Raw genomic sequence first — 57,671 nt, 5'->3', positions numbered from 1 at the left:
GCACTGCATTGGCCTTATCGAGCGGAGTGCGTCGCACGCTATCTGATGCGGAAATCCTTGTGCAGGAGGCTCCAGTGGTGAATTAGCTTTTGCTTATGTTGGTCATTCATGGGCAGATCTTTTATGGATTTTGGCCACATGTTGCGAGCTTTTTCTATAACCTCATCCAAATGGGGCTTAATGGCCCGCCAGGGAATTTCAGCACGATCAGCCCATGACTTAAAGTGCTCCATTGACACGTTATACCATTCTTTGGACTTTCCTAGGTTGAGCGCAAGGTTGCGCTCCCCCTTTATGTATACGCTCGTGGTGACGATATCGTAGGCTGGCGACAGCCGTGGCGTTATTTTATCGGGGTATATTAGACTCCAGTTTTTTAGATGGGCGTCGCCATTGGCGAGAAGAATATTAACCAGCAACCGCCGGGCAAATTGCTGCGCATCGGCCAAACCATCACCTGAATAACCATAAATAATACGGCCAATTTGTTCATAGTTCGCCGAGTTGTATTTTTCATGGGGATATTTAACCAACACCTGGGCAAAGTCTTCCATGTGGATACGCGTATTGGCATCGCGATCAAAGCGCTTAATGGCGAAGGCTAGGTTTTCATCGGGCAGGTTTATCTGGGGGAGACTCTCGAGGTTATTTAGTTCAACCAATTTTATCTCTGGAATCTCGACGCCCACTAACTGCGCAAGTGTCATTGCGGTAAATTCATTCACCGGCACATCTTTGTGTTTGGTGGATGGGGTTTTTACAATCCAATCACCCAGAACATTGCCTTTGGAAAGATTGTAGCGCCCATCTTTTTCCTCCATGGAGAACTTCATCTGAACGCCAGCCAAAGAGAACTGGTTTTCAGGTGAGAGCTTTTCAAACTTTACGGCTTTCACCTGACCGTGAGCCGCCAGAACGCTAGCGGGAACATCCTCGGGCTCCATTGGTTCTGCCACCAGGGCGCCCGGAAGGTCAGCGCCTAAGTACGACAGAAGATGAAACTCGCTGTCGACATGAACTTTAAGCCCCTGCGCCATCAATTCACGTAAGGCTCCCTCAGGCAGCAAATTGGACAGCGTTGGAGGCAATTTTTGGTTTCTGGCCCAGGGTTCTGAAATGATTTTTTCAGAATGGGGAAATGCGGGGTGGGTAATCAAACTGAAGGTAGGCCGGCCCTCGTCATTCTTAAATGCCTCGGCAAAGCTCAGTATATTTTGGCCGCTTTGCAAACCCACCAAATAACCTACCAGCCTTTCGTGCAGAGTTAGCTTGAGCACGTTGATTTGATCGACTCGGCTGTCGCTCACGATTCATCTCCCAGCAAACCTTGCCAGGGGTCATCTGAAACGGGCTTCTGTGTCTCTTCCTGTGATGGTTTTCTCGCGTGAAAGTCTGTCCCATCCTGCGCAAGCAGCGCCTCAACAGCGTTTAGCTTTTCTTTGGGTATCAACATCAGCTCACTGTTCAAGCCCTGTGAAATGAGCGCCAATGTATCCAGTCTGGGATTTCCCTTGGATTCCAGGCGCTGGTATTGCTGCCGAGACACGCCGGCTCGCAGCATCATATCGCTCTGCTTAAGGCCTAGTGCTAATCGTCGCTGTTTTATCTGCTCAAGTATTGAATTCATTCCTGTAAACACATAAGTTGCTCTTGATCATTAAGCAACATACTAGTTGCCTAAAAACTTAAAAGCAACTTATAAGATTCTTTTATGGCGAAAATAACACCAAAAGCAACAAGTACGTTGCTTTTGGTGTGAGGCATTGCCAACAACAGGCTTTGTCCTGCACCCGATCTATACGAATCAACACGAATCAATTAATGAGCCGATTAAGGCAAATATTCGGCTCAAGAACAATAATCGACCCGCGAGTCATTATGCGTCGTTGGCCGCTGCGTCCGTTTTTTGGGTCAGGCCATCCAGTAAGGTCAGCATTTCTCGATTGGGACGAATATAGGGCTGCCCCTTGATAGACCTCCACATGCTAGCAAGCCAGGCGCCGAGGGCGTATCCGGTCATTTCGGCGATGTTGCCGCCGTTATCAAGGTAAGCCTCTACCTCGCCTTTAAGTTGGTTTAGGGTGCCCTGCTCTGAACGATTACAGACTGTATCCACTTGCAATGGCCGCAAGTAGCGCTGAGCGGCGTTCATTTGTGTTTCGCTCGCGTCACACTTAAGCAAAGTGTTCATAAACGCATCCACAAAGTGATCGTTAAGCGCGGCAAAGTCGGGTTTAGTCAGGGCCGGTAGAAGCAACGGAATTCGGGTGGCATCGTGCACTAGCAATACACTGTTGCGCCGCTGAAACATTACAAGGTTGCCGTGCCAACCGCTAAGGGGGTTTTCGGCAAGGGGTGGTTGATCATAAAGTGATTGGCTGCGCGCGGTGACGGCAAACTGGCCGCTGCTGCCGAGCGGTAAGCACGCCATTAGTTTTTTCGTGGCATGGAGTTGAATCAAGGCTTTACCTTACGCTTGGGGGCATGTGTGCGTTTAATCATACCCCCTAAGCCACCTACATCAACCTACGCCATGCTTTGATTGTACTGCTCAATCAGCTCGTCCATGACGGGTTTGTCATAGTCGATAATACCGGAGACAAGCATAATTTTTTCACCTTTTCCGACAAGCTCATCGCCGTCTTTCCAGTTAAAGGGCAAGGTGAGGCTGCCGCGCTTGCCATCGCAGGTGAAGATGGCGGGCAGAGGTTCCAGCAAAGGATTTTGAATATCAGTACGGTCGAATTGAACCGACATGCTCTGGTACATCACCATGGGGCGCTTGGGGTTAATCATCACCTTTTGGGCCGACATGGCTGGCACTACTATATGCGGGAAGGCTTCGCCCGAAAAAGCCACATATTGCTTGATGATACTTTCTACACAGGTGGGCTCGGTATTGTTATCGCCAGAGCGACTCACAGTAACGTAGGATTTTTTGTCATCCGAAAATACCAGGGTGTCAGACGGTTCCGGCAAAGTAATGACCGACTTCTCTGTGATCATCGCGTCGAATGAAAACTGCATATTCTGCGATATACCGTACTTTAACAGCACAACGGCAAACAACAGGTCGCCCGGCACACAAAACCGCTTTGCATCAATGTTGTGTAGAGGGTTGTAATCCCCGGCCACTTCTTTTGCAAACTGGCTCGCTTGCTCGCGGGTAAAAGACAGGGTGTTATCGTTCTGTTGAAAAAAGTGATTGAGCATGTTCGAGGGGTCTGGCAGGCCGTAAAAGGCCGAGAATATTACGCTTTTGAAGGTGATTTTACAAACCCACCTTTAAAAGCCCAACGCGGGCAACGGGAGCGCACTAGCAGTGCGTGATGTCCCCCATCGATATCCATCCATCGGCGCAGATTCACAACGCTATTTCGCTTGTAAAACGCTTCACTCCGCCGGCTTTATCAAACCCAACTTTTCCATATGCTCGGCGTAACCGGTCACCTTAGCGCTGTGAACCACGGGTACACCTCTGGCCTTTAAGTCGCTGCAAATAGCCGCCACGGCCTCTCTTCGCGATTTTCGCTCCAGGTCGTGCAGGTACACCGCTTTAATGCGGCCGGGGTTTTCCATGGCAATTTGCCAGAAGGTTTCGGGGTCGTGCTGGCCACTGTCGCCGATAAGCACAAAGGGCAAGTGCGGGTAGGTATTCATTAAAGCGCGAATGTAATCAATTTTGTGGTTATTGCTACCGAGCGCTATAGATTTAGCCTCGCGCCAAGCCAGGTCGCGCAAAAACATCGGCCCTTGCGGCAGTTCGTTAAGGTCTAAAAATTCTTCAAGCAAATTGTTTAGATTCCAGCCGCTGCGCGACAGGTAAAACATAGGGTTTTTCGCGTTGCCACTGGAACCCTTGACCAACCGCTGGTAAAGCGGCACCACCTCATCCACGGCGGTGCGACTGGCGGCATCTTTAAATAGGGTTAGCTTCACCTGTTGTATTTTATTAAAGGCGCTGCTGTTCAGTACCGTGTCATCAATATCGCTGATGACGGCAAATTCCGAATCCGCTGGTGGCACATACGAACGTGCCACCGCCATCGCACTGTTGCCACCGATGGAATCATTTAGCTGCAGGGTCACTTGGTGCCAACCCGGCTCCAACGGCTGGTCATGACACCATAAGTTCAGCAAAAAGAAACCTTCGTTATCGGTGTAGAACCGATAGGTGCTACCACGAAATCGCGCTTCTAACTCCGCACCCGGAATCTCATTAGAACGAAGGCTGCGGACCATGGTGAAAAAGTTGTAAAGCTTTTTATTGCACTTAAACAGCGCTGTTTTCTTGCCTGCCGTCTCGATCACCCGACCTTTAATTTGCAGGCTTTTGGCTGTGCCATGCCCACGGTAGGTGAGAATTTCGGCATCCCGCAGCAGTCCGGCGCGCTTTTTAAGCCTTAGTTTTTTACCGGGACGCGACACGGTCGGTAAGGTGCCGTTTTCTGTGGTGTCGGATTGCGGATTACGATAGTCCATCTAAGCCTCGGGACTGATTCGCGTATCCGAACGCAAAACGTTTTCGGGCGCAGTTACCAGCGCTTTTTTTGGCTTTGGTGTTGTTGGTTTACTGGCTGCGCGTACGCTTATACGACCGCGCCACGAGCGCGCTTCGCTGGCTGTATTTATTGCAATAGCCTTGACCCAGCTACCCTGAGCCGTTTTGGTGTATGACTTTTCAACCACCGACCAGGCCACCTTATGAGCCACCGTTTCCCGATCGTCGTTGCCGATGCGCTTCTCCGGATCTGCAAAGGTTTCCCAAGCACTGTTGTAGGCCTGCAGGTATAGGTTTAACCCGTCCTGAGGCAGCGAGTTTTTTACCGAGTCAGGTAGCTCGGCGGTGTTTTGGTAATACATCGTTTCCCCTTAACAAAAGGCGGCTTGCGCCGTGTCGAGCAAAATGGCGTTTAAGCGCCTTAAAGAAAACCTCGTTATAGCAAACTGCGTTCCAGCGGGATTACCGCTTAAATTCGTGTGTTAGGGGGAAATTGGACACTGAGCGAGGGGATTTATGGGTAAGAACTGCAACAGCCGTGTAGAGTTTGCTTTTTGCGGCACAAAGTCCTACTCGTGGCGTTAATCAATGTCATGTTAGGGCAGCCCGACTGGGCCACCCAAAAGCACGGGCAAAGACGGCTCGCAGAAACAGCTTAAACGCTTCAGCCCACTACCCTTTTATTAAGAATTCCTCCGCACTTAAGCAATCGGCGTAAGCAAACGCCAAAGCCGCCATAGACGATGCATGTACTTGGGCAGCCGGAACAGTTACGCCACCAAATTCTACATCCATGGTGGCGCAGGCATCGTGCACTACCGTCACTTGATAGCCCAGATCGGACGCGGCGCGGGTGGTGGCCTGGATGCACATGTGACTCATGGAGCCGACAATTACCACGCGCTCTACCCCCTGGGCCTGCAGGAACTCGTGCAGGTCGGTTTTAAGAAACGAGTTAGGGTAATTTTTCAGAATCACCTTTTCGCCTTCGGCTGGCGCAACTTTGGGGTGAAACTCGATGCCGTCGCTGCCTTGGGTGAAAAAAGGCGACTGGGGGTCTGGCTCTTGATGGTGAATATTAACCACCACATCGCCGTTGGCGCGCGCTTTGGCCATAACTTGGGCCGCATTATCGGCAGCGGCCTCAACACCCTCCAACAGCATTTTACCGCCGGGGAAATATTCGTTTTGGATGTCTACAACGATTAAGGCTTGATTGCTCATAAGTTTCTCCTGTCAGTTGGTTTTGCTGAATCGTTGTGGACAGTGTGTTCTCAAATCGCCATACTGCGAAGTGGCATATTTGACAATCTTAAAGGCAATAGTGACAAATGACTGATAAGGCCATCGAAATCGCGTTAGTGTTGTACCCCGGTGTGCAGCAAGCCGCTGTATTGGGGATCACCGATCTGCTGGCAACGGCAAACCGTATGGCTGCACTCGGCAATACCGGACTTTCATTTACGGTCAGTCAATGGCAACTCGATAAAAATTCTCCCCCCAAAAAGGTGGCTACCGCCTCGCCAGACAAAACCCAAGCACTGGCGGCCGTTATTCTTCCCCCAACCCTCGAAGACCCAGCGCAAGTGTCTGTGCCCCAGCCGTTTATTGACTGGCTGAATGACAACCACAGCCAAGGCTCGGTAATTTGTTCGATTTGCGGCGGCGCGTTTTTACTGGCGCAAAGTGGCATGCTGCAAGGCCGCACCGCCACCACCCATTGGATGTTTAGCGATCAAGTTGCATCACGCTACCCAGAGGTGCGATGGGACACCGAGCGTTTGATAGTGGACGACGGCGATATTATTACCGCCGGGGGCGCTATGTCATGGACGGATTTAGGATTGCGGTTGGTAGCGAAGTTTTTAGGCCCACGTGTCATGTTAGAAACGGCGCGAACTTTACTCATTGACCCGCCTGGGCGGGAGCAACGTTACTATCGCACCTTTTCCCCCAAACTAAACCACGGCGATAAGGCCATACTCAAAGTGCAGCACTGGCTGCAAAGTACCGATGCCAAAGAAGGTTCGGTGCCAATGATGGCCGAGAAAGCCGGGCTAGAGCAGCGCACCTTTTTGCGGCGCTTTCAAAAGGCCACCGGTTTAACCAGCACCGACTACTGTCAGCATGTTCGGGTGAGTAAAGCGCAAAATGAACTACAGCTAAGCCGCACACCGATAGAAACCATTGCCTGGCAGGTAGGCTATAAAGATCCCGCCTCATTTCGCAAAGTTTTTACACGTATCGTAGGATTAGGGCCCGGTGAATATCGCAAACGATTTGGGGTGCAGAATAGCTGATTAAGCCATACAGACTCGGTTTCGCCCTTGTTTTTTAGCGCTGTAAAGTGCTTGATCCGCGCGGCGCAACAGCTCATCTATGGTTTCGTTTGACTGGCAGTGGTGGGCACCAATACTCACCGTAATTCTGGTGCCGGTGCGTGCACTTTCTTCTTCAGCGGTGACGCGAATACGCTCGGCCAAGCCATGCAGTGCCTCTTGATCACAAGGGGCCATTACCACCACGAACTCATCACCGCCCCAGCGACCCACCTGGTCATAAGGACGCACCGCTGCGCGTAACCAAAGCGCAAGCCGACGCAAAATATCATCGCCAAACTGGTGGCCAAATTCATCGTTAATACTTTTAAAGTAATCGATATCCAACCATAGCAAACCGAAGCTCTGTTGTTCGCGTTGGGCAAGGGCAATCATATCCTGCAGCGCCTCATCCAAACCACGACGATTTTTTAAGTCGGTGAGTGGATCAATTCGAGATTGGCGATGCAACTGCTCTGTGCGATGGGCAACCCGTCCTTCGAGCTCCTGGGTGCTATGCCGAACCCGGCTAGTCATTTTTTCGAAATGATCCACCAGCTGCCCAATTTCATTATCAGGCTTTGGCAAGTAAGGTAAATCATAGTGGCCATCTCGCACCTGTTTTACGGCTTTCTCCAAATGCGCCATGGGCCTTAATACTCGTGATTGAATAGCCCACTGAAACACACTGAGCGACACCAACAGTGCCACCACAAAAACAAGGCCTAAAGGCCAAAAGTCACGTTTGGGGAGTAATACGGTTAAATCCAGCAGGGTAATTTCAAACCAACCAATAGTGGGCAGATAAGCAACACCGGCCAAATGTTTTCGCCCATTCACTTCGACGAAACCACTTTGTACTATACCTTGAGTTGGGCCCTGCTGTTTTAGCATGGCCAACATGCCGAGCATTTGTTGTTTATCCCGCGGTTTTTCAAACAGTAAATCGACCGTTTTCTTTTGCCCTACAGGTTTTATGATGCTGGCAAAATCGATGTAATTACGGTCGCGGTATAACTGAATTGCACCGCTGTAATCCGCAAATAAGGTTGTTACGCCCTCCTGGCCAATATCGACAATATCGGCTAAAAAATCATCCAGATTTAAGCCTGTGCCCACCATAGCAACGATGTCGTCGTTGTCGTTCCGTACCAGAACATCAATCCACAGCTTGGTAACACCTAAATTCGTATCGGGATTGACATTTAAATGAAAGTCTCGATTTTCATTTATCAATTGGAAAAACCAGGCATCGTCGCTTTTGTCTGGATCGAGAATATAGCGAAACTGATCGCCGGCGAATTCGTTAGCGGCATTATTGAAGTAGTAGTGCAGGTTTTTTGTTAAGGCAACAAAATAGCTTTTATCACCAAAGCCGCCGCGGAAATTTTCAAGCTCACGCAGGGCACGTTGCTGCAAGCTTTTATCGTCTGGTTGCGTGGCCCAGGCAATCAGACTTGGCGATCGAGCCAGCTGTTTAGCCAAGCCTATTTCACGCTCCAGTGAACTCAGTAAGCGAGCACTATCGTATCGCACTTGAATTTCGGTAACTTGCTGGCCCCAGCGCTCGATGATTGAGCCAATCAGTGTTTGATACGCCACCCATGATCCAGCTGCCGCCGCCAAAATCAATGCGGTGGTTAACATTAAAAAGCGGAATTTTAGGCTCACAGTGACGCTACTCGTAGGATTATTTCAGCGCCATTACAGCAGAAATTACGCCAATTATCCACGCATTGGTCACTTTACAACCACAAAATACAATCGCTTGGTCCAACCAGCCAATACCGCTACTATAACCACTCCAACCTACACCCTCAGAAGAAGAGTGATCATGACTGATTTTCGCACCGTTAAATCCTCACAAAACATTCTCAAAGAATTAATGATTCCTTCATACGCCAATTTTGGTGGTAAGGTGCACGGCGGCGTAATTCTGTCATTGATGGATAAGATTGCCTATACCACTGCGGCTAGCCACTCGCGAAGTTACTGCGTCACCGCCTCGGTGGACTCGGTAAACTTTGTCAATGCAGTTGAAGTGGGCGAACTTGTCACTTTAATGGCTTCGGTGAACTATGTGGGTCGCTCATCAATGGAAGTGGGTATTAAAGTATTTTCCGAAGATTTTAAAAACGGCATAACCAAACACACCAATACGTCCTATTTCACAATGGTGGCCATCGATGAAGAGACTCGCAAACCTATTCAGGTGCCGGGGCTAATTTTGCAGGATAAGATTGAGGTTCGCCGGTTTATTTGGGGGAAAATCCGTAAACGCTTGAAAGCAGAATATCGAGAAGCGTTTCAGTCCTTACCCAGTGAAACGGATATTGAGCGCGAGCTTAACCAGCTTGCTGATGACAACTGCCAACTCGCGCTCGACACCACGACCGCTTAATGGGTGGGGGGAAGGCGGTCTTTCAGTGATTCAGAAAAAGCACGCGATAAAGCCGCTGTAGACAACCCCACCATTAACACGCCGTTTAACGCTTCAAGCGGGCCCAGTAATTCATGCTTGGGGGACATTACAATATCGCCATACCCTAGCGTGGCAAAGTTAACCGCTGAGTGATATACGGCAACGGCAAACTCATCAAATTCGCCCAAGCCATAAAATAAAGTCCCCCATGCGATGACCTGAGCAATATTACCCGCAATGAGTATTGCCATCATACCTGCGGTAAGGCGCATAGATGCAGCGAAGGATACACCCACCATGTGTTCATGACGGGTAAAAAAGCGTAGCGCCACCAGTACCAATATGCCCTGCAAAAATAAACAGAACACCATCATGGAAATACCGAGCACAAAATTCATTAACATGGGCTACCTTTTATTCGTCACCTGACTTGAGTTGGCGGCGAGTGCGCCAATAATTTAATGCTGCCATCGCAGCCGCAGCGTAAACCGCAACCAACAAAAACAGACTAATACGCACGAGAAAAGCCTGATAAACATCTTTACCGTTAGCGCTGTCCTGCACTGCAGCGCCGAGCAAAATAATCATGGTTGTCATGGTCCCCATCCAAAAAGAGGGTTTAAACCCTGTGCGAATCACGCCATACATACCACTTGCAAGCAGCAAGCACACCAGTAACATCCAGGCAGCGTAAAACCATAAAGAAACCGCAAGGCTTAATAAGCCCCAGATAACAATGGCACAAGCGCCTCCCAGCAAAGTTGAGCCAATCATCTCGACATTCGCTTCACGCAGTTTTAACTGCGATGCTTCACGCCCAAGCAAAATACTTTTTACTGTTAGGGGAAGGTAGGACGCCGGGTTTGTCAGCGTGAGCAAAAACGCAGGAATAACAATGGCCGTAGCTCGCCAGCATAGCCAGTTAGAATCCGAAGAGTTGGCCGGTGGCGGGGGGGCTTTTGCAGCAACCACATCTTCGGGAAAAAAAGGGTACACCAACCATTGCCCCACCACCGCTAAAGCAATACTTGCCACCAACGCTGAAATCAGGGTTGATGCGAGGGTTGGGCTGATGCTGCTGGCCGCGGCAATCACCGTCACCCCCAGCGCCAGAAGCGTTCCGACGGCGGCTTTGCCCGGCTGTAATGCCAAGCGATTACTGATATACAGGCCCAACACAATAAGAACCAACGCTGGCAAAGGCGCACCTTGCAGTAGAGGACCAAGTATGACCCCTACCCCAAGGCTGACCATTACCGCCAGCAACAGAATAAACAGTTGTTTTGGCCCCGGCGGAGGTGAGGGTTTGGCCGACAAAATCACCACAAATAAAGGTGCAAGCAGTGGAATGCCTAAACCAAAGCCATAAGCCATCGCCAGTACTAGACTTGTGCTGAAGGCAAGCCTATACGCACGCCTTGCTGCCAACGGCAGTCGTGTTGACTTAATACACTTGGCAGCCCTTACGAACATCATTAATACGCGTAAGTAAGAATACTTTGCAAACGAATATAGAGTTTACCCAGTAACCCTAATAATCCGTGTCCCTCGGTATACGCGATAACCGAAGCCTGACCACCAATACGGATCTGCTGGATTGCCTCATTGGATAATGACTCGGCAAACTCCACCTGTACCGGAAAACGCTGAGCTTGTCGCAACCAGTCGCGGTCGTTTTGCACTTTGGGTAAAGCGCCCGCATGAGCCGGTTGACCTGCGCTAACACCCACGCCAATACTCCGAATACGACCTTGAAGTATTTTTCCCGGCAGGGAGTCCAACACGATTTCAACCTCGGTACCCGGTGTTAAATGGCCAAGATTATTTTCGGTAAAATCCGCACTGATCCACACATCGTCAATAGATACCAGTGTTAATACCGGATTACCGGTGCCGGCAAACTGCCCTACATCAGCTCGCAAATCTGTCACTACGCCCGCAGCCTGGGCCACCACCGTCGTGTTATTTAAATCCAGCGTAGCTTTATCAACCGCCGCCTGAGCCGTTTGCAGCAGTGTATTGCTGTCGGCAGAGTCGCCACCTTTTTGCTCAATTGCGCGCTGAATGTCTGCTTCAGCCGCCACCACCTGAGCACGTGCCTGCTCTAGGCTTGCCTCGGACATTTCTAAGCGCCTTGCAGAAATAGTGCCCGGATCATTTTCACGTAAACGTTTTAAACGTTTGTAATCTTGCTCCGCTTTTAATTGTCCGGCCTTAGCAGCACGCAATCCCGCCCGCGCTTTTTCCACCCCCGCATCACCCGCCTGCACTTGGGTTTGGGTATTGTTTAAATTCGACTGCGCCTGCTGCAATGCAATTTTGTACTGAGACTGATCAATGGCAAAGAGTTTTTGACCCGCTTCAACACGCTCGTTGTTCTTTACCCATACATCCGTTAACACACCGGCCACTTTCGGAGCCACACCCACCACATAACCTTGAACCCGGGCCTGCGAGGTGTATGGCGTGAAGCGATCAGCCAGCAAATGCCACAACAATGTCAACAACACAACCGACAGCACAACAACAGCACCTCGAGATACGGCTTTTGTCGCATTCGAGGAGTCGGGAGCAGTGTTTTTTTGATCGTTAGTATCCTGTTCGGCGGTCTCGCTCATGGAGTGTTTCCTGTCTCTGGCGGGTAATCTAATGGAGCCTCTAGCAAATCACCCCAATCTGTGCGATTTTTCAGGGTGGCGCGGGTTTGCTCTCCAACAATGGTTTCAATATCTGCTTTTTGCCAGCCGCCACCTAAGGCTTGGTACAAACCTATTACCGCGGCGATATGATCTCCACGGTTGGTAACGGCACGATCCGATTGACGGAAAGTGGTTGCCTGAGCATCAAGGACACGCTGAAAATCTGAATACCCTTCTTTGTAGCGACGGGTAGCTATGGCTAAAGAGCGCTCGGCGGCGATTAGCGCATCGTCCAAGATTTTCTGGCTGGCTTGTGTTTGCGCCACACGGTTGGCGGCATCATCAATTTCCCGAGCAGCGTTCAGCACACTGGCTTGATATGCCTCCAAAGCCTGCTGTAAACGGGCATCCTGTACGCGAACGTTATTTTTAATTCGGCCATAATTGAATATGTTCCAGGTTAACGATGGCCCCGCCGCAAAACTCAATACATCATCCACAATGTCTATGTCATTGCCCGACCACCCTACCGTGCCAAACAGCGACAAAGACGGGTACAGATCGGCTTCGGCCAACCCCACCTGCGCCGATTGTGCTGCAGCCTGCCAGGCCGCGGTTCGTACATCCGGACGCCGTAACATCAATTCAGCCGGAATGCCCGCCACTGTATTTGAATCAAGCTGCGGCAAGGTACTGTCTATAGAATCCAGCTCAGGTAGGTTATTCGGCGCGCGGTTAAGTAATACACTTAACGCATTGCGCTGCTGCTGAAGCGCCAGACGCAGGCCTGGAATCGTCGCCTTAGTGGATAAATACTGGGACTTAGCCTGCTGCAAATCCAGCTCGGAGTCTTGGCCTTGTTTAAAAAGCTGCTCCGTAATATCGTAGCTTCGCTGTTGCAGTTTCAGATTATTTTGCGCAATTTCAATACGCTGCATCGTGGTTTTAATGCCGTAATATAAACTGGCAACCTGCGAAGCCAATATGACTTGCACATCACGATAGTTACTGAGAGAGGCGAAATAAGCCGCATCGGCGGACTCGACACCGCGACGAAAGCGCCCCCAAAAATCCATCTCCCAACCGATATTAAATGCTGCCTGGCTGGTAGTGAAATCTCGGTAGGCACCACCGCCGCGCTTTTTACCCACGTACGCCCCCTGAGCGGTAATTTGCTGCACTTGGGGGTACTGAGCTCCTGTCGCTACGCCGTGTAACGCGCGACTTTCAAGAATTCTCAAACCGGCAATTTTTAAACTGGGGCTCTGCTGGCGGGCCTCATCCATTAACTGATTCAGCACCGGGTCATTAAAACGGTGCCACCACTGACTGAGTGCCTCAACACTCTGGGACTGACTATTACCGTATAAATCTGACTGCCAGCTGGCCAGCCAATCCACGGCTGGCTCTTGAAAGTCTGGCCCGAGAGGGGCGCACCCTACAGCAACGATACATACCGACAGTGCTGCACTTAATGTCCACTTTTTTGCCCCCTTGCTCGCCGAGGTTTTGCTATTCACTGGCCGCTGATTCCTTTTTCACCCTGGCAACATTATCCTCCAGGTGTTGCCCTTCATTCACCCAGGCCATAAATAACTGATAGCTCACAGCCAAGACTACGGCCCCAATAAATAAACCAATCAAACCGCTGACGAACATACCACCCAGGGCCCCAAGAAGTACCACGGGCATAGGCACGGCCAGCCCCCGGCCTAACAACATAGGCTTGAGGACGTTATCGGCAAGACCGGCAACAATCAAATAAACCGTAAGAATGATATTGCTCAGCGTAGAACCATCACCCCCCGCCCAGAGCCAAATCACCACCGGAATAACGAAGATGGCGGCAGGCAACTGCACAATTCCACACACCAACACTGCCAAGGCCAATAAGCCAGCCGCGGGAATACCCGCGATTAAAAAGCCGACCCCTAATAACAGCGCCTGTATAAAAGCGACACCAATAACCCCGACAGCTACGGAGCGAACAGTCGCTACACTCAGAATATGCAGCTCATCACCAATATCGGAACCACACACACGATTAAAAATTCGGCCAGTGGTTTTTGCACCCGGCTTGGCGTAGGCCATAAAAATGCCCGCAATAATAAAGGCCGCCAGGAAAGCTAACGAAGTGGTGATTACCCCTCCCATAATCGACAGCGCTTTGCGAGCATAATCGCGCACTTGATGTTCGTGCTCGACTAGAAAGCCGCGCATATTCTCAGACGCCGCGCGCCAGGTTGACTCTACTTTCTCACCAACAATTGGCCAGGAAGCGACTTTTTGCGAAGGCTCGGGCACCTGCAAAGTTCCAGAAATTGCCTGGTTATATAGCGTAAGCATGTGATCCATAAAAGAAACGCTTAACAACACCGTCGGCGCGCCAATCAGCAATACGATGCCCCCAACCAGGATAGTGGCAGCGCGCCCTTCCCGGCCCCCGACTTTGGGGACAATTTTGGCGTGTACTGGATACAGAGCGATCGCTAAAATCATCGCCCAGAGCATCAAACCTAAAAAAGGACGCAGGTAGTTAAATGACAAGAACACCAACAAGGCGATCAGGCCAAGGCGAATGACTACATCAATAATGGGGGAGGAGGAAGGTTTCATTTTAGGTGATTCATCCCTATCAAGAATTTTGTCTATACCGCCGAGACCCTGGGCGATCCGTTGCGTCATTATAGCGACGTTTTATGGCGTTAAAGCTTACGTCAAATCGCTCAGCCGTTTCCAGCGTTAACGGCTCTGAAAGCTGAAATTAGCGCTTTTTTTATTAACACGTCTAATAAAATTGATGCAGTTTTAGAGTTCTAACGCTCAACTTACAGAGGCGCAATGGGCAGTGGAACATAAAAAAGCCGCCCTGCAGGCGGCTTTTGGCACGATAGCGGTTTTTATTACTCGGTATGAGTTACTTCTACCGCTACCATTGTTGTCATGGTAGCCACCAGCGCGTCACCAACATCGGCCAGCTTTAAGTTTTCTGGATTACGAGCGGTAAACTGACGTACCTCACCATCGACATTGCGCAACTTAAAGGTGTTTTCTTCCAAGTCAATTGCTTCAACCATAAACACGCGAACTTCAGTCGCACCAGCCAGCATGCCCGGCAGCTGCCCTTGCTCGGCACGCTCTGCAATTTCCACCAACCCTTCACCTGCCTCCAGGCCTTTACCATCCATCACCTCAAGGGTTAACTGCTTCATATACTCAGCGACAATTTCATCGCCTGCTTGCACCTGATCTAAATTCTGTACTTCCTCGCTGGCCACAAAGGTAATTTCACCATTCTCACCCACCAAAGTCACTTCGCGGGTATCATGATTAATAGCAGTAACAACCGCTGTCACCATGTCAGTTTCGGTCAATGCAATAAATGGTTTATCGCTCGCGTCAGTATCCTCAGCCATCAGCTCTTGAGCCGATTCTGCCACATCGTCAACTGCCGCAGCAGCTGGTTCGACGGCATTCTCTTCAACTACGGCCACAGCGGAATCAACCTTTGCGGCGGCGTCCTCTTGATTCTTTTCGCTGCAAGCGGTTAGCACGCCCAAAGCAATAAGTGTGGCCAAACTGGTTAAGGTGGAAACCTTTTTCATACAATCCTCTCCAATGGATACAACTGACAGCGCCCTAACAACGGACTTAAATGAAGGGTGAGTATAGAACCAAAAAAATGTTAAGAAAAGATAACTATCCCGACGATTTAAACTTAATCAGCCGTAGAAAGCTCTTTAACCGGCTCTAATCGCGCTACGACGACTCTATTTTTACCTGCCTTTTTAGCGCGATAAAGGGCATCATCGGCCTGTTTGAAAAACTGATCTAAATTATCACTCACCAAACTTGCCACCCCAAAACTCGCTGACATTGATGGTAAATCGGCATGTTCTTCCGTTTGAATTTTAACTCTCAGGTTTTCAGCCACCACTCGTGCACGACCTAAATCGGTATTAGGGCAAAGAATCATGAACTCCTCTCCTCCCCATCGAGCCACGATATCAGAGCTTCTTACACTGCTCATCATTAACTTGGCCAAGTGCACTAAAGCGGCATCCCCGGCATCGTGTCCATAGGTATCATTCAACTTTTTAAAGTCATCAAGATCCACCAATATCATGGATAAGGGTGTGGCCTGACTCCGCCAGGCCTCAACGCCATCGTATAAAGCCTCTCGAATACCTAATCGGTTGGCAGCACCTGTAAGCACATCCGTTTTGGCTAAATCTTCAATATGTTTATTCTCTAAATCCAGCATACGGTTGATTTTCATCAGCTTACGTTGATAAATCCCATGACGTTTCAGCTCAAGCTTCAGATAAATCACTCGCCCAAGCAAACACAAAAAGACCACTGCCACCCAGACGATGACGAGCCCCCTGTACATTTGCGCTTTTGATATTATTGGCCCTGAAAATTCCAGACCAGACAGACTGAAATTGTGTTGCCCGCCGAAAAGGTCAGCCCCCGTTTGAATTTCAATAAATAACACTTCATTAAAGTCAGGGTGTGCCAGAGAAGGGGGGATAGAATGCTCCGTCACCCACCAATCGGCTACGGAAAAGTCACTCAAATTAACCGTGTAGGGTTCGCCATTGAGATCACTGGCGCTGAGTTCAATGCCATTGTATTTGGTGGTGCCGGCGTTGCCGATGACATAATACTCAGGCTTACGGCTGCGCAAATAGATTCGGACGCTTTTGCCGTCACCGGAATAGCCTAAGGATAATTGAAGCGTCTTGAAACGCGACAAATCCATGCCATTGCCATCGGGGCCAACCAGATTGATTTGATAACTGCAAAAAGGATGGGCAAAACCAGGCTGCAGCTGACAGCGCCAGTGCGATGGTTGATCGGATACGAGCGCCGCTTCGCTATTGCCTCCAATATCACGATCAGAATACAGCCCGGCTGAATGTGCATTCAGATCTATATTGATTTTCCGTACTAACCAATCCTCGGGCAAAAATAATAGACCGATCGATATCACCGCCAGAAAGCCCAGTAACCACTCCGTTGCTGCTACGCGTTGTCTATCCTGCTTTCTCATAAGAGTAAGATACACCTACCACAAAGGTATCAAAGCAGTAATTCTACCAATCGTTGAACAATGTGCCACCACCTATTGCTTATACTCACCTCTCAAATTGAACGATTTGTACATAAGAGGCTTCTTTAGCGGGACAAGGATTGAAAAATGCCAACCTCGTTTTCTGCCCCCAGAATTACCGGTACTCGCTGATGCAACTGATCGGGAAGGATATCAAGAATATTCTCAGCCCCCGCCACGGCTTTACCACCTGCTTTTTCCACCAGCAAGGCCATAGGGTTAGCTTCATACAGCAGTCGCAATTTACCCTTGTGTACTTTACTTTGCGTATTCGCGGGATATAAAAAGATACCACCGCGCATTAACACTCGGTGAACGTCTCCCACCATGGCTCCATTCCACCGCATATTAAAGTCTTTACCGCGATGCCCCGCACTACCTTCCTGCAAGCCTGATATATACGCCTGTGTAGCGGGTGCCCAATGGCGCTGGTTAGCCATATTAATGGCAAATTCCTGACAATCTGCCGGGATGCGAAGTTCTGTTTCGGTCAACTGATATACGCCTTTATCGGGCACCAAGGTGTAAAGACGAGTTGCTCCGCCCGTGGTAAGAGCCATCTGAGTAGAGGGGCCATACAACATATACCCAGCACACACCTGACTGCGCCCCGGTTGCGCGAACTGATCGGAACTGTCACAGGCCACCTCATCGCGCGCCGGATACACGGTGAAGATAGTACCAATTTGCCCATTGATATCGATGTTGGAAGAGCCATCTAACGGATCAAAGGCAACGATGTAAGCACCACCATGATTGGCAGCCACAACATTGTCTTCTTCCTCCGACGCGATAGCCCTCACTTGCGGTAACGACAGCAGAGCCTCTTTGAGCATATCGTTGGCGATAACGTCTAATTTTTTTTGGGTTTCACCCTGAACGTTTTGTTCGCCCGCACTGCCCAGCACACCAGACAAAGCGCCCAAGCGCACCTTGGCAGCGATTTCGCCACTGACATCGGCCAGTTTCATAATCAATTCGGCAAGCGTATTAGGCGTCTCATCAACGCTGAGTTGGCGGGCTAAATCTATCACGGCTACTTCCTTTTCTCGGTACTTTTTGACCGGTTTATATAAGTTGAGGCTGGGCTGTACTAAGGGGCAACATCATTAGCGATGGAGCATATTTGGGTAAAGTGCTCGGGGTCTAAGCTGGCACCACCGACCAATAATCCATCCACATTGGGCATAGCCAAAAGCTCGGCCGCGTTATCTTTTTTCACACTGCCACCGTAGAGAATTTGCACTTGGCCGGCGGCTTCAGCACCCAGAATTTCAACCAACTCCTGATGTATGTATTCGTGTACTTGTTGAACCTGCTCAGCGGTGGCCGCCTTGCCTGTACCGATAGCCCACACGGGCTCATAGGCTATGCAAAGACGCTTGCCCTGCAATTCCAGACCGGGCAAAGCCTGATGCAACTGACGGTATAAAATATCCTGAGTTAAGCCTAACTCGTGCTGCTGGTTATTCTCACCCACACACAATATGGGCATTAATTCAGCGGTAAGCGCGCGTTCAATTTTGGTGTGACAGGAAGCGTCATTTTCAAGGAACACCTGACGCCGTTCAGAATGACCGATTAAACAAAAACCACATCCTACCTCTTTGAGCATTTGCGCTGATGTTTCCCCAGTAAAAGCGCCTGAGGCAAATTTACTCACATTCTGACTACCGACCATAATGGCGGAGTTGCGCAAAAAGCTCACCATGTCACTGATGTACACATAGGGTGGCGCGATACCAATTTCAGCCTTAAAGCTTTTGGTCAGAAAAGAAGCCACCGAGGTACAGATAAGATCCGTACCACCATTCAGTTTCCAATTTGCTACCACAAGCGGCGCGCGTTTTTTCATCTACCAGAATCCTCAGATCGAGATTTTGCCAAACCAAAATAAATAACTGGGCTTACCAATTTAATTCTATCTGAATCTATTGGCCTATCCAAACCCAAATTTTATTTGCGCCATATATTAGGGGAAAATTGGTTAACAATCAGCGCCGAATAAGCGGAAAAGACTCTAGTTACAGATGTTTTGCAAAAAAAGCAGCAGCAAGTGCACGAGATTTAAGCCCCCGATAAAGGCACAAACCAAGAAACCGATTACATTAATTGTCACACAACCTGGCCTTACAAAAAGTCACAGCGACCACAAGCGCCGAAATTCCACCCCTTGGCGCTTTGAAATAAGCACTTCGAGGTTGTTTCGAAGCGTTACAACAAAACCGCCGCTGACCGCTGGCTCTATCACTTCAATGTAGGCGGTATTAATAATCCAGCTGCGGCTGGCGCGAAAGAACTGCGAACTGTCGAGCCGCTCGGCGATAGCACTGATAGGTCGATATACCGAGGGCGCGGCGTCGGCGAGATGAACCTTGGTGTAATTGCCCATAGCTTCAAAAGCGTAAACATCGGCGAGGCTGACGAAGAAACAGCGTTCGCCGTCTTTGATAAAAATGCGATTGTCGGATTTTAGCCGCTGCAATTGCGGGCGGCTTTGTTGTACCTTGGCCAGCGCCGCAGCCAAACGCTCTTGGCGCACCGGCTTGAGTAAATAATCCAGTGCGTTTACTTCAAATGAGCGCAGGGCATATTCATCAAACGCGGTAACAAAAATAACCTGGGGTACCGTCGCGGCCTGCTGTAGTACATCAAAGCCACTGCCGTCGGGCAAATCAATATCCAACAACAACAGATCCGGCGACTCCCGTCCCAGCAGCGACACCGCCTCGGCCACGGTGGCCGCTTCCAGCACTGCTGCGGTGTGCCCGAGTTCGGCCAACTGCTGCTTGAGCTCGACACGTGCCAGGCGGCTGTCGTCGACAATGGCTACGCGCATGAGGCGGCCTCCGCGGGCAGGGATACCATCACCCTGACACGATCGTGATCTTCCCCTGTGGTACGCTGATAATCCAGCTGTGCAACCTTGGCCGGGTACATTAAGGCCAGGCGCCGCTCGACATTGTGCAAGCCAATGCCTGGTTTGTTTTCACAGGCCGTGTCGCTCGCACGCGGACAGGGATTTTGGATGGCAATCAACAGGGTCTCGTCCTCCATTGTTATCTGCAGAACAACCTCTCCACCGCGCGGCAATTTGCTAATGCCGTGTTTGATGGCATTTTCCACTACCAGCTGCAGCAGCATGCGCGGGATTAAACACTCAAGTGCGGTGGGTTCGACCTCCGCGTTAAAAATAAGCCTGTCTTCATAATGCAGCTGACACAAGGCGATGTATTCGCGCACTATTTCCAGCTCTTCGGCGAGGCTGACTTTGCTGCTGTTATCGCGCTGTAAATTGTAGCGCAACATATCCGCCAGCTGCGCCAGCGCTTCACGGGATTTGGCCGGGTCGTGCAAAATCATCGCGCGGATATTATTGAGCACATTAAACAAAAAATGCGGGCTTAGCTGTTGAATCAGCACGTCTAACTGACTGGAAGCTAACGCCTGATTCATTTCCCGCAGTTGTCTGGTTTTTATGATGGTCAGGTAAATAGCGCTCCACAAAACCAGTGCGGTAATCATGTTAGCCGCATTGCCCCAGAACACCATTTTAAATACCAGCCACTGCTGCCCAGGCGCTATTGGGTCGGCGATGCCGGCGACCGATAATCCATATACACACAGCATAAGCACCAAACCGGCAAAGCAACCACCCACTACCGACTGACAGAATAAATACAGCAACTGCCAGTAAATCGCGGTGTGGTACAACCAGCGTTTAAACCCTAGGCGGATCAGATGTGAATAACAGGCCGCTGCGCCTATCAACACAGCACCGTACAGATACTCAAACGGAGTGAAAAAAGCCTTAAGAGAAACGACAAAGGTAAGACCGATGTATAAGGCCAACCAGCCGAGCGCCTGATAAACCGGGTAAAAAATACTGTTCATGGTGTTGTCAGCATGGGTGCCAGCGCCTCTGCCCCTAGGGGGATGGACTGGTTGTTCAACAGCACCATCGCCCGCGATCCGTCCAGGTAAAATCCGATCACACTAGTAAAGCCTGCTGTCATGCCGCCGTGCCAGGCATAGGCACGACCCTGGGCATCTTCGCCCAGTATCCAGCCGAGCGGATGCATACAGCAGGGCCCTAACTCAGAGGCAGGATTGAGCATGGTGGCAAGCAGCGCACTATCATCCCGTGCCAGCTGCAGCATCGCCTGCAGGTATTTCACCATATCTGGCAGAGTGGCAACCACTGCGCCGGCGCCAGCGAGCGCGTCAAAATGCCAAGCTGATACGGGTTTATCGGTTACGTTGTAGCCTTGAACCAAATTGCCCGGATCCCCTCGCGCCGTTAAAGCCACAAAAGCATCCTGCATTTGCAATGGCGCAAATACCCGGTGTTGCAACAGCTCGGCGAAACTAACACTCGCGCTGCGCGCCAAAGCCTCGCCCAAAATGCCGTAAGCGAAATTAGAGTACTGATACTCCTCGCCCTGCGGGGTTAGGTCTTGCAGCGCCGCGTGCAGCTCGGCCTGACCATAGTCCGCGTAGGGGTCGGCAAAAGTTTCGGGTGTTAGAGAGAGATTATCCGGCAGGCGCGGCAAACCGCTGTGGTGGCTGGCCAAATCCACCAGCCTTAGCTGTGCAGAGACATCGGGCCAAAAGTCAGCGACTTGGCTGTCACTGTTTAGACGCCCCTCAGCCAGCATTTGCGCCAGCACATAGGCGACCATGGTTTTGGTGTTTGAGCCTATCTCGTACTGGGTGCTGGCATCGTGATCGGCGTAGTAAGTTGTTTCAACATTTGCGCGGGTAATCACAGCTAGGGCGCCGCCGTGCTTACCCGCCTGCGGCTTTGGGGAGGGTACTTGCGCCTCCTCTGCCAAAGGCGTTTTTTTAAAACTGAGGGGGCGCTCCATTCCCTGAGTAAAGGTGCCCCGGTAAGCACCATCTTTAAATTCACCTCTGTAACTGGCGTGAATCAAGGGCGAGGCAAAACTGACACGCGCAGCATTGATATCGACCTCCGTTAGCGGAATGTTGTATGAATGCTGCGCCGGGCTATCCAGGGTGCCAATGTAGCCTGTGGGCAAAACCGCAATATTCAATTGCAAAGGCAGCGCGGTAGCCCCATCGATCAGCAGTTCGCCACTGTAACGGCCCTCAAACGTTAAGCGCTCACGATCGGCCGCAGTCAGTGGCTGCAAGTCAATCTTAACTGACTTGCCCTGGGTAAACTTACCCTTTAAAACCCCTTCGTTTAACTCGCCGCTGAAACTGGCATTTAACTCTTGGTCGGTAAAAGTAACTCGATTGCCGCTCAGGGCAAATTCGCTAGGGACCCGGCCGAACATGCTCTGGTTGGGGCTATCCAAAGTGAGATTGCCGTTTTCAATATTGATACCCAGCACCAGATGCACGCCCTGAGGAAACTCCAGCAGTCCGCGCCAGCGGGCGTTTAGCTCCTGCGAATAATCGGCCGCCATCGCCGAGCCGGAGCAGATCGCAAGACATACTGCTAATAAAGGCTTAAGAAATAGTTTCATGGTTTAACCCTCCTTGTGTATCGAGCCCCTACAATACCGCCGCCAGTGTTGAAACACTGGCAATTTATGACCAACGGGGCGTCTGCAGGTCGAGCGTCCTGGAGCAACCGCCGTGTAACCCAATGGCGGAACAAGCGCGGTTCTGGTAAACTTGGCGACCTTTCTTCCTCATATTATAAACCCCGCTATGACGCTTCCCGAACTCGACCTTGCCCAGGCCGTGGGCTTTGTCAGCTTTGCATTGGGTATTGCCTGTTTTTACCAGCGCGATGATCTGCGCTTAAAACGCATTATGGTGGCCATGAATTTAAATCATGCGTTGCATTTCGCCCTGCTTGGCGCGCACACGGCCGTAGCCAGTGCGCTGCTTTCGCTTGTACGCACCACCCTTGCGCTGCACACCAGCTCTAAACTGGTGGCCTTTATCTTTATTGCGGTATCTTTGGCTTGGGGGATTTATTTGTCCGATGCTTGGTACGACATCTTCCCTATTCTGGGTACCTGCATCGGCACCTACACGGTATTTTGCTTAAGTGGTATTGCGATGCGCTTTGGCTTTTTGTTGGGCGCCTGCTGCTGGTTAACCAACAATATTCTGGTGGGCTCTATTGGTTTAACCCTGCTGGAAATCACGTTAATTGCCGTCAACCTAAACACTATTCGACGCCTGTACTTGCAACGCCGTACAACCATTACGACCGGCTAGCGAAGCACGAAACTTCGCTAGCAAAGCTCGATTACTCGCCCGCCTGCATGACTTTTTTGAAAAACGCGCCCTGCTCTGACGGCGTAAAGTCCCAATCATTAATCAGTGTTGGCGACCAGTCTGGATCAAACACCCAGGCCGTCCAGCTGATATCACGTGCTGCCATAAACTCAATAATACGCGGGCCGTAAGTGCCCTCATTATGAATAACCGGCACATGAGCGCCATAGCCATCTTCACGTACCCAGCCAAGTTCAGTGGCCATCACGGGATAATTTTCAGCCACGTAACCCCATTGTTTTTGCCAGGCATCAAAAAACGCCTGCTTGGTATCTACCGCAGGTTTGGCTTTTTGCGGATAAGGGTGAATGGCGTAGGCAATTCCTTCACGACGCACGGGTTTGTCAGGGACAAAACTCAAATCATACGCCCAGTTAAACCCGCTCACTAAAGGGATGACGTTGTTATCATAAACGTAAATTAAATCTATCAGCTCCTCATGAATGTCGCGCAACCCTTCCCAACTCGCCTTTCCCAAAGACTCAGCACCATTGCCAATAAAATCGTGTGTCGGCTCGTTATACAGCTCATACACCGCCATGGTAGGCACACCGCGATAACGCAGAGCAACCTGCTGCCAGAATTTGCGGGTTTCAGCCATGGTAGTTTCGTACATAGGATGCTGATAAAGGTTGGACTGAATATTCCCGATGACATGCCAGTCCAGAATGATGTAGAGGTTGTTGTTGTTCGCCCAACGCACGGCTTCATCTAAACGCTGGAAATACCAAGTTTGCCCCTCTCGCCGCCACGCCATGGGGTGAATAGGTATGCGCACGGTATTCGCACCCCAGGCGGCGATTTCGCTGAACAGCCTTTCACTCCACTGGCCGTTATAGGCGAGCTTGGCGGGGTCGGCGATATTAACCCCCTGCAATACCACCTTTTGGTTTTGCTCGTTGACGACCAAACGGCTATCGACACGCAGCTGACTTTGCGGCTTAGCCAAACTCGCGGTATCGAAGGCTGTGGGGTATGGAATATTCCAGAATTCTTCTGCATTTAATTGAGCGGCGGTAAAGCCGTGGTTTTGATTCAGCGTTTTATCGTCTGGTACCGTGTTGCAAGCCGTGAGCAGCCAGGCGCAAACGCACACCAAAGCCAGGTGAGTTTTGATCATGGGGATTCTCTCTTGTTGTACTTTAGTATTATTAAAATAGATGTTATTCAATAATTACCGGGCCTTGGCTGGCCCGGTGAAAGGAATATAGCAGCTCTTGCCCCGCCCCATCACTTTTGATTTGATGAAATGAGATTAACGAACGGCGGCCGCCCCCTCGGTAGATAGCGCACGAGTATCGCTCGCCATGACGGCATCACGCAGTTGGGCGGCTTTTTCGGCTTCATAGCGCTGGGCAGCACCGGCAATCTGGCTGCCCGAGCCCGAGGTAATCCAACGCTTACTGCGCCCGGCATCCCCAAGGGGTGTACGCTTACCAAAAGAGTCGAGAAAAACCATAGCCACGGGTTCATCCTCGATCGAAGTCACCATCACCAGGCATCGCCCCGCCTCCGTCAGATAACCCGTTTTACTTAACTCGACCTCCCAGCGAGAGCTGCGAACTAAAGGGTTGGTGTTGGCGTAATACAGCGAGTAACCGGGTTGGGTGAACCAAACGTCGTGCTTGGAGCTGGTACTGGCTTCGCGAATAGCCGGGTACTGATAAGCGGCTTTGACCATGCGCATCAAGTCACTGGCTGTAGAGACATTCTTTTCTGACAGACCGCTCGAATCGACAAAACGGGTGTTGAGCATACCTATATCACGAGCTTTCGTGTTCATTGCCTCAATAAATGCGTCATAGCCGTCGGGGTGATGCCAGGCCAGCAGATAAGCGGCGTAGTTCTCCGAAGACATCAGGGCTATTTTCAAGAGATCCGAACGTTTGGCGGCTGAGCCAGGGCGAATACGGGAGTAGGCGTTGGCGGCAGCGGGGAAATGGCGTTTTTCGACGGTTAAACGCTCGTCCATATCAGCCTTCGAGTCCAGCACCACCATGGCGGTCATCACTTTAGTAATAGAGGCAACGGGCATAACCCAATCAGAGCGCTTTTCAAACAGCGGCTGCTCACTGTTTAAGGGCATTATTTGGGCGCTTACCGACGCCAACTGCAATGCGGGGGCGGTGTCATCAGCCCCTGCCAACGGGGCCAGTACTACAAGAATTATCGACTTCAACCAACGTGACATTTATCCCCCAGCCTAACTTGGTAAAAAGTCATAGGTTAGCATGAATAATCCGCCAGTTCTGACTTGTGGCTCACACCCAGCCTATTGCGGGGAAATATTGAACCACGCAAAATAAAGCCGCCGTGAGCGAGTAATCACGCTACTATGAGCCTGCGACTAGTTACAATGGCCGACTTTCAACCAATGGAGATGTTATGAAACACATATTAATCGCTTTTTTGTCGCTGGTTTTTGCCGTTACTGCAAACGCCTTTGATATGGGAGATGTGGATAAAGCACTGGGCTCTAACTCTGAAAGCGCCTTACCCTCTGGTCTTTTGAGTAATTTAACTGAGTCACTGGGTGTTAGCTCTGAACAAGCGGCTGGCGGTACCTCAGCACTATTGGCCATGGCCGCTAACAACCTGTCAGACGACCAAACTTCGGTTTTAGGCGATATTCTGCCAGTGGGTAACAGTGGCGGAATTGCTTCGCAGCTCATCAGCCAGGTTACCAACATGGAGAGCGTCAAAACTGTGTTCGACTCATTGGGCATGGATACCGCGATGGTAAATCAGTTTGCGCCTATCGTTCTGGATTATGTGGGCAATAACGGTGGCAAAGAACTTTTGGGTTCTCTGAGCTCTCTGTGGGGACAGTAAACTGACAAGCTCAATCGTTATTGGCTTACTGTAACCTTCATGATGTACAGCGGGGGCCGCGATAGCGCCCCCCGTCTGCTTTAAACAAAATCAGAAAATGCTTTCTTACCCATTCTTATCGAGCACTGAGTTGCTCACGCTCTTGCGAGCTCAGTAAATTAACTTCTACCCGGCGATTTTGCTCTCGGCCTGCTGCATTACTATTGTCCGCAATGGGGCTAGCTTCGCCATGCCCTTGCACTTGCCATTTAACGACCTCGGCACCCTGGCTTTCCAAGTACTTCACCACGCTCTGGGCACGGCGCTCGGATAGGTCTCGGTTGTAGTCACTGGGGCCAGTTGCATCGGTGTAGCCATCAACCGCGGCATGTACGGGGACGCCTTCCGCATCTTCTGCAGCATCGAGAAGGTTTAAAAGTTCTGTTTTCGCTAGAGGTGTCAATTTTGCAGAATCAAATTCAAACTGTACCGTTTTCTCCACCGGCAGCACCTCACTAACCTCAGTGTCAGAAGAGGTAGAGGTTGGCGTAGGAGCTGGCGCAGGATCGCGCGAACTGACTTCGGTTTCTTGCGCTGCTTCGCTGTCAGTGACTTTCACCGAGTGGTAACCGCTTTGAGCGGCGTTGACGTTACGCACATCTTTTTCGGTGCGCATGTTCACCAATTGATATTCATCACCTTCGGCATTGGTATTGGTTTGTGCGGTGTCTGTATTGCTGCAGGCAGACAATGCCATTACCGATACACTAAGAGATACACCTAACCATGTAGCTTTACTGTTCATCTGTCGCTCCTGTTTCGTTGTGATACTGATCACAGAGCGAGACTCGTGCCAAGGCATACAAATGCCGAAGAATTAAGGAGTTTTTGTGATAACTCGCAAACTTCACCTGAGAAGCGGGCAAAAATCACACAACAGTGAGACAACCACAGCGGGTTAGCACGCAAGCTTTACGGTAGGAATGTAACTTTTACGAGAAAATATTTACCAATCTAAAAAAACATCTTTAGGGTCAAAGCGGTAATCCACTTGTGAGTGGACTTTGAGGCTGCGCATTTGCTTTATATCCCTTTGGGCGTGCAACGACCAGATAGGGTATCCCTCCCGTTGCAGCTGAAAATCGCCGTTCAATAATTGCTGGATGATCGCCCGGCGTGCCCCAATGGCCTGGTCCATATTTTGATAAGGGCTTTGCGCCGTCGCTCGTTCGGGTGTCGATAAAGATGCGGCACCCGCATAAGCCAGCAGCGTGGTGATGTTGTCCTCGTCTCGACGAAGGTGCAGCTCCACCCGCCGCGTATTTTTGGTTAATACAACCGGGTCCGGCGTATTCGGAATAATGCTACAGCAATGAGGTGTTTGGGTGGTATCGGGCATGGCGCCCTCCGTGGGAAATTAATTGAATAATTTGTCGCCGGAGGCATAACCTAAGCGTAGAAGCCAAGCCCGATAATCGCTATTTTCATTGCGCTTTTTTTACTTAATCACGTGGCGCGGGACACACCCGCACGCTTATAAGTGCTCACGCAAAAAAGGCAGTATGTCATTGTTAAGCACGGGCACCGCATGAGTATCAAAACAGCTGTCCAGCACTTCAATACATCCGGTGTCCATATAGGCGTGATTATTACCCTCATAAACTTTGATCGTAGCAGGCTGGCCAGCGGCGTGTAGTGTATCGACATACGCATTCACCGCTTTAGGTGGTGTGGTGGTATCCATGCTACCCACGTGATGAAATTGCGGCGCAAGTTGATACTCACCCGAGCTTGGAATGTTATAAAGCGGTGACACCGCTTTGTAATAATCTGGGTTTACCTCAACGGTAATACCATTGCCAAAAATGCCGCGCGCTTCGGCATTGGCAAATTGCCAAAACATATTTTGCGACGACTCAAAGCCACCTTTGGCGGCGGCATGCAAATCAAACGCACCATAGCTCACCACTGCCGCTTGTACTTTTAAGCCGTCCTCGGCGGCAACTTGCTCCGCGGTTTTACCCTCTGGCAACCACGTAGGATTAAAACCCAAACTGTCACCGGCAAAGCCGTCGCTTTCCAGGTTGCGCCCGGCGGTTAAAATCATACTGGTTAAATGGCCCCCTGCACTGTCGCCGGTAATGGCAACGCGATTGGGGTCACCGCCGTAGTCCGCGATATGAGCCTTGACCCACAGCAGGCCGCCAAACACGTCTTCGACGATTTCATTCATGGTGGTGGTATTACCATTATCCGTCAGCAAGCGGTAATTCATATTCGCCACCACATAACCGCCGTGTTCAGTCAGGTACTGGCTCATGGCATCCATCACACTTTCATCGTTAATTAACCAACCGCCGCCGTGGTAAATTACCACCACAGGTCGGGCTTTTGCGTCTGTTTCGGGGGTGTAGATATCCAGCTTAAGCGCTTTGCCATCGGCGTCGGCCCAGTGAATATCGTTGTGCTTTTTAACGGTGTAGGTGTCGGCAGCAGCGAGGCCACTGCAGGTGAAAGACCAAGCCATTAGCAGGCTGATAGCGTATTTCATGGGTAGCTCCTGTAATTGTTATTGTGTGATTGCAACGATTATGTAAAAGCAACAGGGCCTAACCATAGCGAGGCCCCAGACCCCTCGCCAGCGCATTTTCAACTCTTTACCCATCTTCGCCCTTGGCCATTTTCACAAAAGCATCCACATAATCGGTTTGCCGATCAGCATTACGCACCCCCAAATAAATGTGTTTGGCAACGCCATTGTTGCCCAGCCGAAGCGGTGTAATGGGTAAGCTGGCTGCATACTCCTCCACCAGCCAGCGCGGCAGTGCCGCTACGCCCCGCCCGGCTGCCACCGTGTGCAACATAATGTCGGTGGTTTCAATGGTTTTATGCTGCCTGGGCGCAATGCCAGCAGGCATTAAAAAGTGGCTGTAAATATCCAAGCGCTCAATGGGCACGGGGTAGGAAATCAGCACTTCGTCCACAAGGTCTCGCGGTTGCACATGGCTTTTTTTCGCTAGCCGATGGCCGCTGAAAACCACCAGCACCTGCTCATAATCAAACACCGGTGTGAATTCCACGCCCGGTTTATGCAGTGGGTCGGGCGTGACTAATAAATCGATATCGTGACCAAATAATGCCGCCATCCCGCCAAATTGAAACTGCTGCTTAACGTCCACATCCACACCCGGCCAAGCGTCGAGGTAAGGCCCCACAATCTTCAGCAACCACTGATAGCAAGGGTGGCACTCCATACCAATGCGCAGGGCGCCTCGCTCCCCCGCCGCCATTTGTTGCAGCACCTGCTCGGCGTGCTCAAACTGAGGCAGCAGGCGGTTAGCCAGCGACAGTAAGTATTCACCTGCTGCGGTCAAACGCAGGCGACGCCCCTCTTTTTCCCACAGTTCGATATTAAGGCGCTGTTCTAACTTTTTAACCGAATGACTCAACGCCGATTGCGTCAAGTGCAAGCTTTCGGCAGCTCCCGTCAATGTTCCTTCTCGCTGTACCGCACGCAGTAATGTGAGGTGGTGTCGCTCCAACATAACCATGAACTCAGATAATTGTTTTGGCAGATACTAACACTTTTAGTCATGCTTGGTGGGCTAGCCAATACGGGCCCACAGTATGGGCGTATTTCAATCACCTCCAGAATCACAAACTCAGCGCGGCAACATAATCAGTAACAGTTGCCGTCTATACTTAAATGGTCCGTTCTTTGTTGTTGAGGTAATGATGGTATATCGCACCCCTTTTTTTCTGCTTGCGATTGCCAGCTCACAAGCTAGCGCCGAATGGTCTATCGACCCTTCGCTAATCGCCTTTGGCGACGTTTATACCATCCCAAACACCATCTTAATGCTGCGGATAATGATGCGGGCTTGTGGTTGCGCAGACTCTATTTAACTCTGGACGTAACGCCCTCTAACCTACCCTTTAGCCTTCGCTTGCGCAGTGAAACCAATGGCCCAGATCATATTGCCGAGGACGATGATTTCAGCAACCAGTTAAAAGATGCCTACCTTGAATGGGATATTCATCAGCATAAAATCATCTTCGGAAAGCAGAGCGCTCTGACGTTTCAACGAATTGAATCCTTCTGGCAAGTTCGTTCACTGGAGAAAACCGCACCGGATTTACAGGGTATTACCAGCCGGATTTTCGGCCTCGGCGTAAGCGGCACTTTCTTTAACAATAACGTTCGATATGCGGTGGCAACCTCTACCAGCGGCAGTCTTGGCATTGACCACGCCCAACGGGCCAAATATCAGGCATCGCTCGATTTCACATTAACCGATCGGTTATCTCTTGAACTCTATGCGGATGAGCTAAAAAATGAAAATCACAGTGCCAGCGCCAACACCCAACAAGTGTTTTTGCGCTGGCAAAGTGAGACCAGTCGTATCGGCGTACATTACACCCAACGCGACTCACGTGGCGGAGACAACACCCCCGGAGATGTTGAACTCTTCTCGGTGTTCGCCTCAACCTCAGCAACACCCTGGCCACTTATCGCCCGAGCAGACCGTTTGCTCAAGCCCAGCGCGCGCGGTGAAAACATCGACTATATGCCGTTTTCCCCCGAGTCAAAGTCCACGCTGTACATTCTGGGTAGCGAGTTCCGGCTCTCGCCCGAATTTCGCTTACTGCCCAATATTGAGTATGTGGATTACGATCAGGATATAGCGAGCGATTGGTATCTAAAACTTACGCTGGAATTTACTCTTTAAGCAAAAGGGTTCTGACTGAGTGTTAACCAAAAGACAACGTACTGTTGCTGACTAACCAAAAAGTACCACCACATTTTCAACTGAAAACTCAGTATACGAATGTATCAAACTGTAAAACTGGCATGCGCCCACGAACTTCACCTCGGCTTATTTCTCTAATTCCGTACGCTGAAATCGCCAACAATAAGTGGAGCGCGGCTTATGCTTGTAAAACTAAAGAACGATTTAAACCTGACACAACCCCGCCCTCGTCACCTGTCACAAAGGTTAGATGACAAGCTGGCTGGTACGAGACTGGCAGGGTGCGGCTCGGCCAGTAACAACACGGGGGCCGCAAATGCAAGCAGCTCCCCCAGCATTAGCACTGAGCAAGGCAGCTGTGTGCTAATGCCGCAGGAAACTGAAGGCCCGTATCCACTGTCAGTCATCCTGAGCAATTCGGCTTATGTTCGCGGCACTATTCACGAAGACAAACCGGGCATTCCGCTCGCGTTAAAATTTAATTTGGTGGATATCAATAACGGATGCGAAGCTTTTCCTTATGCTTCTATTTACGTCTGGCACTGCGATAAAGACGGGCTTTACTCCGGCTATTCTCAACCGGGCGCCAACACCATCGGCGAAACCTTCTGCCGGGGAATTCAAGACGTAAATCAAAACGGCGAAGTCACTTTCCACACTATTTTCCCCGGTTGGTATGCCGGGCGACTAACGCACATCCACTTTCAAGTATTTCTCTACAATGATACGGCCTCGGTCGCTACCGCCACCTCTCAACTGGCGTTTCCCGATGACATCGTCGAAGCCGTTTATAACTCTGACCTGTATGGTGAGAAAGGACAAAACACGCCGGTGCGGTCATGCGCTGAAGATGGCATTTTTGCCGATGGCATTGAAAGCCAGCTTGTCAGCATCAAGGGTTCGGTAAGCGATGGATACACTGCGACACTGACCATAGGCGTCGCAGTAAATTAGCAGAGAGTGTATTGAAAGCCATAGCGAGCGGCCTATTCAAGTGCCGCTCGCATAACAACCCTTCGAGATTTACATAGTGGCCTGACGGCTGCGCAAACAACCGAGCAAAGCGAAAAAGAAAAAACCAATCAAACCCACGCTTACCACCGCCAAGCCGTGGGCCATGGTCAAGCCCCACAGAACCGGTGGTGTTGCTTGACACATATCCTGCACCTCAAACATCCAGGGAAGCCAGCTGTCTAACGGGGCCCACTCGGGAAAGTTGGCACGAAAACCACAGGCACTGCCATGACCAATGCCGTACTCAACTTTCATTAAGTTCCAGGTTTCAATACCAAGGCCAACACTCAAACCAAGCCCTGTCAACGCACAACCAACACGCCCCCAGCGCCAGCGCTTTAACCACAGTGCGACCACGCTCAGCAAAAAGAGCGCCGCCACCCACACGCGTACATAAATGCACAACTCGCAAGGGTAAAAATGTTTAACGTACTGAAAGTAAAGGGCCCCGCCCTCTAACGCCAGCATTAAAACTGCCACCACCAACCAGAAGTTGCGACAACCTGCAGCGGAAAAGAAACGGGTAAAGCACTGACTGAGCATAGTAATTCCAAACGTGTCGTCAATTAACAGGTCGCTACGACCATTATTAGGTGTGAAAGTTTAGCAACTCTCTATCACCGCATCTCAAACTTTTTTGCTGATTTAAACAACCTAAAAGAGACTCCCAGCGCAAGGCCGGCTTCTGAAAGAACCGAGTTTATCTACTGCCTCGGCAAAGCCGTCCGCTTTCGGTCGCCCGCTATACGGCAACTCGATAACTCATAACCTTCCTTACCCGCTCTGCCTTGGTATTGGTGAACTCGAAAATATCGCATTGGCGATAGCTTTCTTTTGCTTTCGCTTGTGCATTGACAGCACCGCTTTTGCCGTGCGTCAGCACATGAGTTATCACCAGTGATTTGGGCGGTTTGAGCTGCTCAAGGTGCTGATAAATCTCGGTACCAATGAACGTTTTACCGCAGGCCGTTTGCCATACGGCGCCTTCCGCCAGCAGCCTTTCGGCGGTTTCAGCATCGCCCGTGGCCAGAGCGATAGCGAGTGTTTCCGCGTTTTGATTTTTGGCGGAGTTTTTACATTGTCCGCTGGGAGTTACATCGGTTTTCACTCGCCCGTCTCCCTGACAATAACGGCTCTTACGCAGCGCAACACCCCGTAATCGTAAGCACCATCCAATGCCTCGTACACTGGTTTAAGTTTAAAGGGTTGATCGTCGTGAGCGAGCATGGCATCGATAATAGTATCCAACTCTTGCTCGGGCAACTCCACCACTTCGGCCACATCCAGCTGCCCCTGCTCAATCAAACCCGCCAAGTGACCATAGACCGTTGTTTCAGTAATGTCTCGCTGGCGCGCAATATCGGCCACCGTCATACCCGCTTTAAACAGAGCGAAAGTTTCGTGTTCGGTGGCCTTCACATTGGCAGCACTACCGGCGTAATCGGCAAGACTTTGTACGTGTTCGGTGATGACTTCCACAAAGGCTTCACCATAATGTTCGCGTTTGCTGGCCCCCACACCGGAAATACGAGCAAAGGCGTCTAAATCCTGAGGTTGCAGGCTGACCATTTCCATCAAATGCGCATCGTGAAAAATCATGTACGGAGCGATATTTTGCTCTGCGGCTAAACGCTTGCGCAATTCACGCAGGCGATCCCAGAGCGCTCGATCCGGGCCCGACAAACCATTGGCGGCCTGGCCACTGCGGGATTTTTTACCGCCATCCACTTTGGTGTCTTTGCGCAGCTCAATGGTGGTTTCACCTTTTAGCAGGGGACGGCATTTTTCCGTCAGCATTAAGCCGCCGTAGCCTGCCACATCAACCTGCATCAGGCCTCGCGCCACCAACTGGCGAAACACCGAGCGCCACTGATTGGTATCCAGCTCATCACCGATGGCGAAGGTACTGAGCTTGTCGTGGCCGAATTGGGTAACCTTGTCGTTGTTTTTTCCCAGCAGTACATCGATAAGGTGATTTACACCAAATTTCTGGCCAGTGCGATAGCAAACGCTTAACGCTTTTTGCGCCGCAACTGTGCCCTCAAAGGTTTCGGGCGGCGTGAGGCAAGTATCGCAATTGTTGCAACTGGGGTGATTCTGTTCGCCAAAATAAGACAACAGCGCCTGGCGGCGACAGCTGGTAATTTCGCACAGCCCCAGCATCGCATCCAATTTATGATGCTCGACGCGCTTATGATCTTCAGTGCCCTGTGACTGACTGAGCATTTGCTTGAGCTTGATCACATCCTGCACGCCATAAGTCATCCAAGCCGTTGCGGGTTCACCGTCGCGCCCGGCGCGCCCGGTTTCCTGATAGTAAGACTCAAGGCTTTTAGGCAAATCCAGGTGCGCCACAAAACGCACATCGGGTTTATCAATGCCCATCCCAAAAGCGATGGTCGCCACCACTATGACGCCCTCCTCACGCAAAAAACGCTCTTGGTTTTGCTGCCGGGTAGCCGCGGGCAGGCCCGCGTGATAAGGCAAGGCGGTATAACCCTGGCTGCTCAGCCAGGCAGCGGTTTCTTCTACTTTGCGGCGAGATAAACAGTAAACAATACCGGCATCCGCAGAATGCTCATTGTGTAAAAACCGCAGTAACTGCTGGCGGGCGTTCTGCTTTTGTTCAATCCGGTATTGGATATTCGGGCGATCAAAACCGCTGACGAACTGCGCAGCACCTTCCAGCTGTAAACGAGTGACAATTTCCGCGCGGGTGCGCTCATCGGCAGTGGCGGTTAGCGCGACGCGCGGCACTTGCGGAAACTGCTGATGCAGCAGGCTTAACTGCAAATAGTCAGAGCGGAAATCGTGCCCCCACTGAGACACGCAGTGAGCTTCATCAATGGCAAACAACGACACGGGCAAGCGATGCAGTAAATCCAGGGTGCGTGGCTGGATTAACCGTTCAGGAGCAATGTAGATAATTTTAATATCGCCACTCAACAAGCCTTGCTCTACCGCTCTAACTTCCTCCAGGTTGAGGCTGGAATTTAAGTAAGCGGCACTGATATCCAGCTGAGCCAGGGTATCCACTTGGTCCTGCATTAAGGCGATCAGGGGCGAGACCACCACCGCAACGCCCTCGCGCACCAAAGCGGGTATTTGATAGCAAAGGGATTTACCGCCACCGGTGGGCATCAGGACCAGAGCGTCTCGGCCATGGATTAAGGTATCGATAATTTCGGCTTGCTGGCCGCGAAATGCGTCATAGCCGAAGGTAGTTTGCAGAGTGTGGAGGGCCGCTGAGTTCATAGCGGGGAGTTTAGCAGTTTGCCCGTCCTGAGGGTAAGCCAGCCGCCCGATAAAACCTTTGCTTATTTATGCCAGCCACTCAACTCGCACAGCTCTTGCCCCGTAGGTGTGACCTACCCCTAATTTCGCAGAAAGATCGCTGCTCTCAAAGACTTGCTGCCCTCATGACGATGGTTATCAAGCCCCATAACCACCTTTGCTACAGATACAGATAATGGTTCGTCTTGGCCGACTGAGGGCCTCGTGGACAAAAGCACGCTTGTCACCACTGCGTTAAAGCCCTAGGGCACTTACGATTCTCTAAAGCAAACCAAATAAAAAATAGGGTATACAGCAAGCATAAGCGGGTTAACATGATCATTAACTCGAGCAGCAGTCTCCCCAAAGTTGAACAATTGCTGACCTGAAGGAAGGTTCGGTAATCGCCCCATGAGTCGTTTGAATACGCTCACGAAAAACGCTCAAGCCATCAAAGTCATATTCCGACAAATTATCATGAAACAAGCTCACAAACTCATCGTTGCCTTCAGGTAGAGCACTGGTTAAAAACAAATTTGCAACCAGCTCATCACTGGCTTGAAAACGATTTCTTAACAGCTTTTCTGTCTCGTCTTGATGTTGATAAAAACTGGCATCGAACGCTAACAGGTTACGAAATTTTGGCGCTACCGGGTCATCCATCAATAACGCCAAACCCGCAAAAACACCACCAAAAGAGGAGCCAACAAGGGTGCGCTGAGCATCATTTACCCGCAACCCTTCCTCAGCTGAAGGTATCAACTCATGAAGTAGAAATTGGAAATAATCACGTGCCCCCGGCAATAAATAATCGGTTCGGCGGCGATCTTTTGGCCCCTCAGAAATCGCCACTAAAATCGCCTCTAAGCCTTCATCTTCTATCAGATAGGGCAAACCAGGGAACAATACCTGCCCATCCAGCGCATAAATAATGGGGTAAGCGGCATTTGAGTTTGCGTAATTTGGCGGTAAATAGATATGCACATGATATTCAGTTTGAGTGATTGCTGAATAGAACAACCACTCTCGGGCCACCTCACCCTGTAAGAAGCTGTAGACATCGTTGTCATTAATTTCCTGAATATCAGCATCACCGGAGAATTCATCAGATGATTCATTAATTTCTGATACACGGTCTGTAGAGTTTGAGTGAGAGACTGAACTATTGGAGGGTGAGTTACTGCCACCGCCTCCGCACGCGGTTAATACAAGAAAAAGAGCAGAAAGAAAATATTGTTGCCAATAAGCCATAAAAAACCTTTGAAAAAATCAGAGATTTCGTACACGAACGAAAAAGTCCAAGCACGGGAATCAAATAGTTAAACGCTGAGTGAGCGCAGTAGACCTGCGAACCATTCGCAGGCCATAACGATTCCTTCCAAAGACTGAGGGCGTTTAGCTGAAACGCTGAGGGAGGCCAGTAAAAGCCGGTGATATTCCTTCAACCCACGGGAATAACAGTCAAATAACTCCTGCCGAAAAACCGGTTAGAATAATAGATTATCAAGAATTGACTGTAAAATAACCAAAACGGATAAGTGTCGCCAAAAACCACATAAGACGGTATAAGCGGGTGGTTTAGCCACCGCAACGATTATATGAAAGGCACAAAAAAGCCCCGTTACCGGGGCAGGGAAAGCGCTGCATTAGCTGGGGCAAATCCCTCTGCCCCTTGATTTAATGGTCGATACAACTTCAAACCAGATTCTAATCACATCTCGAGACACTAAAGTGGTGGAGGCGCAACGCACATGGAGTGCACTCTCAGGTTACTTAATAGTCCCACTACAGCAGCCTTGGAGATTTCAATCCGGTCGAATTCTTGGCTGGTCGACATCATCAACAAGCGCTGGTCGGTATTGTTGAAGAGTCCCAATAGTTGCAAGTCTAACAGTCCACTCGCACCACCCGACTCTCGCTCAACACCATTGAGGTAGGTGGTGACCGTGACATTGTCCAGCAGATCCACATCCAACAGATTATCTGGAACGGACACCACGACCCCTACTCTATGAGTACCCGTATAGCTGCTTGCTGTATCTTCAGCTGCCAGGCTGACAGTTCCCGCCACCGCGATGGGTGTTGAGATTGTGGCGTAATTATTCAAATCGCTGTCTTCAATTCTGGCAGCATTGAGTACCCCACAGTTAACACAAAGAACGCTTGATACATCGGTGTAAACCGTAATATTGGGATCAATAAATGGCTCAAACAGCTTACCGGGTGCGCAGGCTACATCTTCTGTCGAGTCGCATACATCACCCACTCCGTCGCCGTCGATATCCGCCTGGTCAGCATTGGGAGTCGCCGGGCAGTTATCTACGCCATTGTCTACTCCATCACCGTCCAGGTCGTTATCACAAGCATCGCCTACACCATCACCGTCTGCGTCAGCTTGGCTCGGGTTGGCAACGAGTGGACAGTTGTCGGCGTCATCATCGGTGCCGTCACCATCTTGATCGTCATCGCAAACATCCCCCATGCCATCGCCGTCGATGTCAGATTGATTGGGGTTGCTGACTAAAGGACAGTTATCGCCACTATTGATAATGCCATCGTTGTCGCGGTCGCTGTCACAAACGTCGCCAATGCCATCGCCGTCCGCATCCGCCTGATCCGCGTTAGGAGTCATCGGGCAGTTGTCGGCCCCATCGGCAACACCATCACTGTCGCTGTCGGTTAAGGCATCACAGGCATCACCAATACCATCGCCATCGGCGTCTGCTTGATCACCGTTGGCGGTGTCGGGGCAATTGTCGGCATTGTTGCTCACCCCGTCGCCATCACGGTCGTCGTCACACGCATCCCCAACACTATCACCGTCAGTGTCAAGCTGGTCTGCATTGGCAATGGCAGGGCAGTTATCCGAGCCATCATCAATACCGTCACCGTCACTGTCTGTGTTGGTATCGCATACATCACCAATACCGTCGGCGTCGCTATCTTGCTGGTCGGAATTGGGCGTTGCGGGGCAGTTATCTGCACCATTAGCAACGCCATCACCATCCAGATCATTATCGCAAGCGTCACCTACACCATCAGAGTCCCAATCACTTTGGTCAGTATTACTGGTACGAGGGCAGTTGTCGCTATCGTTAAGGATAGTGTCGCCATCCACATCCGCATCGCATGAGTCACCGACGCCGTCACCGTCCAAATCATTCTGGTTAGCGTTGGCTTGATTCGGACAATTATCGACACCGTTACCTACGCCGTCATCGTCACGATCATTATCACAAACATCACCCACACCATCGGAATCTAAATCCGCCTGATCGCTGTTGGCAATGAGCGGACAGTTATCGGCATCATCCTGAACTCCATCATTATCGGCATCGGCATCGTCGCTGCCATCACAGGCATCACCAATACCATCGCTATCGGTATCCAGTTGGTTAGCATTAGGGGTAATGGGACAGTTGTCTTGATCGTTAAGGACACCATCGCCATCCACATCCGTGTCGCAGGCATCGCCTACTCCGTCACCATCACTGTCCTGCTGACCGGCATTAGCCACCAGCGGGCAGTTATCTGCGCTGTCGACAATTCCATCGGCATCAGTGTCGACAGTGGAGTCATCGTCGCAAACGTCCCCGATGCCATCACCATCACTGTCAGCCTGATTGGGGTTGGCTGTGAGCGGGCAATTGTCGCCGGCATTATTGACACCATCGCCGTCACGGTCAGCATCGCATACATCACCTTGACCGTCGTTGTCCTGATCGGCTTGATCCGTATTGGGGGTTAATGGACAATTATCGGCGGTATTAATAACGCCATCGTTGTCCACATCGTTATCGGCTGAATCATCAGAGCCATCGCAGATATCGCCAATACCGTCACCATCACTGTCACTTTGCGACGCATTAGGAGTGAGCGGACAGTTATCGGCCGTATTAACCACACCGTCGCCATCACTGTCGTTATCACAAGCATCACCCAAGCCGTCGCCATCACTATCCTGCTGATTGGCATTCGCAGTTGCCGGGCAATTATCTTGCGGATCTATCACGCCATCATTGTCAGTATCAGTTTCATCCGAGCTGTCGCAGGCATCGCCAATGCCGTCGCTGTCGCTGTCCAACTGATTGGCGTTAGGGTTTACAGGGCAGTTGTCCTGGCCGTTGGGCACGCCATCGCCATCGGTGTCGCTATCACAAACATCTCCTATGCCGTCTGCATCGGCATCTGCTTGATCTGCGTTGGAGTTAAGTGGGCAATTGTCTGCGTTATCCACAATGCCGTCACCGTCGCTATCAACTGGATTAGTTGGAGAGCTACTGGTGTCGCAAACATCACCTACACCATCTCCATCGCTATCTAGCTGACCAGAGTTTGGAGTTGCCGGGCAATTATCACCAGAGTCGGGTATACCGTCCCCATCGCGGTCATCATCGCAGGCATCGCCTATCCCATCATCGTCTAAATCATTTTGCGCCGCATTGGCGTTGGCCGGACAGTTGTCTACGGGGTTGGGCAGGCCATCGTTATCACGATCTAAATCGCAGACATCACCCACGCCGTCGCTGTCGGCATCCAGTTGATCGGCATTAACATCCACCGGGCAGTTGTCCACGGCGTCGTTAACTCCATCACCGTCATCGTCACTGTCACAACTGTTTCCTAAACCATCGCCGTCGTTATCCAACTGCAAGGTGTTTGCCGTGAAAGCACAGTTATCGGCAGCATCAGACACGCCATCGTTGTCTGCATCGATATCGCACGTATCACCTATCCAATCATTATCTTGATCTATCTGATCTGGATTAAAGTCGAACACACAATTATCAACGCCATCGTCAATACCGTCACCGTCGGAATCGGCATTGATATCACAGCTATTGCCTACACCGTCGCCATCAGCATCGGCCTGATCTTCATTAGCGTCCCGGGGGCAGTTGTCGCTGTCGTTATCCACTGCATCGCCATCAATATCGGTATCGCATAAATCGCCCGAACCATCGGCATCAAGATCAGACTGAGCGGTGTTTGCTATGACAGGACAGTTGTCGTTATCGTTTTGTACACCGTCACCATCGCTATCGCCATCACAGGCATCACCCACACGATCACCGTCACTGTCTTCCTGGTTGATATTTATCAACAGCGGACAGTTGTCTTGTGCGTCACTAATATTGTCGCCGTCGTCATCCTGATCGCAGGCATCACCCACATTGTCATTATCGGTGTCTTGCTGGTTTGTGTTTGCAATAATCGGACAATTATCCAAACTGTCATCAACCCCGTCACCGTCGGTATCAACCGCTGGAGAAGACTCACATAAGTCGCCTACACCATCGCCGTCTGAATCCAATTGATTGGGGTTCGCTATGGATGGGCAGTTATCCGAAGCGTCCGTCACGCCATCACCGTCGGCGTCTTCTGGAATATCTATGGGATCCGGTTCTTCAAAACCGTCAGAACTTGAGCTGCTTGATGATTGACTCGGTGGGCTTGTCGTCTGTGACGACCCACTACCGCCACCACAGCCGAATAAGAAAAAAGAACACAATAATGCCAATAAAGCTATGCGGTACATGTTAAATCCCTCAACAAAGTGTATCTATACCCTGAATGGTCTTAATTTATAATCATCTATTTTTTATAACCTTGACAGCCTAAAAAGGTTTAAGCGCCAAGCCTTAAATTGACTGTAGCAAAGCAAAGCTGTAGCGCAAATGCTCGCTAATATAGAAAGGGTCTATGCAGATATCTGGAGATAACTTGAAGAGATGATGAGAAAAAAGTGTGACGTAATTTTGCGTTTTAATAATTATTGAAGATGTCAGGAAGCTTTTAAAAATAAAACAATATAACCCCCACATCAAAAATGCAGGGGAAAATTGATCACTTACCAAACATGCCTTTAAAGGCGTTAGCCAAGTCGGCTGGGTAGACGACCGTTTTACTGTTATCAGAGGTGGATAATTCACCGATAGACTCAATGTATTTTTCACCCAACAAATACATTACCGGCAACTCGTCGCCACCTTTCACTGATTCGGTCACCAGCTGTATTGATTGAGCTGATGCATTTGCCAACACAATTTTTGCCTCGGCATCTCTTCTGGACGCTTCAAGACGACCATCGGCTTCCAAAATCGCCGCCTGTTTTTCACCTTCGGCTTTGGTAACTGCCGCGCGACGCTGACGCTCGGCCGCCGCTTGTTCTTCCATGGCTTGCTGCATAGTAGGCGATGGATTGATGTCTTGAATTTCTACCGTCTTTAACACAATCCCCCAATCAGCAATATCATCAGATATTGAAGCTTTAAGCTTGGCTTTAATTTGATCGCGTGAGGACAGCGCTGAATCCAAAGCCATTTCACCGATAATTGAACGCAAGGAGGTCTGAATTAAGTTTTGAATAGCGATAATGTAATTCTCAACCCCATAAACGGATTTCTCCGGGCTGACAATATTAATGTAAGCCACAGCATTGGCGATAATAACGGCATTGTCCTGAGTGATAACGTCCTGTGAGGGAATATCCAAGACGATATCTTTAGTGGTCACCTTATAGGCAACCGTATCAAAAAACGGAATTATCAGATTTAACCCAGGGTTTAAGGTGACATGATAACGCCCCAATCGCTGCACCACATCTTTCCGACCCTGGGGAACAATACGCACTCCGCGAGTGATCACGATAAGCGCCAAAAATACAATGGCGCCGACGGTAATTAATGCATCCATTTCAATACCCTTACTGTTGTTGTTTTACAATTAAATCGTTACCTGAAAAATCCGTTACCGTGACTCTGTCGCCCGGTCGTAATTCACCCGCATGGATAAAACGCCACTCTGCCTCCCCTAATACCGGCGCTGAGAAACGCAACACACCGCGTTCGGTGGCCGTATTATATTCCAACACAGTACCCTGCTGACCTAACGTTGATTCCATCGCCATGCCCGACAGGCTGTTGGTTTTCATACGTGGAGATACCCACCTAAACCAACCGACCAAACACACCAGAGACAAAGTCACCCAAATAAACAGTTCAGCGGCAAAGCTCATTGGAATAAACAGACAGAGAATACCGACAACTATGGCGCTAACGCCCAGCCAAAGCATAAAAAAACTCGGCACGAGAATTTCAATCGCTGCCAAGGCAAACCCTATTACCAGCCACAACCACGCGGGCAAACCGGTATCTAACCACTCGTTCATTTTCCCTCCTTGCGGGCACCTGATGAAATTAGAAGTATGCCAGGTGCCTGAGCACGACAGTATAAGCAGAGGGACATACAACGCGCTAGCGCTTCTAACGCGTGTACGTTGTGAGGGTTCCATCAGAACCTGTGTAAAGAGAATTGAACCGGGAGGTATTTTGTAAGGCGCGTCTTAGCTAAGCAACACGCGCCAATGGTTGCATTACTAAGGTGCCTCGGCAGCGGGTGAGAGCTGAAACTCCCGCAGCTGCGGCTGAACATGGCATATATCTTGGGATACCACCACATTTTCTAAGGCTTGGCTTTCATACCCTGAAAGAGAGACCTTAAGATCGTAATTTCCCGGCCGTTCGCCCGCGCCATAAAAAACACAGGCATCCAGGCTATTACGGTAATCGCCGCTGAGGACTTCGGAATAATCGCCATCGACTGCGATTACTTCTGCCTCGCAATAATCAATGGGATGCAAAGGGCTTCCACGAACGGTTATCTCAAGACCGTAAACGTATTGTGTATCGCAAGCGATGGGCTCACCATCTCCCAGCTTTTGTGGTGCCTCGGCCGCCCCCCATCGACTAAACCAAATGTTGTTGTCGTGAGCGTAAAGCACGGCGTCATTGTGCAGCAGGCCGCGCCGCACACCACCGTTGTAGTCGTAATGGCCATTCGTTCCCGCCTCAGCAATCAGTACCCCTTTATTTTGCATGGCAGCGTGTGTAGCACCTTGAGCACTCTTTAGCCCACTAAGTTCCAACATCTGCAGGCCACTGTATTGCCATTGGGAGTAGTCGCCAGCATCGGAACCATATACCGATACAGGAAAGGAAATACGAGCATTGCTATCGCTTAACATCAATACAGTAAGTGCGCGCAAATCGTAGAGCGCTTCGCTGTGGCTGAACCTGTCACCAATTAAGGCTTCACCCACCAATTCGGGAACACCACCGGTAACCTTGACCAACTGAGCTTTAATACCCTGAGCCCATCCAGACTGGCTATCTGCATCCTGGCCCAGTGTAAACAGATAGTCATCGTTCAGTGGGTGTATATAGGTCGCAAAGCCAGGCACCTCCAACTCGCCGCTTATTTTCGGATCTTCTCTGTCGGATAAATCCAACACATAAAGCGGATCGATACGACGGTAAGTCACCACATAGGCAGTAGGGCCCGCAAAGCGCACCGCATAAATGTCTTCTTCTGGTTTTCCAATGGGTCCCGGCCGCTCACTGTTGGGTAGCTCGGCTACTGTGTCAAAACCCGATCCGGACTGACGTAAAATACTGAGGTGATGCGAAGGCTGATCCCATTCCCCCCTGGTGGTTACCACCCGTAAATCACCGTTGTACTCATTAATTCGGTAAGGTGCATCTCCACGAATACTGCCTGGCACGCGCGCCATTGCACTGTAGTTCGCACCAATTTCGCTCAGTGTAAATTTATGGATGATGGTGCGAACCTCGGTATCGCGCCTGTCATTTGCTGTCAGATAGAGTGCGCTGGAGTTCATCGTCATCGAGCTGACATCCGTACTAAGACACTCACTGGAAAGCACCTGACGGGCGTTCAAATCAATGGCGGTAATATTTATGATGGAAATAAAGCCATGCTCAGGTTGCGTATTGCTGGGAGCATAACAACTCGTATTCAACGGAGCCGTCAACTCGCCCTGTCGATATTGTGGCAACAGGTCGGCAAGCTCAGTGCGACTTAACACTAACTCGTTATTACTGCGAGCTTGCTCGGCAAATGATTCAAACTGTAACGATTCAAGCCAGGGGTCGAAACGAGTAATCACGTAAAGCCTATTACCGACCCGGCGACTGTCAATTAGCGCACCATCCAGTAAAATTCTATCTGCCAGAATGGGCGTAGCAGGTTGTGTCACATCGATAAACTCAATACTGAGTTCACTGCTTCTGGATCCACTCCAGAGGCTCATATCTTCCGTAGAAAAATCAACACTATTCCAGCCTGGCAAATCAATACCCATATAGCCACGTGGACCGCGCAACGCTACCACATAGGAGGCTGCAGCGTTTTCTTTCATCAAGTACAGCGAAGAAGCCGCCCCCCTGGCAACGTCCTCAAAGCGGTAGGTAGCGGTAATGGAAGCGTTGGGAATATCGGGTTCGGTGGCAATGATCTGCACACCCGGCAACTCGCCGCTAGAGTAATTGGGCTGGTAGGCGACGAACCAGTGGCTACCGTCGTACTTAGCCACATCTGCTTCATCAACACCGGCAATGTGTACATTGGTATCTGAGTAGGTACCGCGATCATCGCGGTCAGGGGAGGCCGAAAAATCTAAATCACCCGATTCGACACCATCATTCTGTGCATAGGCCCCCGTCACTTCTAAGCGCAGGCCGTTTTTAATAAAACGCTCAAAATCCTAATCCGATAAACGCACCAGTGGGGCATCATCGGGCTCACTGATTTTCAGCTGACTGTAATCCACCGGGCTTTCTGGCTCGGCTGCAACCGATGAACCTCCCCCCGATGAAGCTCCCCCACCGCAGCCACCTAACAGTAGCGCCGCGCCTATCCAATAGGCACGCATGCTTAACCTCCCCTGTCCGTGTATTACTGCTTTAGCTTAACGCTTCTTGACAGAAGTTCTGTGCAAATTTGTAAAACCAGGAGAGATAGGCCATGAAACGGTTAACGAGCGCGACGCCGATAACCGTACAACCGAATACCGAGTAAAACCAGGACAATAACGCCGTAAAGTACAGCCTCAAAGTAACTGGAGCGCACCTGCCATAACACATGCAACCAGCCGAGAATAAGTGCCGCATACACCAGCCGGTGCAGCTTGACCCAGTTTTTCCTCAGCCTTCGCATCATCCCCTTGGTGGAGGTGACCCCCAGAGCGATCAAAATCAGTACGGCGGGCATGCCGGCGGTGATATAGGGGCGCTTGACCATTTCAGAGAAAAAGCGGCTTAAATCCAAACCGAGAATAAACACTAAGTAAGCCGCCACATGACAGAGTGCGTAAAACAGTGCAAACAACCCCAACATGCGCCGGTGCGTCATTAACCAGCGCCATCTAGCAAGCTTAACCAGCGGGCTAACTGACAAGGTTATAAACAGAAAATAAATCGTCCACTCGCCGGTGAACAGAACAATGGTTTTGGCAGGATCTGCGCCCAGCTGTTGCGTCACCGTGCGATAGACAAGCCACAGAAAAGGGACAAGGGAAACACTGAAAATAATCAGCCTACGCCATACCGCTGGCATTAAAAGAACCTCCGGATTTTACGTCAGACATCGAACACCAAAAGTTCTGCGTTCAATAATATTTCTTTAAGTCCATGCCACTGTAAAGCTGTGCCACCTCATCGCCATACCCATTAAACAGTTGGGTATCGATAATATTAGGGCTGAATAAGCCGCTGGGCAGACGCCTTTCGGAGGCTTGCGACCAGCGAGGGTGATCAACCTTCGGGTTCACATTGGCGTAAAAGCCATATTCATTGGGGGCGCGAACATTCCAACTGGTGGCCGGTTCTTTTTCGGTAAACTCAATTTTGACAATGGATTTAATACTTTTAAAACCGTATTTCCACGGCACCACCAAACGCAATGGCGCGCCATTCTGATTCGGCAGCACCTTGCCGTATAACCCCACCGCCAGAATCGTTAACGGGTGCATGGCTTCGTCAATCCGCAGCCCCTCCCGGTACGGCCAGTCAATGGTACTAAAGCGGCTGCCCTGCTCGGGCATCTGCTTTTTATCCAGCAAGGTGGTAAAGGCCACATATTTAGCACGGCTGGTAGGTTTAAACTGTTTGAGCAGTTCACCCAACTCGAACCCAACCCAGGGGATGACCATAGACCAGGCTTCAACGCATCGCAGGCGGTAAACCCGCTCGCGCAAGGTGACTTTCCCGAGCAAATCTTCCAAATCAAAAACACCGGTTTTATCCGCATGCCCGGCTATTTCCACCCTCCATGGATGAGGCTGTAAAGAGCCAGCGTGTTTAGCCGGGTCGGACTTGTCATAACCAAACTCATAAAAGTTGTTGTAACTCGTGACATGTTCGTATGGCGTTAATTTGTCGGTAATTTTTTTATCGTATGCCTCAGCTTGTGCAATCTGTTTGGCTAACCAGTCAGGGCCAGATGTAAGCGGCGTTTCGGTCATAAACCCGGGTTTACTGCTAGCCAAAGGGCTCGCCGCGAGGGCGCCCGCCCCCAGCGCCATCTGCATAAAGCGGCGCCGGTCACGGTAGACAGACTCTGGGGTAATTTCATTTTCTTTAATATCGGCTGACGATTTAATAAACATAAGCATTCACTGGGTTGATTCAATGTCACTTTGTAGACTACGACGCAGCGCAATTGTTACACGCGGTATTTGGCTATACGATACCGGCCGTTAAATCGATGCATTCAAGGCATAGAAGATGTGTACGGAAACCACCATAGCGCACCTTTACCAACAACATTCCAGGCAGGTACTGGCAACGTTAATTCGGTTGTTAAACGACTTTGATCTCGCCGAAGAGGCGCTGCACGATGCCTTCGCCAGCGCCCTTAAACAATGGCCACAGCAGGGTATACCCGAGAACCCCACCGCCTGGCTGGTTTCTACCGGGCGCTTTAAAGCCATCGACAAGCTCCGTAAAACCCACCGCGAGACCGCGCTTACCCCTGAGGCTATCGAGTGGGAGACACAAGAGCAGGATACGGACGCGCTCCACCTGCCCGACGACCGCTTACGTTTGATTTTTACCTGCTGCCACCCCAGCCTTAATGCCGAGGCCGCCGCCGCACTTACCCTGCGCGAAATTTGCGATCTGAGCACCGAAGAGATTGCCAATGCTTATCTGACCAAGCCAACCACCATCGCCCAGCGAATTGTTCGAGCTAAACGAAAAATTCAGACCGCCGGCATTCCCTATGAAGTACCAGGCAAACACGAGTTGGGGGAACGCCTACCGCGGGTATTACAGGTGCTATACCTGATTTTTAACGAGGGTTACCACGCCAGCGAAGGTGAAACACTCATTCGCCACCAGTTGGCAGAGGAAGCCATTCGCCTCGGACGGCTGTTAACCGAACTACTGCCAGAGCCTGAGGTGTACGGCTTGTTGTGCTTAATGCTGCTAAACCACAGCCGCCGCGATGCACGCACCAATGCCCAGGGCGATATTGTGCTGCTGGCCGAACAAGACCGTACAGCCTGGAACCAAGCAGCCATCGCAGAAGCCCTGCCGCTGGTGCGCCATGCCTTGGTGGGGCCAGCCACTGGCCCCTATGGCGTGCAGGCCGCCATTGCCGCCCTGCACGCCGAGGCAAAAAGCGCAGCCGACACCGATTGGCAGGAAATTTACGGGCTGTATCGCGCGTTGTACGCTCGCAGTCCAAGCCCTGTGGTGCAATTAAACCTTGCCGTAGCGCAAGCTATGGCCGGTAATCTACAGCAGGCACTGATTACCGTCGCTCGGCTAACGCAAACCGAACTTACCGATTACTGCCCGGCCCACGCCGCAAGGGCCGACTTACTGCGCCGCATGGGCCGCCTCAGTGAGGCGGCCGACAGCTACCGCCAAGCACTGGCACTGTCTAACCAAACGCCAGAGCAACGCTATATGCGTCAGCGCATTAACGAGTGCGAAAAAAACTGAACCCGCCTGTCGATTACCCATCACGCAAAACGACTAACCTCTACCATCAGCTTCTAACGTAAAAGGAAACCCCTATGAAATACCTATGCCTGGTGTACAGCGACGAGCAAGATTTGCACGGCCTGCCCGACAGCCCCGAAGATCGTGAGTGTGCCGCTTATGCTCAAACTCTTGCCGAGAGCGGGCATCTCGTTGCGGGCGAAGCCTTACAAAGCGTCAGTAGTGCCACCACCGTGCGCGTGCGAGGCGGCGAGGTACACATTACCGACGGCCCCTTTGCCGAAACCAAGGAACAACTGGCGGGGTTTTATATGATTGAGGCGAAAGATTTAAACGAGGCTTTACGTATCGCCCAAGGTATACCGCCTGCACGGGTAGGCAGCATTGAAGTAAGGCCCGTGCGCCAGTTGCAGGTGGATTAAAGAGCGCAGTGACCATTTACACCACAAGCCTTTGTATCGACAAAGTTAATTACCGACTATCAGGAGCACAATAAAATGCCTGACAAAATTTTTGTGAATCTACCGGTTAAAAATCTAACCACCAGCATTGAATTTTTTCGCGGCCTCGGTTTTGAATTCGACCCACAATTTACCGACGACAACGCCACGTGCATGATTGTGAATGACAATATTTTCGTTATGCTGCTCACCGAAACCTACTTTAAAAACTTTACCTCGAAACAGCTGTGTAATACCCGCACCGATATTGAAACCCTTGTGGCCCTATCCTGCGCAAGCCGCGACGAAGTTAACCAACTCGTTGACCGCGGCGTATCCCTGGGCGGCTGCGAGCCACGCGATGCTATGGACCACGGTTTTATGTTTCAACGTACGTTAGAAGATTTGGACGGCCACACCTGGGAGCTATTCTATATGGACCCTTCTCACCTGCAGAACACTGAGCAATAGCGGCCCAAAGGAGTTTCCGGTTATGCGAGAGCTAAATCCCTATGTTTTTTACAACGGTGATTGCCGCACGGCATTTGAGTTTTACCGCGACACTTTACACGCCCCATCGAGGTGATGATGAGCTATGGCGAGGCGCCGGGCGGATCACCCGTGGGCGCTGAGTACGACGCCAAAATTATGCATGCCAGCATGCGCATAGGCGCAACCACGCTCATGGCCTCGGATGCCCTACCCGATAGTTATCAGAAGCCACAAGGGGTTTCGATTTGTTTACAAGCCGATAACGCCGACGAGGCTGAATCTCTGTACGCCGCGTTAAGCGTGGGCGGCGATATACACATGCCACTGGAGAAAACGTTTTGGGCCGCCCGCTTCGGCGCCTTTACCGACAAGTTTGGCATTAAGTGGATGATCAATTGCGATCCGCAGGAGCGCGATTAGTCCCAGTAAGGTAAATTTTGTTCACGCTTACCGACGTGTAAAAACATCTCCGGTTTACCGTCGGCGCCTGTGTATTGCGCCATCACACCGAACTTGCCGCTGTCAGGGTACTCGGCCAGCTCCGGGGTTAAACGGGTACTCACCGCTAAAAAGCGCAGCGGAATACCGCCGGTGTTAATAATTTGATGAGCCGTTTCGGGACCACCGGCGGGGCAAGCAATCACATCCCCCGCCTTAATCGCCTGGTGTGCATCTCCAAAGCGCAGCTGCCCGTCGCCCTCCAAAATAAAAAACATTTCCTCATTCACCCGATGGCAATGATAGGGAAAAGCGCTTTTACCCGGCTCTATCTGGGTCAGGTTATAACCGAGCTTTTGCGCCCCCAGTAAAGGGCCTATGTAAGCCATGGTCGCGCCGTACTTTTCACAGGCATCGCCCTCGGGGGCCATACCCGGCGGCATGGGCTGCGTGTTTAAATCCGCGATGTTAATAATGTTTGGCATAAGCAGGTTCCTTGGCTGATGGAGCGTTTACTGCGAGTTCGTCGCTTTTTATCTCGTTATCCATGTTTGTTGTATCGTAACTGGCGGCGATGGCACGGGCTTTATCCCGCACCAAAGTAATCAACTCGGGCGGGCTCTCCAGTCGTGCCCCCGGTAAAAAGCCCATCACCCTGCAAGCGGCCATGGACAAGTCTGCGCTTTTAAAAGTGACCGTAACCGCACCGTCGTCATGCTCCATCAATGAGTCCCAGCAGCAGGGATGATCTTTGGCGATCAAAGCGTGGGAGGGAGGGAAAAACAGCACCACCACAAAAGGGTCGGCATCCAACGCATTAGGGTTAAAGTGTTCATCGGCATCAAAATCGGCAGGCCTTACAAACGTCTCCGGTAAGGTTTTTACCGCTTCAATCCGATCCACCCGAAATGAGCGCAGCGCGCCACGTAAATGGCAAAATGCCAGACAGTATTGCTGCCCCCAGCTGTACACCAGCGCGTAGGGGTCAATCGTGCGGCGCTCCGTATTAAGCTGGCCCCGGCCACGATATACAATCTCAAGCCGGGTGTGCTCGTGCACAGCGCTGTAAACCATTTGTAATGTGTCTTCATCAACACTGGGGTTAATGCGCGGCATACCCCGCGTTAACAAACTCTCACGCGCCCAGTTGATATCGGCGAGCTGAGTCTCGGGCAACACATTGGCAATTTTCGTCACCGCACTTTGCGCCGAAGGACGAAACAGCTTACCCCAGGCGCGAGCCACCATTTCAGCACCAAGGCACACCGCCACCGCCTCTTCGGCCGAGAACATCAAAGGCGGCATACGGTAACCGCGCACCAATGAATAACCGCCATGGGTTCCGCGCTCGGCGTATATCGGCACTCCCATGTCTTCCAGCATACCGATATAGCGCTGCACCGTGCGCACGGACACTTCAAGTTCTTCGGCCAGCTTGGAAGCGGGCAGATTGGGTTGACGCTGCAGCGCCATGATCAGATGAATTAAACGGGTTGCGGTACTAGCCATAATATGTACGCTCGACGAAACTCTTTTAACCCTAACGAGTATATACGTCAGAATATGACGTATATCAGGATTAGCGTAGCGTTTTTATCAATTTGAATGATCCGGTCGAATTCACCCTTGAGTTAACGACTACTTATTTTGAAAAGGACGCCCCCATGAATACCGACGCATCGCTCACCTCTGACGACACTCGTCTGCATAACCTTCGCCGCCTTATGTTTGAGCTGACAAACCGTCTGGCCGATACCAGCCACCAAGGGGCGGCAGACGCTGTCTCGGCATTTTTTCAGCTATCCGCACAACTGAACACCGCCCTCGAAAAGACCAGTAATCATCTTGAACCGGTATTGCGCGAGTACGACCCAGTGCTGGCCAATCGACTGGAAGACGGCTCCTTACGTTTGAGCGCTCTGCTAACAAAGTTAAACCCCCGCTTTCAACGCCTTGCCGAGCTTACAGGTGCCAGCTTTGACGCCGAGCGCTATAGTCTCTACCTGGACTGGAACTTACTGATGGCAGAGTGTTTGGTGCAGCTGGATTTTCAAGTTCGTTTGGCGGCGCTTGTGCCTCAGCCCAATAACCAGCCCGACACCAGCAACCCATCCGGCCATTATCCAGGGCTCTTTTCCCGCTGCCGGGATAGGGTGCGCGAATACTGCGCCTGCCACTAAGCGAGTGTTTATTTGAGCGTTTAAAAAGGAACCACTGTGGATTCAATTATTGAAGTAAATAACGTCAGTAAAACCTATAAGACCGGGTTTCAAGCGTTGCAGCCCATCGACTTAAGCATCAAACGGGGAGAGATATTCGCCTTACTGGGGCCCAATGGCGCAGGCAAAACCACCTTAATCAGTATTATCTGCGGCATTGTGAATGCCTCAGGCGGCACTATCACCGCTGACGGGTTAGACATTCAACGCCATTACCGCCAGGCGCGCCAGCGCATTGGCTTAGTGCCGCAAGAGTTAGCCGTGAATATCTTCGAGTCCGTCTGGAACACGGTAAAGTTCAGTCGCGGACTGTTCGGCTGCGCACCGGACGATGCCTACCTTGAGCAGCTGCTGAAAAACCTGAGTTTGTGGGACAAAAAAGACAGCACCATTATGGCGTTATCCGGCGGCATGAAACGCCGGGTGCTTATCGCCAAAGCCCTCGCCCACCAGCCGCGAATTTTATTTTTGGACGAGCCCACCGCCGGGGTCGACGTTGAGCTGCGCCGGGATATGTGGGCCATGATTCGCCGTCTGCGCGATGAAGGGGTGACCATTATTTTAACCACCCATTATATTGAAGAGGCCGAAGATATGGCCGACCGCATTGGTGTCATCAATAAGGGGCAGTTAATGCTGGTGGAAGAAAAACACCGCTTAATGCGCGATCTGGGCCGTAAGAGTTTGACCGTTCATCTCACTCAACCGCTTGCCGTTTTACCCAGCCCTATCGATAGCGAAACCGTAGAGCTGGCAGCGGATGGTCTGAGCCTAAGCTACCAATACAATACTGCCGCGACGGATACCGGTGTTGCAGAATTATTGCAAACGCTGGCGCAATCGGGCATCGACTATTCTGATGTGTCGACCAAACAGAGTTCGCTGGAAGAAATTTTCGTCTCGCTGGTGGAGGAAAAAGCGTGAACACTTACGGAGTTAAAGCTATTTACTTGTTTGAGCTGGCGCGCACCTGGCGCACCTTAATGCAATCTATCGCCTCGCCGGTGCTATCTACCTCGCTGTATTTTATTGTGTTTGGCTCGGCCATCGGCTCGCAGATTGTGTCCATTGACGGTATCAGTTACGGGGCGTTTATTATTCCGGGGCTGGTCATGCTGACCATTCTCACCGAGAGCACCTCCAACGCCTCGTTCGGAATCTATATGCCGAAATTCAGCGGTACCATTTACGAGATTTTATCAGCGCCCGTGTCCGCGTTTGAAATTGTGGCGGGTTATGTGGGCGCTGCGGCTACAAAGTCCATTCTTCTGGGGCTGATTATTTTGCTCACGGCGCGGTTATTTGTGGATTACTCCATCGCTCACCCGTTGCTGATGCTGCTGTTTTTGGTGCTTACCTGCGTTACCTTTGCGCTGCTGGGTTTTCTAATCGGTTTGTGGGCCAATAGTTTTGAGCAGCTGCAAATTATTCCGATGATGGTCATAGCCCCGCTCACCTTTTTGGGCGGCACCTTTTACTCCATCAGCATGCTGCCGGAGTTTTGGCAAAAGGTCACCCTGTTAAACCCGGTGGTTTACTTAGTCAGCGGCTTTCGCTGGAGCTTTTACGGCAGCGCCGATGTTCATATCGGTGTCAGCCTGGCGATGATCACCCTGTTTATCGCCATCTGCAGCGGCCTGATTGCCTGGGTTTTTCATACCGGGTACAAGTTAAAAAACTAATCGTTATTTTTAAATAGCAACAGAAACTTCCAAAAGGAGACAAGGCCGAAAGCCACTATTTCTGGCGCTTTTAGCACACAAAATGTGGAGATAACTAGGGGTTTTCGCCCGATTATGACTGAGCCGAGCGGAGGCCTATTTTAGTGGGTAAGCAAACAGGACGTTTGCGCAAGTATCGTCAGGCCATGGAAGGCCTGTCGATACGGCCCGCTAAAATAGGCTGGAGTAAGGGAACCCCGCAGGGGCCAGTTGTTGGGCGAGGTTTTTGGTTACTTTTTGCCGCAAAAAGTAACTCGCAACGCCCGGCGACACGGGCATATCAATAGTAGAGAATTTATTTTCAGCCTTTCTCTCTTAAAGAATTTGCATACGTATTCATAAAAATGAATACGTATGCAAATTTCTGCCTGGGATTTCCTGGCGTAATCTCTCCCACTCCAATAACCATAAAATACGGAGAGTTTATCCATGCGCTCTATTACGCTTGGCGTTTTTATCAGCGCCGCTATGCTCAGTGCCTGCGGTGGCAGTGACAGCGACGACCACTCGGTCTCATCCAGCAGTATCGAATCTTCAAGTTCTTCCAGTGTATCTTCCTCCAGCGTGTCCAGTTCTTCCAGCTCGGTGCCGAGCATGGAGTTGCCGGTCGCGCTCAGCGATACCCAGGCCATCGTGTTTTATTCTCGCGAGGATGGAAACTACGACGATTGGGGTTTGCACTTATGGAATAACGCCGCCTGCGGTGCGCTCGCAGACTCTGCAGTAGAAGGCGTCACCTGGGACACCCCCATGGCCCCTACAGGTATCGATGAAACCTACGGCGCTTACTATGTTTTAGACTTGGCGCAGGCGACAAGCGAAGGCGGTTGCGTTAACTTTATTGTGCACCAAGGTGACAATAAAGCACTGGGCGAAAACGATTTAATACTCGATTTAGAGCGCGGCAATATTGCCCTTACCCAGCACGGTTTAGCCAGCATTGAATACCCGCAAGACGACAGTGGCGAAGCGCCTTTGCCCTTTACCTTAAGCGACACCCAGGCCGCTATTTTTTACACCCGCGCCGATGGCGAGTACGAAGGCTGGGGCCTGCACTTGTGGAACGGCGGCGACTGTAACGCCCTGGCGGACAACAGCGTTAACGGCATTACCTGGGATAACCCCATGCCCGCCACCGGCGTCGATGCCGAGCGCGGTGCTTACTATGTATTGGATTTAAACAACCCCGGCGGTTGCATCAATTTTATTTTGCACAAGGGCGATGAAAAAGCGCTGGGCGACGCCGATTTGGCGATGGACTTAACCCAGGGCAATATCGCCTATACCGAACACGGCTCCAGCGCCATTATTTACCAGGGCGAACAAGGCCCTGCGCAAATCACTCTTTCGGGTTACGCCGCCCACTGGGTAGACGCCGACACCCTGGTCTGGGCTGCACCCGCCAACGCCAGCCGCATAATGTTGCACGCCGAGAGCGCGGGCGAGATTAATGTAAACAATAATGAACTCACGGGCGGTACAGGCGTTGAATTAACCGCGGGCGAACTCAGCCCCACCAGCGCGGAAAAATTCCCTCATATTGCCAGCTGGCAAGCGTTTAAGATTCCGGTTAACGGCATCGATAGCCAGGCTTGGCTAGCCGGTGAACTGGTAGCCAGCGCCTACGACAGCGACGGCAATTTACTCAAAGCCACCAGCGTGCAAACACCGGGGGCGCTGGATGCCTACTTTACCACCGACGCCAAACTGGGCAGCTGGATTGACGGCGGCAATACGCACTTTGCCGTTTGGGCACCCACCGCGCGTAACATGACCCTGGAAGTTTTTGCCACGGTAAGTGATGAGCCCAGCGCAACCCACACCATGAGCCAAACCGATGAAGGCGTGTGGCAAGCCAGCGTAGAAGGCGACCTACACGGCCAGTATTACCGCTATCGGTTCGATGTGTACCACTACTTAACTGACTCGGTAGAAAGCCTGACCACCACCGACCCTTACGCGCTCAACCTGTCCAGCAACAGCACTCTGGCCCAGGTGGTGGATTTAAACCGCGCCGACACCCAGCCCAGTGGTTGGAGTAATCACAGCGTGCCGCCACTGGCCGCCCCCGAAGACTCAGTGATTTACGAGGTGCATATTCGCGATTTCTCGGCGTTGGACGCCAGCACCCCCGAAGCCCATCGCGGTAAATACTTAGCCTTTAGCGCTGCCGACAGTGCGCCGGTTAATCACCTGCGCGATTTGCAGCAAGCGGGGCTGAACACCATTCACCTACTGCCCACCTTTGATATCGCCACCGTCAACGAAGACGAGAGTATGCGGGTAGATATTACCGACACTGTGGGCGACTTATGTGCCCTAAACGCCAGCGCGGCTATCTGCGGTTCCGCCGACAGCAGTGCAACCATCGAATCTGTGTTGGCGGGCTTTGACCCCACAAGCGCCGAGGCGCAAGCGCTGATGAATAATGTGCGCGGGCTGGACTCGTTTAATTGGGGCTACGACCCCTTCCACTACACCGCCCCCGAAGGCAGCTACGCCACGCAAAGCGAAGGTTTTGCCCGCATTGTAGAGTTTCGCCAGATGGTGCAATCACTGCACGAGATGGGCCTGCGCGTGGTAATGGACGTGGTCTACAACCACACCAACGCGTCGGGCCTGGGAGATAAATCCGTGTTGGATAAGTTAGTACCTGGCTACTACCACCGCCGCAACGAACTATCGGGCGCGGTAGAAATGTCCTCTTGCTGCGACAACACCGCCAGCGAACACGAGATGATGGAAAAGCTGATGGTGGACTCGCTGGTGGTTTGGGCCGATGCCTACAAAATTGACGGCTTCCGCTTTGATTTAATGGGCCATCATATGCGCGAAGATATTCTCGCTGCCCGCGATGCCGTGCAAGCGGTGGATGCCGACAGCTATTTTTACGGCGAGGGCTGGAACTTCGGCGAAGTGGCCGACAGCCGCCGGGGCGTTAATGCCATCCAAAATAATATGGCAGGCACCGGCGTGGGCAGTTTTAACGACCGCATTCGCGATGCGGTACGAGGCGGTGGCCCCTTCGACAGTGGCGACGCCATTCGCCGCAACCAGGGCTATGGCACCGGCTTGTTCCATTACCCCAACAACTTAAATTCAGGCGCCGAGAGCGAACGCGAGGCATTAACGGATTTAACCGACCGCTTGCGAGTAAACCTGGCGGGCAGCTTAAAAACCTACCCTTTGGTGGATCGCAACGGCGACCCAACCACCGGCGGCGAAGTGCCCTACTTTGACCTCAATGCCGGCTACACCGAAGACCCGCAGGAGAGCATCAATTATATCTCCAAGCACGACAATCAAACCCTGTGGGATAACCTGCAATACAAAGCGCCCAGCACGTTAACCGCGGCCGAGCGTGTGCGTATGCAGAACTTCTCGCTCAGTGTGCCTATGCTGGCTCAGGGCATTCCGTTTATCCATATGGGCGTAGATTTGCTGCGATCCAAATCCATGCAGCGCGACAGCTACGATTCCGGCGATTGGTTTAACCGCGTAGATTTTACCGGCCAGAGCAACAACTGGAATATGGGCCTGCCCCGCGAGGACAAAGACGGCAGCAACTGGCCCCTAATTGGTGAGATTATCGCGGATGAACAGGCCGCGCCCTCGGCGGAGCATATCGACACCGCGCGCCAACTGTTTCAAGAGTGGCTCGCCATTCGCACCAGCTCGCCGCTGTTTCGGTTGCGCAACGCCAGTGAAGTAGAGCAAACGCTTGCGTTTCACAACACCGGCAGCGAGCAGCTACCGGGAGTTATTGTTATGAGCCTCACAGACGAGTTGCAACGCGACCCTAATTACGATGCAATAGTCGTGGTGTTTAACCCGAGCTCGCAGTCGGTTAACATTGCTAACCCTTTAACCGGAGATTTCACTTTACATCCAGTTCAATTCAACTCTGTGGATGCCACTATCCGCAGCGCAGCAATTGAAGGCTCAGAGCTTACCGTACCCGCCCTGACCACTGCGGTATTTACTAAAGCTAAGTAATTACTTGTCCTAAAGGGCTGGACCTTGGTCCGGTTCAGCCCTACTAGCATCAACTCTTGTTATTAAGGCGCGCGCATTTTTACGCTATAGTTGCTAAAACTCATTAGCACTAAGCCATTACTCATGCGCGCCACCTCTATTTCTACAAGTGCAAGCAACCAGCGGTTGTTCATCTCTCGCACTTACTACCTAGTCATCTCCCTCATTGTGGGCATTACCGCCCTTGCAAGCGGCTACTATATAGATCGGCTCAACTATGAAAACCATCTGCACCAAGTCAGGGCTCAAACTCAGGACGACCTCGCACTGCTGCGGGCCAGGCTGGAAGGCAATATCAACGCAAGCCTGCAAACGGTGCAAGGGTTAGTCGCCGCCATTCAGGTTAACCCTGACATGACGCAACCTGTATTCAGCCACTACGCAAAGCATTTATTCGGCAGCAACAGCTTA

The 57,671-nt window shown here is 51.1% G+C and carries 54 protein-coding genes (1 of these 54 only partly in view); 15 read left to right on the top strand and 39 right to left on the bottom strand.

What is annotated here, in order from left to right; translation table 11 throughout:
• Positions 1–38 precede the first annotated feature (38 nt).
• The 7 genes from D568_RS0103710 to D568_RS0103675 all read right to left on the bottom strand — a co-directional run bounded on the left by D568_RS0103710 (position 39) and on the right by D568_RS0103675 (position 5,725).
• Complete coding sequence (locus D568_RS0103710) at positions 39–1,307, bottom strand: type II toxin-antitoxin system HipA family toxin (RefSeq protein ID WP_020208227.1); 1,269 nt, start codon at positions 1,305–1,307, stop codon at positions 39–41.
• Positions 1,304–1,627, bottom strand: a complete 324-nt coding sequence (locus D568_RS0103705; protein ID WP_026286835.1) for a helix-turn-helix transcriptional regulator — start codon at positions 1,625–1,627, stop codon at positions 1,304–1,306. The genes D568_RS0103710 and D568_RS0103705 overlap by 4 nt, the downstream gene beginning before the upstream one ends.
• 249 nt (positions 1,628–1,876) lie before the next feature.
• Positions 1,877–2,461, bottom strand: a complete 585-nt coding sequence (locus D568_RS0103695; protein ID WP_026286834.1) for a DUF6933 domain-containing protein — start codon at positions 2,459–2,461, stop codon at positions 1,877–1,879.
• Between the two features lie 65 nt (positions 2,462–2,526).
• Positions 2,527–3,213: a DUF3581 family protein gene (locus tag D568_RS0103690; protein ID WP_020208224.1), complete on the bottom strand. Its 687-nt coding sequence runs from the start codon at positions 3,211–3,213 to the stop codon at positions 2,527–2,529.
• A gap of 180 nt (positions 3,214–3,393) precedes the next feature.
• Positions 3,394–4,482, bottom strand: coding sequence for an App1 family protein phosphatidate phosphatase (locus tag D568_RS0103685; protein WP_020208223.1), 1,089 nt, complete (start codon positions 4,480–4,482; stop codon positions 3,394–3,396).
• A complete protein-coding gene (locus D568_RS21355; protein ID WP_020208222.1) occupies positions 4,483–4,863 on the bottom strand; it encodes a ChaB family protein in 381 nt (126 codons plus the stop codon).
• A 310-nt stretch (positions 4,864–5,173) separates the two neighbouring features.
• Entirely contained in the window at positions 5,174–5,725 is a 552-nt protein-coding gene (locus D568_RS0103675; RefSeq protein WP_020208221.1) for a cysteine hydrolase family protein, read from the bottom strand.
• Between the two features lie 107 nt (positions 5,726–5,832).
• Between D568_RS0103675 and D568_RS0103670 the strand changes: the two genes are divergently transcribed.
• Positions 5,833–6,801: a GlxA family transcriptional regulator gene (locus D568_RS0103670; protein ID WP_020208220.1), complete on the top strand. Its 969-nt coding sequence runs from the start codon at positions 5,833–5,835 to the stop codon at positions 6,799–6,801.
• On the opposite strand, the gene D568_RS0103665 is transcribed toward D568_RS0103670, so the two are convergent.
• Complete coding sequence (locus D568_RS0103665; protein WP_020208219.1) at positions 6,802–8,490, bottom strand: GGDEF domain-containing protein; 1,689 nt, start codon at positions 8,488–8,490, stop codon at positions 6,802–6,804.
• 163 nt (positions 8,491–8,653) lie between these two features.
• On the opposite strand from D568_RS0103665, the gene D568_RS0103660 reads away from it, so the two are divergent.
• The gene (locus tag D568_RS0103660; protein ID WP_020208218.1) at positions 8,654–9,220 is read left to right on the top strand and encodes an acyl-CoA thioesterase; all 567 of its coding nucleotides are present in this window, start codon (positions 8,654–8,656) and stop codon (positions 9,218–9,220) included.
• Here the strand turns inward: D568_RS0103660 and D568_RS0103655 are convergent.
• The 12 genes from D568_RS0103655 to D568_RS20940 all read right to left on the bottom strand — a co-directional run bounded on the left by D568_RS0103655 (position 9,217) and on the right by D568_RS20940 (position 22,491).
• Entirely contained in the window at positions 9,217–9,645 is a 429-nt protein-coding gene (locus D568_RS0103655; protein WP_020208217.1) for an ion channel, read from the bottom strand. The genes D568_RS0103660 and D568_RS0103655 overlap by 4 nt on opposite strands.
• 10 nt (positions 9,646–9,655) lie before the next feature.
• Positions 9,656–10,714, bottom strand: coding sequence for a DUF2955 domain-containing protein (locus tag D568_RS0103650; RefSeq protein ID WP_083915287.1), 1,059 nt, complete (start codon positions 10,712–10,714; stop codon positions 9,656–9,658).
• A 2-nt stretch (positions 10,715–10,716) separates the two neighbouring features.
• The gene (locus D568_RS0103645) at positions 10,717–11,859 is read right to left on the bottom strand and encodes an HlyD family secretion protein (protein ID WP_020208215.1); all 1,143 of its coding nucleotides are present in this window, start codon (positions 11,857–11,859) and stop codon (positions 10,717–10,719) included.
• The gene (locus D568_RS19135) at positions 11,856–13,400 is read right to left on the bottom strand and encodes a TolC family protein (RefSeq protein ID WP_157497606.1); all 1,545 of its coding nucleotides are present in this window, start codon (positions 13,398–13,400) and stop codon (positions 11,856–11,858) included. Before D568_RS19135 ends, D568_RS0103645 begins: the two co-directional genes overlap by 4 nt.
• Positions 13,393–14,496, bottom strand: coding sequence for an AI-2E family transporter (locus D568_RS0103635; RefSeq protein ID WP_020208213.1), 1,104 nt, complete (start codon positions 14,494–14,496; stop codon positions 13,393–13,395). Before D568_RS0103635 ends, D568_RS19135 begins: the two co-directional genes overlap by 8 nt.
• 287 nt (positions 14,497–14,783) lie before the next feature.
• A complete protein-coding gene (locus D568_RS20945; protein ID WP_020208212.1) occupies positions 14,784–15,485 on the bottom strand; it encodes a hypothetical protein in 702 nt (233 codons plus the stop codon).
• A gap of 113 nt (positions 15,486–15,598) precedes the next feature.
• A complete protein-coding gene (locus D568_RS0103625) occupies positions 15,599–16,936 on the bottom strand; it encodes a GGDEF domain-containing protein (protein WP_020208211.1) in 1,338 nt (445 codons plus the stop codon).
• 125 nt (positions 16,937–17,061) lie between these two features.
• Positions 17,062–18,030, bottom strand: coding sequence for a class 1 fructose-bisphosphatase (locus tag D568_RS0103620; protein ID WP_020208210.1), 969 nt, complete (start codon positions 18,028–18,030; stop codon positions 17,062–17,064).
• A 59-nt stretch (positions 18,031–18,089) separates the two neighbouring features.
• The gene (gene tpiA, locus D568_RS0103615) at positions 18,090–18,851 is read right to left on the bottom strand and encodes a triose-phosphate isomerase (protein ID WP_020208209.1); all 762 of its coding nucleotides are present in this window, start codon (positions 18,849–18,851) and stop codon (positions 18,090–18,092) included.
• Between the two features lie 285 nt (positions 18,852–19,136).
• Positions 19,137–19,835 (bottom strand): LytR/AlgR family response regulator transcription factor, encoded by a 699-nt coding sequence (locus tag D568_RS0103610; RefSeq protein WP_020208208.1) that lies wholly within the window; start codon positions 19,833–19,835, stop codon positions 19,137–19,139.
• Positions 19,826–20,890 (bottom strand): sensor histidine kinase, encoded by a 1,065-nt coding sequence (locus D568_RS0103605; RefSeq protein WP_020208207.1) that lies wholly within the window; start codon positions 20,888–20,890, stop codon positions 19,826–19,828. Before D568_RS0103605 ends, D568_RS0103610 begins: the two co-directional genes overlap by 10 nt.
• Entirely contained in the window at positions 20,887–22,491 is a 1,605-nt protein-coding gene (locus D568_RS20940; protein ID WP_020208206.1) for a serine hydrolase domain-containing protein, read from the bottom strand. The genes D568_RS0103605 and D568_RS20940 overlap by 4 nt, the downstream gene beginning before the upstream one ends.
• A gap of 187 nt (positions 22,492–22,678) precedes the next feature.
• Here D568_RS20940 and D568_RS0103595 point away from each other — a divergent pair, with 187 nt between their 5' ends.
• Complete coding sequence (locus D568_RS0103595) at positions 22,679–23,197, top strand: YgjV family protein (RefSeq protein WP_020208205.1); 519 nt, start codon at positions 22,679–22,681, stop codon at positions 23,195–23,197.
• 31 nt (positions 23,198–23,228) lie between these two features.
• Here D568_RS0103595 and D568_RS0103590 read toward each other — a convergent pair whose 3' ends face one another.
• Both D568_RS0103590 and pbpG read right to left on the bottom strand, forming a co-directional pair.
• Complete coding sequence (locus D568_RS0103590; RefSeq protein WP_020208204.1) at positions 23,229–24,377, bottom strand: glycoside hydrolase family 5 protein; 1,149 nt, start codon at positions 24,375–24,377, stop codon at positions 23,229–23,231.
• A gap of 135 nt (positions 24,378–24,512) precedes the next feature.
• Positions 24,513–25,448, bottom strand: a complete 936-nt coding sequence (gene pbpG, locus D568_RS0103585; RefSeq protein WP_020208203.1) for a D-alanyl-D-alanine endopeptidase — start codon at positions 25,446–25,448, stop codon at positions 24,513–24,515.
• 194 nt (positions 25,449–25,642) lie between these two features.
• On the opposite strand from pbpG, the gene D568_RS0103580 reads away from it, so the two are divergent.
• Positions 25,643–26,089 carry a DUF2780 domain-containing protein gene (locus D568_RS0103580; protein ID WP_020208202.1) on the top strand — a complete coding sequence of 149 codons (447 nt, stop codon included), beginning with the start codon at positions 25,643–25,645 and terminating at the stop codon, positions 26,087–26,089.
• Between the two features lie 115 nt (positions 26,090–26,204).
• Here the strand turns inward: D568_RS0103580 and D568_RS20935 are convergent, their stop codons facing one another.
• The 4 genes from D568_RS20935 to D568_RS0103560 all read right to left on the bottom strand — a co-directional run bounded on the left by D568_RS20935 (position 26,205) and on the right by D568_RS0103560 (position 29,613).
• The gene (locus tag D568_RS20935) at positions 26,205–26,873 is read right to left on the bottom strand and encodes an OmpA family protein (RefSeq protein WP_020208201.1); all 669 of its coding nucleotides are present in this window, start codon (positions 26,871–26,873) and stop codon (positions 26,205–26,207) included.
• A 201-nt stretch (positions 26,874–27,074) separates the two neighbouring features.
• Positions 27,075–27,467, bottom strand: a complete 393-nt coding sequence (locus tag D568_RS0103570) for a PA4575 family protein (RefSeq protein ID WP_020208200.1) — start codon at positions 27,465–27,467, stop codon at positions 27,075–27,077.
• Between the two features lie 135 nt (positions 27,468–27,602).
• Entirely contained in the window at positions 27,603–28,619 is a 1,017-nt protein-coding gene (locus D568_RS0103565) for an alpha/beta hydrolase (RefSeq protein WP_020208199.1), read from the bottom strand.
• A 106-nt stretch (positions 28,620–28,725) separates the two neighbouring features.
• Complete coding sequence (locus D568_RS0103560) at positions 28,726–29,613, bottom strand: LysR family transcriptional regulator (protein WP_026286832.1); 888 nt, start codon at positions 29,611–29,613, stop codon at positions 28,726–28,728.
• Positions 29,614–29,862: 249 nt separating this feature from the next.
• Here D568_RS0103560 and D568_RS0103550 point away from each other — a divergent pair, with 249 nt between their 5' ends.
• Together D568_RS0103550 and D568_RS0103545 are read left to right on the top strand one after the other, a co-directional pair.
• A complete protein-coding gene (locus tag D568_RS0103550; protein WP_157497605.1) occupies positions 29,863–30,798 on the top strand; it encodes a hypothetical protein in 936 nt (311 codons plus the stop codon).
• 201 nt (positions 30,799–30,999) lie between these two features.
• On the top strand, positions 31,000–31,773 hold the full coding sequence (locus D568_RS0103545) for an intradiol ring-cleavage dioxygenase (RefSeq protein ID WP_020208195.1): 774 nt from the start codon (positions 31,000–31,002) through the stop codon (positions 31,771–31,773).
• A gap of 69 nt (positions 31,774–31,842) precedes the next feature.
• Here D568_RS0103545 and D568_RS19115 read toward each other — a convergent pair whose 3' ends face one another.
• The 11 genes from D568_RS19115 to msrP all read right to left on the bottom strand — a co-directional run bounded on the left by D568_RS19115 (position 31,843) and on the right by msrP (position 46,573).
• Positions 31,843–32,376: a disulfide bond formation protein B gene (locus D568_RS19115; RefSeq protein ID WP_020208194.1), complete on the bottom strand. Its 534-nt coding sequence runs from the start codon at positions 32,374–32,376 to the stop codon at positions 31,843–31,845.
• Positions 32,377–32,575: 199 nt separating this feature from the next.
• On the bottom strand, positions 32,576–32,941 hold the full coding sequence (locus D568_RS0103535; protein WP_020208193.1) for a nuclear transport factor 2-like protein: 366 nt from the start codon (positions 32,939–32,941) through the stop codon (positions 32,576–32,578).
• Positions 32,938–35,088 (bottom strand): DNA helicase RecQ, encoded by a 2,151-nt coding sequence (gene recQ, locus D568_RS0103530; RefSeq protein ID WP_020208192.1) that lies wholly within the window; start codon positions 35,086–35,088, stop codon positions 32,938–32,940. Before recQ ends, D568_RS0103535 begins: the two co-directional genes overlap by 4 nt.
• Before the next feature lie 360 nt (positions 35,089–35,448).
• Positions 35,449–36,357, bottom strand: a complete 909-nt coding sequence (locus D568_RS20930; protein WP_020208191.1) for an alpha/beta hydrolase — start codon at positions 36,355–36,357, stop codon at positions 35,449–35,451.
• Positions 36,358–36,832: 475 nt separating this feature from the next.
• Positions 36,833–40,645, bottom strand: a complete 3,813-nt coding sequence (locus tag D568_RS22210) for a thrombospondin type 3 repeat-containing protein (RefSeq protein ID WP_020208190.1) — start codon at positions 40,643–40,645, stop codon at positions 36,833–36,835.
• Positions 40,646–40,953: 308 nt separating this feature from the next.
• Positions 40,954–41,802, bottom strand: coding sequence for an SPFH domain-containing protein (locus D568_RS0103515; RefSeq protein WP_020208189.1), 849 nt, complete (start codon positions 41,800–41,802; stop codon positions 40,954–40,956).
• A 10-nt stretch (positions 41,803–41,812) separates the two neighbouring features.
• Positions 41,813–42,277 carry an NfeD family protein gene (locus tag D568_RS0103510; RefSeq protein WP_020208188.1) on the bottom strand — a complete coding sequence of 155 codons (465 nt, stop codon included), beginning with the start codon at positions 42,275–42,277 and terminating at the stop codon, positions 41,813–41,815.
• A 207-nt stretch (positions 42,278–42,484) separates the two neighbouring features.
• A complete protein-coding gene (locus D568_RS0103505) occupies positions 42,485–44,632 on the bottom strand; it encodes a beta-propeller domain-containing protein (protein ID WP_020208187.1) in 2,148 nt (715 codons plus the stop codon).
• A gap of 39 nt (positions 44,633–44,671) precedes the next feature.
• Complete coding sequence (locus D568_RS21625; protein WP_020208186.1) at positions 44,672–44,839, bottom strand: hypothetical protein; 168 nt, start codon at positions 44,837–44,839, stop codon at positions 44,672–44,674.
• 101 nt (positions 44,840–44,940) lie between these two features.
• Positions 44,941–45,522, bottom strand: a complete 582-nt coding sequence (locus D568_RS0103495) for a protein-methionine-sulfoxide reductase heme-binding subunit MsrQ (protein ID WP_020208185.1) — start codon at positions 45,520–45,522, stop codon at positions 44,941–44,943.
• Positions 45,523–45,574: 52 nt separating this feature from the next.
• Positions 45,575–46,573 carry a protein-methionine-sulfoxide reductase catalytic subunit MsrP gene (gene msrP / locus D568_RS0103490; RefSeq protein WP_020208184.1) on the bottom strand — a complete coding sequence of 333 codons (999 nt, stop codon included), beginning with the start codon at positions 46,571–46,573 and terminating at the stop codon, positions 45,575–45,577.
• A gap of 118 nt (positions 46,574–46,691) precedes the next feature.
• Here msrP and D568_RS0103485 point away from each other — a divergent pair, with 118 nt between their 5' ends.
• The 4 genes from D568_RS0103485 (at position 46,692) to D568_RS19105 (ending at position 49,267) form a co-directional block, all read left to right on the top strand.
• On the top strand, positions 46,692–47,915 hold the full coding sequence (locus D568_RS0103485) for an RNA polymerase sigma factor (RefSeq protein WP_020208183.1): 1,224 nt from the start codon (positions 46,692–46,694) through the stop codon (positions 47,913–47,915).
• 74 nt (positions 47,916–47,989) lie between these two features.
• The gene (locus D568_RS0103480; RefSeq protein ID WP_020208182.1) at positions 47,990–48,337 is read left to right on the top strand and encodes a YciI family protein; all 348 of its coding nucleotides are present in this window, start codon (positions 47,990–47,992) and stop codon (positions 48,335–48,337) included.
• A gap of 75 nt (positions 48,338–48,412) precedes the next feature.
• Positions 48,413–48,826, top strand: coding sequence for a VOC family protein (locus tag D568_RS0103475; RefSeq protein WP_020208181.1), 414 nt, complete (start codon positions 48,413–48,415; stop codon positions 48,824–48,826).
• Between the two features lie 117 nt (positions 48,827–48,943).
• A complete protein-coding gene (locus tag D568_RS19105) occupies positions 48,944–49,267 on the top strand; it encodes a VOC family protein (RefSeq protein WP_020208180.1) in 324 nt (107 codons plus the stop codon).
• On the opposite strand, the gene D568_RS0103465 is transcribed toward D568_RS19105, so the two are convergent.
• A complete protein-coding gene (locus D568_RS0103465; RefSeq protein WP_020208179.1) occupies positions 49,264–49,770 on the bottom strand; it encodes a cupin domain-containing protein in 507 nt (168 codons plus the stop codon). The two genes, D568_RS19105 and D568_RS0103465, sit on opposite strands and share 4 nt — an antisense overlap.
• Complete coding sequence (locus tag D568_RS20925; protein ID WP_020208178.1) at positions 49,754–50,794, bottom strand: helix-turn-helix transcriptional regulator; 1,041 nt, start codon at positions 50,792–50,794, stop codon at positions 49,754–49,756. Before D568_RS20925 ends, D568_RS0103465 begins: the two co-directional genes overlap by 17 nt.
• Positions 50,795–50,949: 155 nt before the next feature.
• On the opposite strand from D568_RS20925, the gene D568_RS0103455 reads away from it, so the two are divergent.
• From D568_RS0103455 to D568_RS20920, 5 genes are all read left to right on the top strand, one after another.
• A complete protein-coding gene (locus D568_RS0103455) occupies positions 50,950–51,465 on the top strand; it encodes a hypothetical protein (RefSeq protein WP_020208177.1) in 516 nt (171 codons plus the stop codon).
• A gap of 36 nt (positions 51,466–51,501) precedes the next feature.
• Positions 51,502–52,428 (top strand): ABC transporter ATP-binding protein, encoded by a 927-nt coding sequence (locus D568_RS0103450; RefSeq protein WP_020208176.1) that lies wholly within the window; start codon positions 51,502–51,504, stop codon positions 52,426–52,428.
• Positions 52,425–53,186, top strand: a complete 762-nt coding sequence (locus D568_RS0103445; protein ID WP_020208175.1) for an ABC transporter permease — start codon at positions 52,425–52,427, stop codon at positions 53,184–53,186. Before D568_RS0103450 ends, D568_RS0103445 begins: the two co-directional genes overlap by 4 nt.
• Before the next feature lie 468 nt (positions 53,187–53,654).
• Entirely contained in the window at positions 53,655–57,221 is a 3,567-nt protein-coding gene (gene pulA, locus D568_RS0103435; RefSeq protein WP_157497603.1) for a pullulanase-type alpha-1,6-glucosidase, read from the top strand.
• A 123-nt stretch (positions 57,222–57,344) separates the two neighbouring features.
• Positions 57,345–57,671 carry the beginning of a PAS domain-containing protein gene (locus D568_RS20920; RefSeq protein WP_020208172.1) on the top strand. Its footprint extends 4,017 nt past the window's final position, so only the first 327 of its 4,344 coding nucleotides appear in the window; its start codon is at positions 57,345–57,347; its stop codon lies off the right edge, out of view.

It is taken from the genome of Gilvimarinus chinensis DSM 19667, from assembly GCF_000377745.1.
GTDB classification, from domain to species: domain Bacteria; phylum Pseudomonadota; class Gammaproteobacteria; order Pseudomonadales; family Cellvibrionaceae; genus Gilvimarinus; species Gilvimarinus chinensis.
Note: the sequence above shows the minus strand (reverse complement) of the source record. Positions and strands in the feature narration are given on the sequence as shown.

What these genes read in the sequence shown, in the direction of transcription:
- msrP (WP_020208184.1), bottom strand. Translation starts at nt 46,573, where the DNA reads ATGTTTATTAAATCGTCAGCCGATATTAAAGAAAATGAAATTACCCCA.
- D568_RS0103465 (WP_020208179.1), bottom strand. Translation starts at nt 49,770, where the DNA reads ATGCCAAACATTATTAACATCGCGGATTTAAACACGCAGCCCATGCCG.
- D568_RS0103590 (WP_020208204.1), bottom strand. Translation starts at nt 24,377, where the DNA reads ATGATCAAAACTCACCTGGCTTTGGTGTGCGTTTGCGCCTGGCTGCTC.
- D568_RS0103625 (WP_020208211.1), bottom strand. Translation starts at nt 16,936, where the DNA reads ATGAGAAAGCAGGATAGACAACGCGTAGCAGCAACGGAGTGGTTACTG.
- tpiA (WP_020208209.1), bottom strand. Translation starts at nt 18,851, where the DNA reads ATGAAAAAACGCGCGCCGCTTGTGGTAGCAAATTGGAAACTGAATGGT.
- D568_RS0103605 (WP_020208207.1), bottom strand. Translation starts at nt 20,890, where the DNA reads ATGAACAGTATTTTTTACCCGGTTTATCAGGCGCTCGGCTGGTTGGCC.
- D568_RS20940 (WP_020208206.1), bottom strand. Translation starts at nt 22,491, where the DNA reads ATGAAACTATTTCTTAAGCCTTTATTAGCAGTATGTCTTGCGATCTGC.
- D568_RS0103560 (WP_026286832.1), bottom strand. Translation starts at nt 29,613, where the DNA reads ATGTTGGAGCGACACCACCTCACATTACTGCGTGCGGTACAGCGAGAA.
- D568_RS0103635 (WP_020208213.1), bottom strand. Translation starts at nt 14,496, where the DNA reads ATGAAACCTTCCTCCTCCCCCATTATTGATGTAGTCATTCGCCTTGGC.
- D568_RS21355 (WP_020208222.1), bottom strand. Translation starts at nt 4,863, where the DNA reads ATGTATTACCAAAACACCGCCGAGCTACCTGACTCGGTAAAAAACTCG.
- D568_RS0103550 (WP_157497605.1), top strand. Translation starts at nt 29,863, where the DNA reads ATGGTCTATCGACCCTTCGCTAATCGCCTTTGGCGACGTTTATACCAT.
- D568_RS0103545 (WP_020208195.1), top strand. Translation starts at nt 31,000, where the DNA reads ATGCTTGTAAAACTAAAGAACGATTTAAACCTGACACAACCCCGCCCT.
- D568_RS20925 (WP_020208178.1), bottom strand. Translation starts at nt 50,794, where the DNA reads ATGGCTAGTACCGCAACCCGTTTAATTCATCTGATCATGGCGCTGCAG.
- D568_RS21625 (WP_020208186.1), bottom strand. Translation starts at nt 44,839, where the DNA reads ATGCGTGCCTATTGGATAGGCGCGGCGCTACTGTTAGGTGGCTGCGGT.
- D568_RS20935 (WP_020208201.1), bottom strand. Translation starts at nt 26,873, where the DNA reads ATGAACAGTAAAGCTACATGGTTAGGTGTATCTCTTAGTGTATCGGTA.
- D568_RS0103580 (WP_020208202.1), top strand. Translation starts at nt 25,643, where the DNA reads ATGAAACACATATTAATCGCTTTTTTGTCGCTGGTTTTTGCCGTTACT.
- recQ (WP_020208192.1), bottom strand. Translation starts at nt 35,088, where the DNA reads ATGAACTCAGCGGCCCTCCACACTCTGCAAACTACCTTCGGCTATGAC.
- D568_RS0103675 (WP_020208221.1), bottom strand. Translation starts at nt 5,725, where the DNA reads ATGAGCAATCAAGCCTTAATCGTTGTAGACATCCAAAACGAATATTTC.
- D568_RS0103610 (WP_020208208.1), bottom strand. Translation starts at nt 19,835, where the DNA reads ATGCGCGTAGCCATTGTCGACGACAGCCGCCTGGCACGTGTCGAGCTC.
- D568_RS0103655 (WP_020208217.1), bottom strand. Translation starts at nt 9,645, where the DNA reads ATGTTAATGAATTTTGTGCTCGGTATTTCCATGATGGTGTTCTGTTTA.
- D568_RS0103660 (WP_020208218.1), top strand. Translation starts at nt 8,654, where the DNA reads ATGACTGATTTTCGCACCGTTAAATCCTCACAAAACATTCTCAAAGAA.
- D568_RS0103690 (WP_020208224.1), bottom strand. Translation starts at nt 3,213, where the DNA reads ATGCTCAATCACTTTTTTCAACAGAACGATAACACCCTGTCTTTTACC.
- D568_RS0103570 (WP_020208200.1), bottom strand. Translation starts at nt 27,467, where the DNA reads ATGCCCGATACCACCCAAACACCTCATTGCTGTAGCATTATTCCGAAT.
- D568_RS0103455 (WP_020208177.1), top strand. Translation starts at nt 50,950, where the DNA reads ATGAATACCGACGCATCGCTCACCTCTGACGACACTCGTCTGCATAAC.
- D568_RS20930 (WP_020208191.1), bottom strand. Translation starts at nt 36,357, where the DNA reads ATGGCTTATTGGCAACAATATTTTCTTTCTGCTCTTTTTCTTGTATTA.
- pbpG (WP_020208203.1), bottom strand. Translation starts at nt 25,448, where the DNA reads ATGTCACGTTGGTTGAAGTCGATAATTCTTGTAGTACTGGCCCCGTTG.
- D568_RS0103705 (WP_026286835.1), bottom strand. Translation starts at nt 1,627, where the DNA reads ATGAATTCAATACTTGAGCAGATAAAACAGCGACGATTAGCACTAGGC.
- D568_RS0103475 (WP_020208181.1), top strand. Translation starts at nt 48,413, where the DNA reads ATGCCTGACAAAATTTTTGTGAATCTACCGGTTAAAAATCTAACCACC.
- D568_RS0103595 (WP_020208205.1), top strand. Translation starts at nt 22,679, where the DNA reads ATGACGCTTCCCGAACTCGACCTTGCCCAGGCCGTGGGCTTTGTCAGC.
- D568_RS0103645 (WP_020208215.1), bottom strand. Translation starts at nt 11,859, where the DNA reads ATGAGCGAGACCGCCGAACAGGATACTAACGATCAAAAAAACACTGCT.
- D568_RS0103510 (WP_020208188.1), bottom strand. Translation starts at nt 42,277, where the DNA reads ATGAACGAGTGGTTAGATACCGGTTTGCCCGCGTGGTTGTGGCTGGTA.
- pulA (WP_157497603.1), top strand. Translation starts at nt 53,655, where the DNA reads ATGCGCTCTATTACGCTTGGCGTTTTTATCAGCGCCGCTATGCTCAGT.
- D568_RS0103685 (WP_020208223.1), bottom strand. Translation starts at nt 4,482, where the DNA reads ATGGACTATCGTAATCCGCAATCCGACACCACAGAAAACGGCACCTTA.
- D568_RS0103650 (WP_083915287.1), bottom strand. Translation starts at nt 10,714, where the DNA reads ATGTTCGTAAGGGCTGCCAAGTGTATTAAGTCAACACGACTGCCGTTG.
- D568_RS0103485 (WP_020208183.1), top strand. Translation starts at nt 46,692, where the DNA reads ATGTGTACGGAAACCACCATAGCGCACCTTTACCAACAACATTCCAGG.
- D568_RS0103565 (WP_020208199.1), bottom strand. Translation starts at nt 28,619, where the DNA reads ATGAAATACGCTATCAGCCTGCTAATGGCTTGGTCTTTCACCTGCAGT.
- D568_RS0103480 (WP_020208182.1), top strand. Translation starts at nt 47,990, where the DNA reads ATGAAATACCTATGCCTGGTGTACAGCGACGAGCAAGATTTGCACGGC.
- D568_RS22210 (WP_020208190.1), bottom strand. Translation starts at nt 40,645, where the DNA reads ATGTACCGCATAGCTTTATTGGCATTATTGTGTTCTTTTTTCTTATTC.
- D568_RS20945 (WP_020208212.1), bottom strand. Translation starts at nt 15,485, where the DNA reads ATGAAAAAGGTTTCCACCTTAACCAGTTTGGCCACACTTATTGCTTTG.
- D568_RS0103515 (WP_020208189.1), bottom strand. Translation starts at nt 41,802, where the DNA reads ATGGATGCATTAATTACCGTCGGCGCCATTGTATTTTTGGCGCTTATC.
- D568_RS19105 (WP_020208180.1), top strand. Translation starts at nt 48,944, where the DNA reads ATGAGCTATGGCGAGGCGCCGGGCGGATCACCCGTGGGCGCTGAGTAC.
- D568_RS0103495 (WP_020208185.1), bottom strand. Translation starts at nt 45,522, where the DNA reads ATGCCAGCGGTATGGCGTAGGCTGATTATTTTCAGTGTTTCCCTTGTC.
- D568_RS0103670 (WP_020208220.1), top strand. Translation starts at nt 5,833, where the DNA reads ATGACTGATAAGGCCATCGAAATCGCGTTAGTGTTGTACCCCGGTGTG.
- D568_RS19115 (WP_020208194.1), bottom strand. Translation starts at nt 32,376, where the DNA reads ATGCTCAGTCAGTGCTTTACCCGTTTCTTTTCCGCTGCAGGTTGTCGC.